58 protein-coding genes (2 of these 58 running past the window's edge) are annotated in these 56594 nt (G+C 67.8%); 42 read left to right on the top strand and 16 right to left on the bottom strand.

All coding sequences use genetic code 11. The features are described from left to right. On the top strand, positions 1-490 hold the final stretch of the coding sequence (locus DMP23_RS02655; protein ID WP_337820061.1) for an MFS transporter. It extends 851 nt beyond the left edge of the window; only the last 490 of its 1341 coding nucleotides appear in the window; its start codon lies off the left edge, out of view; the stop codon is at positions 488-490. Between the two features lie 47 nt (positions 491-537). Then, positions 538-984, top strand: coding sequence for an isochorismatase family cysteine hydrolase (locus DMP23_RS02650; protein ID WP_337820060.1), 447 nt, complete (start codon positions 538-540; stop codon positions 982-984). Positions 985-1017: 33 nt separating this feature from the next. Here DMP23_RS02650 and DMP23_RS02645 read toward each other — a convergent pair whose 3' ends face one another. Continuing rightward, the gene (locus DMP23_RS02645) at positions 1018-1998 is read right to left on the bottom strand and encodes a biotin-dependent carboxyltransferase family protein (protein WP_337820059.1); all 981 of its coding nucleotides are present in this window, start codon (positions 1996-1998) and stop codon (positions 1018-1020) included. Continuing rightward, positions 1995-2948 (bottom strand): 5-oxoprolinase subunit B family protein, encoded by a 954-nt coding sequence (locus DMP23_RS02640; protein WP_337820058.1) that lies wholly within the window; start codon positions 2946-2948, stop codon positions 1995-1997. Before DMP23_RS02640 ends, DMP23_RS02645 begins: the two co-directional genes overlap by 4 nt. 182 nt (positions 2949-3130) lie before the next feature. On the opposite strand from DMP23_RS02640, the gene DMP23_RS02635 reads away from it, so the two are divergent. The 15 genes from DMP23_RS02635 to DMP23_RS02565 all read left to right on the top strand — a co-directional run bounded on the left by DMP23_RS02635 (position 3131) and on the right by DMP23_RS02565 (position 15138). After that, entirely contained in the window at positions 3131-4654 is a 1524-nt protein-coding gene (locus DMP23_RS02635) for a PucR family transcriptional regulator (RefSeq protein ID WP_337820057.1), read from the top strand. 477 nt (positions 4655-5131) lie between these two features. Then, a complete protein-coding gene (locus DMP23_RS02630; RefSeq protein ID WP_238607320.1) occupies positions 5132-5839 on the top strand; it encodes an acetoacetate decarboxylase family protein in 708 nt (235 codons plus the stop codon). 23 nt (positions 5840-5862) lie between these two features. Further along, positions 5863-7359, top strand: a complete 1497-nt coding sequence (locus DMP23_RS02625; protein WP_134663557.1) for a YHS domain-containing protein — start codon at positions 5863-5865, stop codon at positions 7357-7359. 11 nt (positions 7360-7370) lie between these two features. After that, positions 7371-7625, top strand: coding sequence for a toluene-4-monooxygenase system B family protein (locus tag DMP23_RS02620; protein ID WP_238607319.1), 255 nt, complete (start codon positions 7371-7373; stop codon positions 7623-7625). A gap of 10 nt (positions 7626-7635) precedes the next feature. Continuing rightward, on the top strand, positions 7636-7959 hold the full coding sequence (locus DMP23_RS02615; RefSeq protein WP_238607318.1) for an MmoB/DmpM family protein: 324 nt from the start codon (positions 7636-7638) through the stop codon (positions 7957-7959). Next, positions 7956-8942: a toluene monooxygenase gene (locus DMP23_RS02610; RefSeq protein WP_337820056.1), complete on the top strand. Its 987-nt coding sequence runs from the start codon at positions 7956-7958 to the stop codon at positions 8940-8942. The genes DMP23_RS02615 and DMP23_RS02610 overlap by 4 nt, the downstream gene beginning before the upstream one ends. A 7-nt stretch (positions 8943-8949) precedes the next feature. Beyond that, the gene (locus tag DMP23_RS02605; protein WP_337820055.1) at positions 8950-9960 is read left to right on the top strand and encodes a 2Fe-2S iron-sulfur cluster binding domain-containing protein; all 1011 of its coding nucleotides are present in this window, start codon (positions 8950-8952) and stop codon (positions 9958-9960) included. A 15-nt stretch (positions 9961-9975) separates the two neighbouring features. Beyond that, positions 9976-10311 carry a Rieske 2Fe-2S domain-containing protein gene (locus DMP23_RS02600; protein ID WP_043840212.1) on the top strand — a complete coding sequence of 112 codons (336 nt, stop codon included), beginning with the start codon at positions 9976-9978 and terminating at the stop codon, positions 10309-10311. A 33-nt stretch (positions 10312-10344) separates the two neighbouring features. Continuing rightward, a complete protein-coding gene (gene pxpA, locus DMP23_RS02595; protein ID WP_337820054.1) occupies positions 10345-11067 on the top strand; it encodes a 5-oxoprolinase subunit PxpA in 723 nt (240 codons plus the stop codon). A gap of 38 nt (positions 11068-11105) precedes the next feature. Then, positions 11106-11354, top strand: a complete 249-nt coding sequence (locus DMP23_RS02590) for an acetyl-CoA carboxylase (protein WP_037717008.1) — start codon at positions 11106-11108, stop codon at positions 11352-11354. Further along, on the top strand, positions 11351-12709 hold the full coding sequence (locus DMP23_RS02585) for an acetyl-CoA carboxylase biotin carboxylase subunit (RefSeq protein ID WP_337820053.1): 1359 nt from the start codon (positions 11351-11353) through the stop codon (positions 12707-12709). The genes DMP23_RS02590 and DMP23_RS02585 overlap by 4 nt, the downstream gene beginning before the upstream one ends. Further along, positions 12706-13596, top strand: a complete 891-nt coding sequence (locus DMP23_RS02580) for a 5-oxoprolinase subunit B family protein (RefSeq protein WP_337820052.1) — start codon at positions 12706-12708, stop codon at positions 13594-13596. Before DMP23_RS02585 ends, DMP23_RS02580 begins: the two co-directional genes overlap by 4 nt. Next, entirely contained in the window at positions 13586-14551 is a 966-nt protein-coding gene (locus DMP23_RS02575) for a biotin-dependent carboxyltransferase family protein (RefSeq protein ID WP_337820051.1), read from the top strand. Before DMP23_RS02580 ends, DMP23_RS02575 begins: the two co-directional genes overlap by 11 nt. Positions 14552-14563: 12 nt before the next feature. After that, on the top strand, positions 14564-14749 hold the full coding sequence (locus DMP23_RS02570) for a tautomerase family protein (protein WP_043840203.1): 186 nt from the start codon (positions 14564-14566) through the stop codon (positions 14747-14749). Next, positions 14749-15138 (top strand): SRPBCC family protein, encoded by a 390-nt coding sequence (locus tag DMP23_RS02565; protein WP_238607311.1) that lies wholly within the window; start codon positions 14749-14751, stop codon positions 15136-15138. Before DMP23_RS02570 ends, DMP23_RS02565 begins: the two co-directional genes overlap by 1 nt. Positions 15139-15186: 48 nt before the next feature. Here the strand turns inward: DMP23_RS02565 and DMP23_RS02560 are convergent, their stop codons facing one another. Then, complete coding sequence (locus DMP23_RS02560; RefSeq protein ID WP_337820050.1) at positions 15187-16050, bottom strand: MBL fold metallo-hydrolase; 864 nt, start codon at positions 16048-16050, stop codon at positions 15187-15189. A gap of 91 nt (positions 16051-16141) precedes the next feature. Here DMP23_RS02560 and DMP23_RS02555 point away from each other — a divergent pair, with 91 nt between their 5' ends. The 3 genes from DMP23_RS02555 to DMP23_RS02545 are packed head-to-tail and all read left to right on the top strand — an operon-like array spanning position 16142 to position 18193. Continuing rightward, entirely contained in the window at positions 16142-16339 is a 198-nt protein-coding gene (locus DMP23_RS02555; RefSeq protein ID WP_337820049.1) for a hypothetical protein, read from the top strand. After that, the gene (locus tag DMP23_RS02550; protein WP_337820048.1) at positions 16326-17642 is read left to right on the top strand and encodes an amidase; all 1317 of its coding nucleotides are present in this window, start codon (positions 16326-16328) and stop codon (positions 17640-17642) included. Before DMP23_RS02555 ends, DMP23_RS02550 begins: the two co-directional genes overlap by 14 nt. Next, entirely contained in the window at positions 17639-18193 is a 555-nt protein-coding gene (locus DMP23_RS02545; RefSeq protein ID WP_043840193.1) for a TetR/AcrR family transcriptional regulator, read from the top strand. Before DMP23_RS02550 ends, DMP23_RS02545 begins: the two co-directional genes overlap by 4 nt. Here DMP23_RS02545 and DMP23_RS02540 read toward each other — a convergent pair. The 4 genes from DMP23_RS02540 to DMP23_RS02525 all read right to left on the bottom strand — a co-directional run bounded on the left by DMP23_RS02540 (position 18190) and on the right by DMP23_RS02525 (position 24066). Beyond that, positions 18190-19383, bottom strand: a complete 1194-nt coding sequence (locus tag DMP23_RS02540; RefSeq protein WP_337820047.1) for a GNAT family N-acetyltransferase — start codon at positions 19381-19383, stop codon at positions 18190-18192. The genes DMP23_RS02545 and DMP23_RS02540 overlap by 4 nt on opposite strands. A 71-nt stretch (positions 19384-19454) precedes the next feature. Beyond that, positions 19455-20279 carry a xanthine dehydrogenase accessory protein XdhC gene (gene xdhC / locus DMP23_RS02535; RefSeq protein ID WP_275294648.1) on the bottom strand — a complete coding sequence of 275 codons (825 nt, stop codon included), beginning with the start codon at positions 20277-20279 and terminating at the stop codon, positions 19455-19457. Beyond that, complete coding sequence (gene xdhB / locus DMP23_RS02530) at positions 20276-22645, bottom strand: xanthine dehydrogenase molybdopterin binding subunit (RefSeq protein ID WP_337820046.1); 2370 nt, start codon at positions 22643-22645, stop codon at positions 20276-20278. Before xdhB ends, xdhC begins: the two co-directional genes overlap by 4 nt. Then, positions 22642-24066 (bottom strand): xanthine dehydrogenase small subunit, encoded by a 1425-nt coding sequence (locus tag DMP23_RS02525; protein ID WP_336158405.1) that lies wholly within the window; start codon positions 24064-24066, stop codon positions 22642-22644. The genes xdhB and DMP23_RS02525 overlap by 4 nt, the downstream gene beginning before the upstream one ends. 418 nt (positions 24067-24484) lie before the next feature. Between DMP23_RS02525 and DMP23_RS02520 the strand changes: the two genes are divergently transcribed. Next, on the top strand, positions 24485-25183 hold the full coding sequence (locus DMP23_RS02520) for a hypothetical protein (RefSeq protein WP_337820045.1): 699 nt from the start codon (positions 24485-24487) through the stop codon (positions 25181-25183). Between the two features lie 49 nt (positions 25184-25232). After that, positions 25233-26627 carry an MFS transporter gene (locus DMP23_RS02515; RefSeq protein ID WP_337820044.1) on the top strand — a complete coding sequence of 465 codons (1395 nt, stop codon included), beginning with the start codon at positions 25233-25235 and terminating at the stop codon, positions 26625-26627. 52 nt (positions 26628-26679) lie between these two features. Here DMP23_RS02515 and DMP23_RS02510 read toward each other — a convergent pair whose 3' ends face one another. The 3 genes from DMP23_RS02510 to DMP23_RS02500 are packed head-to-tail and all read right to left on the bottom strand — an operon-like array spanning position 26680 to position 28813. Continuing rightward, positions 26680-27102 (bottom strand): DUF2871 domain-containing protein, encoded by a 423-nt coding sequence (locus DMP23_RS02510; RefSeq protein WP_337820043.1) that lies wholly within the window; start codon positions 27100-27102, stop codon positions 26680-26682. Next, complete coding sequence (locus DMP23_RS02505; RefSeq protein WP_275294652.1) at positions 27099-27797, bottom strand: ABC transporter ATP-binding protein; 699 nt, start codon at positions 27795-27797, stop codon at positions 27099-27101. The genes DMP23_RS02510 and DMP23_RS02505 overlap by 4 nt, the downstream gene beginning before the upstream one ends. After that, a complete protein-coding gene (locus DMP23_RS02500) occupies positions 27797-28813 on the bottom strand; it encodes an ABC transporter permease (RefSeq protein WP_337820042.1) in 1017 nt (338 codons plus the stop codon). Before DMP23_RS02500 ends, DMP23_RS02505 begins: the two co-directional genes overlap by 1 nt. Before the next feature lie 171 nt (positions 28814-28984). Between DMP23_RS02500 and DMP23_RS02495 the strand changes: the two genes are divergently transcribed. The 7 genes from DMP23_RS02495 (at position 28985) to DMP23_RS02465 (ending at position 33450) form a co-directional block, all read left to right on the top strand. Then, positions 28985-30160 (top strand): sensor histidine kinase, encoded by a 1176-nt coding sequence (locus DMP23_RS02495; protein ID WP_337820041.1) that lies wholly within the window; start codon positions 28985-28987, stop codon positions 30158-30160. Next, positions 30157-30774, top strand: coding sequence for a response regulator transcription factor (locus DMP23_RS02490; protein WP_337820040.1), 618 nt, complete (start codon positions 30157-30159; stop codon positions 30772-30774). The genes DMP23_RS02495 and DMP23_RS02490 overlap by 4 nt, the downstream gene beginning before the upstream one ends. A 75-nt stretch (positions 30775-30849) precedes the next feature. Further along, positions 30850-31227, top strand: a complete 378-nt coding sequence (locus DMP23_RS02485) for a hypothetical protein (RefSeq protein ID WP_337820039.1) — start codon at positions 30850-30852, stop codon at positions 31225-31227. 102 nt (positions 31228-31329) lie between these two features. Next, positions 31330-31845 (top strand): hypothetical protein, encoded by a 516-nt coding sequence (locus DMP23_RS02480; protein WP_337820038.1) that lies wholly within the window; start codon positions 31330-31332, stop codon positions 31843-31845. A 27-nt stretch (positions 31846-31872) separates the two neighbouring features. After that, positions 31873-32289 carry a hypothetical protein gene (locus tag DMP23_RS02475; RefSeq protein WP_337820037.1) on the top strand — a complete coding sequence of 139 codons (417 nt, stop codon included), beginning with the start codon at positions 31873-31875 and terminating at the stop codon, positions 32287-32289. A gap of 143 nt (positions 32290-32432) precedes the next feature. Beyond that, entirely contained in the window at positions 32433-33029 is a 597-nt protein-coding gene (locus tag DMP23_RS02470) for a GNAT family N-acetyltransferase (protein ID WP_037815060.1), read from the top strand. A gap of 49 nt (positions 33030-33078) precedes the next feature. Beyond that, complete coding sequence (locus tag DMP23_RS02465) at positions 33079-33450, top strand: VOC family protein (protein WP_337820036.1); 372 nt, start codon at positions 33079-33081, stop codon at positions 33448-33450. Here DMP23_RS02465 and DMP23_RS02460 read toward each other — a convergent pair. Further along, positions 33339-34562 (bottom strand): cytochrome P450, encoded by a 1224-nt coding sequence (locus tag DMP23_RS02460; RefSeq protein WP_337820035.1) that lies wholly within the window; start codon positions 34560-34562, stop codon positions 33339-33341. The genes DMP23_RS02465 and DMP23_RS02460 overlap by 112 nt on opposite strands. A gap of 313 nt (positions 34563-34875) precedes the next feature. On the opposite strand from DMP23_RS02460, the gene DMP23_RS02455 reads away from it, so the two are divergent. After that, positions 34876-36375 carry an MFS transporter gene (locus tag DMP23_RS02455; protein ID WP_337820034.1) on the top strand — a complete coding sequence of 500 codons (1500 nt, stop codon included), beginning with the start codon at positions 34876-34878 and terminating at the stop codon, positions 36373-36375. A gap of 27 nt (positions 36376-36402) precedes the next feature. Here DMP23_RS02455 and DMP23_RS02450 read toward each other — a convergent pair whose 3' ends face one another. The 3 genes from DMP23_RS02450 to DMP23_RS02440 form a co-directional block, all read right to left on the bottom strand. Further along, positions 36403-37404 carry an Lrp/AsnC family transcriptional regulator gene (locus DMP23_RS02450; RefSeq protein WP_337820033.1) on the bottom strand — a complete coding sequence of 334 codons (1002 nt, stop codon included), beginning with the start codon at positions 37402-37404 and terminating at the stop codon, positions 36403-36405. 215 nt (positions 37405-37619) lie between these two features. Next, on the bottom strand, positions 37620-38723 hold the full coding sequence (locus DMP23_RS02445) for an LLM class flavin-dependent oxidoreductase (protein ID WP_337820032.1): 1104 nt from the start codon (positions 38721-38723) through the stop codon (positions 37620-37622). A gap of 99 nt (positions 38724-38822) precedes the next feature. Continuing rightward, positions 38823-40022: an aminotransferase class V-fold PLP-dependent enzyme gene (locus DMP23_RS02440; protein ID WP_337820031.1), complete on the bottom strand. Its 1200-nt coding sequence runs from the start codon at positions 40020-40022 to the stop codon at positions 38823-38825. 633 nt (positions 40023-40655) lie between these two features. On the opposite strand from DMP23_RS02440, the gene DMP23_RS02435 reads away from it, so the two are divergent. Beyond that, on the top strand, positions 40656-41675 hold the full coding sequence (locus tag DMP23_RS02435) for an isopenicillin N synthase family dioxygenase (RefSeq protein ID WP_337820030.1): 1020 nt from the start codon (positions 40656-40658) through the stop codon (positions 41673-41675). A gap of 58 nt (positions 41676-41733) precedes the next feature. Here the strand turns inward: DMP23_RS02435 and DMP23_RS02430 are convergent, their stop codons facing one another. Together DMP23_RS02430 and asnB are read right to left on the bottom strand one after the other, a co-directional pair. After that, entirely contained in the window at positions 41734-42246 is a 513-nt protein-coding gene (locus DMP23_RS02430; RefSeq protein ID WP_337820029.1) for a nuclear transport factor 2 family protein, read from the bottom strand. A 6-nt stretch (positions 42247-42252) separates the two neighbouring features. Next, a complete protein-coding gene (gene asnB, locus DMP23_RS02425; protein WP_443111327.1) occupies positions 42253-44121 on the bottom strand; it encodes an asparagine synthase (glutamine-hydrolyzing) in 1869 nt (622 codons plus the stop codon). A 664-nt stretch (positions 44122-44785) separates the two neighbouring features. Here asnB and DMP23_RS02420 point away from each other — a divergent pair. The 11 genes from DMP23_RS02420 to DMP23_RS02370 form a co-directional block, all read left to right on the top strand. Then, positions 44786-45775: a ParB/RepB/Spo0J family partition protein gene (locus tag DMP23_RS02420; RefSeq protein WP_337820027.1), complete on the top strand. Its 990-nt coding sequence runs from the start codon at positions 44786-44788 to the stop codon at positions 45773-45775. A gap of 220 nt (positions 45776-45995) precedes the next feature. After that, complete coding sequence (gene thpD, locus DMP23_RS02415; protein WP_337820026.1) at positions 45996-46880, top strand: ectoine hydroxylase; 885 nt, start codon at positions 45996-45998, stop codon at positions 46878-46880. Positions 46881-47270: 390 nt separating this feature from the next. Then, on the top strand, positions 47271-48890 hold the full coding sequence (locus tag DMP23_RS02410; RefSeq protein ID WP_337820025.1) for an AMP-binding protein: 1620 nt from the start codon (positions 47271-47273) through the stop codon (positions 48888-48890). A 3-nt stretch (positions 48891-48893) separates the two neighbouring features. Then, the gene (locus DMP23_RS02405; protein ID WP_337820024.1) at positions 48894-50123 is read left to right on the top strand and encodes an acyl-CoA dehydrogenase family protein; all 1230 of its coding nucleotides are present in this window, start codon (positions 48894-48896) and stop codon (positions 50121-50123) included. 40 nt (positions 50124-50163) lie between these two features. Further along, positions 50164-51267, top strand: a complete 1104-nt coding sequence (locus tag DMP23_RS02400) for an acyl-CoA dehydrogenase family protein (RefSeq protein WP_337820023.1) — start codon at positions 50164-50166, stop codon at positions 51265-51267. A 26-nt stretch (positions 51268-51293) separates the two neighbouring features. Next, a complete protein-coding gene (locus tag DMP23_RS02395) occupies positions 51294-51929 on the top strand; it encodes a DUF6875 domain-containing protein (RefSeq protein WP_337820022.1) in 636 nt (211 codons plus the stop codon). Next, the gene (locus DMP23_RS02390; protein ID WP_337820021.1) at positions 51930-52964 is read left to right on the top strand and encodes a ketoacyl-ACP synthase III family protein; all 1035 of its coding nucleotides are present in this window, start codon (positions 51930-51932) and stop codon (positions 52962-52964) included. Beyond that, complete coding sequence (locus DMP23_RS02385) at positions 52964-54592, top strand: (2,3-dihydroxybenzoyl)adenylate synthase (RefSeq protein WP_337824346.1); 1629 nt, start codon at positions 52964-52966, stop codon at positions 54590-54592. The genes DMP23_RS02390 and DMP23_RS02385 overlap by 1 nt, the downstream gene beginning before the upstream one ends. Continuing rightward, on the top strand, positions 54589-54813 hold the full coding sequence (locus DMP23_RS02380; protein WP_337820020.1) for a phosphopantetheine-binding protein: 225 nt from the start codon (positions 54589-54591) through the stop codon (positions 54811-54813). Before DMP23_RS02385 ends, DMP23_RS02380 begins: the two co-directional genes overlap by 4 nt. Further along, on the top strand, positions 54810-56291 hold the full coding sequence (locus DMP23_RS02375) for an amidohydrolase family protein (RefSeq protein WP_337820019.1): 1482 nt from the start codon (positions 54810-54812) through the stop codon (positions 56289-56291). Before DMP23_RS02380 ends, DMP23_RS02375 begins: the two co-directional genes overlap by 4 nt. Continuing rightward, positions 56288-56594, top strand: partial view of a tryptophan 2,3-dioxygenase gene (locus DMP23_RS02370; protein ID WP_337820018.1) — the 5' end (the start) only. 521 nt of this gene lie beyond the right edge of the window; only the first 307 of its 828 coding nucleotides appear in the window; its start codon is at positions 56288-56290; its stop codon lies off the right edge, out of view. Before DMP23_RS02375 ends, DMP23_RS02370 begins: the two co-directional genes overlap by 4 nt.

Raw genomic sequence — 56594 nt, 5'->3', positions numbered from 1 at the left:
GCTGGTCGGGCAGGCTTGTGCGGTGGTGACGATTCCGCTGTTCGCCCTGCTGGCCGACCGGATCGGACGACGGCCGATCTACGTGGTCGCCTCGGTGGCGACGATCGTGTGGGCGTTCGTGTTCTTCGCACTGGTCGACACGCGCAGTCCTGGATTGATCACGATCGCGGTGGCAGGCGGGTTGCTGATCTTCGCCGCGTACAGCTCGGTGATCGGCGCGTTCTTCGCGGAATTGTTCCCCACGGAAGTGCGGTATTCCGGGGTTTCGCTGGCGTACAACCTGGCGTCGGTGCTGGCTGGTTCGCTCGCGCCGATCATCGCGATCGGGCTGTACGCGAAGTTCGGCACCGGATATGCGATCGGGGTCTATCTGGCGGTGATGGGTTTGATCTCGCTGGTGGCCTCGTTGCTGGCGAAGGAGACGAAGTCGGTCGATCTTGGTTCGGTGGCCGGGAAGACGGAGGAGGAAGCCCGTGCATCCGTTGACTGAGTATCTGGCCGGCCTTCGAGATCAAGCCCGAGGAATGCGCGCTGGTCGTGGTGGACCTGCAGGAGGATTTCGTCCGGCCGGACGGGCCGATGCGGGAGCCGGAGGCGTATCGGCAACTGCCGAGGGTGCAGGCGCTGATCGAGGCGTGCCGGGCAGGCCGGGTGCCGGTGCTGTACACCGAGCACACGATCGCGCCGGACGTCGCACACGATTTCTACGCGTTCTGGCCGCCGATCGCGAACGGCGCGATCGCAGAGGGTACGCCCGGAGCCAGGCTGTACCGCGGGCTGAAACCGCGCGCCGACGAACGCGTTATTTCCGCGAAGCATACGTACAACTCCTTCGCGGGCACAGATCTGGACTACGCGTTGCGGTGCCAGGGAGTTCGGACGTCAACGCGACCGACAACGCCGAAGCGCACCGCGCCGCCCTCCGCACCATTCGGCGCGGGTTCGGCCGGGTCATGGACCACCAAGCGATCATCGCGGCCCTGAGCGAAGGCGACACCCTCCACCGCCAAGCACTACTCAAGACAGCGCCTTGACGTCCAGCAGCTGATTGACATGCGCACTGAGCGCCGCCGCCTGGTCCAGGTCGATTTCCCGGAACGTCACGGTGTCCCGGCCGGGCCGGAGCTGGCCGACTTTCCACAGCGAGGCCGACGCGACGGTGGCGATCACCGCGAAACCGCCGGAGGTGTTGCTGTCCGGGCCGAGCACGGTGAGCACGTCGCCGTACGCCAGGATGCCGCCGGGCGGGTAGCTGGAGTCCAGGAGGTTCGACGGGTGCCCGCCCGCCACGTCGCCGGACGGGCGGGCCCAGCGGAAGCGGTGCGGGTTGAACCGGATGCCGACGCGGTCCGAGCTCAGGTCGCAGCGCCAGGACGCGGCGAGGAAGTCGGCGAAATCCTCCGCGGTCAGGAAGTCCGGGTCGGCGTGGGGGCCGCGGAGGATTTCGATTTCCCAGGCGGTCGGGTAGGTCGGGCGCAAGGAAACCGGGAGACGGCGCGGCCGGGAAGGAGGCGCGGGGAAAGTGTCCAGGATGTCCGCGCGTTCCAGGGCCCGGCCGTCGAGGCCGCCGATGCCGGCGAGCAGGAACGTCGAGCGGGAACCGAAAACCTCCGGTACCGCGATGCCGCCGGACAACGCCAGGTACAGCCGGTGTCCGGGGCCGCGCAGGACCTCGCACGCCAGGACGTCGCCGGTTTCCACGGGCACCGATTCCCATTGCGGGATAGGGGATCCGTTCAAGGTCACGGCGGTTTCCGGGCCGGTGACGGCGATCCGGCCGGGGGCGAGGACGCCTGCTTGGAACCGGCCCAGCGGGATTTCCAGTGCGGCCGCGCCGGGGCGGTTGCCGACCAGGAGGTTCGCGAGGCGGAAGGCGAGCGAATCGACGGGGCCGGAAGGGAAGAAGCCCAATGACTGCCTGCCGCGCCGGCCCGGATAGTCCTGCACGGTCGTCTGCAGGCCGGGTTCCAAGACTTCCAATGCCGCGGTCTGCGTCACGGGATTTTCACCAGTTCCTGCGCGGCGACCCGGTCCGCGCGCCGTTTGGCCGCCTCGGCCGCGACCGCCGGGTCGGCTTGGACCGCGAGGTGGTCGGCGACCGCGTACCGGCCGGGCTCGATGTCGTAGTCGTAGCGGCCCTCGAAAACCTGCCTGCGCAATTCGATCAGCTCGGCCTCTTCGACGCGGTAGAACGAGATCCGGTCGCCGGGGTGGATCAGGATCGGGTCCGCGCGGTGTGCGCGCGGGCGGCGGACGAGGTCGCAGATCGGCAGTGTCCGGCCGAAAAGCTGGTACGAACCCGGCGATTCGATCGGGTGGATCACCAGGCACGGGCCGCCGAACGCGACGGCGCCCTCGGGCGTCCAGGAGCGCGCCGGGTTGTATTTCGGGGCGACCAGTTCGGAGCGCGGGTCGAGAGGGAGCAGCGACGGCAGGCCCGGGTAGAAACCGGTGAACGCGTTCCACCACTCGGATTCCAGGATCCGCGCGTACAGCGCCTCGCGGTTCGGCAGGCCGTTCGAGCGCACGAGGTAGTCGACGTTGTTGCCGTCGACGACGTTCGGCGCGTCCGGGCGCGTGGTGATCTGGTAGCGCTCCACGGCTTCCCGCGACGTCGAATCGTCGAACGCGATCGGCAGTTTCACCCGGCGGCTCGGCAGCACGAGCGAGCCGGGCTCGGGGATTTCGCGGTGCAGCCGGTCCAGCGCGGCGATCACCTGATCATGCTGGATCGTTTCCGGGTCGTAGTGCACGAGCAGCGAACGCAGTCCCGGCGCGACTTCCAGCACGCCGCGCACCGGGTTTTCCTCCAGCCGCCGGGCCGAGGCGTGCGCGAAGAAGTTGAGCCCGAGGTCGACCGGCAGCGGCGGCCCGTACTCGACGAGCAGCGCGCGATCGCCCGCGGTCCGGTACGTGACGTCCGGCCGGGACGGGGCAGCTGCGGGCATCGGGATCTCTTTCCGTTGTGCCGCCGGACATCCGCCGGGCGGGGAAGTCCGATCGGGACGGTTTCTACCTACCGGCGCCGGGTTTTGTCCAGAGCGTTGGTTCGTCCGGGTGGCGATCGACCGGCGGCCGGGCGGGCCGCCGGTTACACTTCCGGCCGCCCGATCCGTCCCCGGGAGACACCATGCCGCTTACCGTCCAGATGCTGCTCGAACGCGGCGAACACGGTCTCGAACTCGCCGCCGAAGGCTCGCCCGGGGCGGTGGACCGGGCGGTCACGTGGGCGTTGATCAGCGAGCTGCCCGACCCGTCGCCGTACCTCGAGGGCGGCGAGCTCGTGCTGACCACCGGGTCCCGGCTCGCGCTGGGCGAAGCGGCCAGCCGGGAGTACGTCGATCGGCTCGTGGCCGGCGGTGCGGTGGCGCTGGGATTCGGGGCCAGTTCGTTCTATCAGAACGTGCCGCGGCCGCTGGTCGAGGCGGCCGGCGAGGCCGGGTTGCCGGTGTTGGCGGTGCCCGCGACGACGCGGTTCGCTGCGTTGAGCCGGCTGGTCGCGGGGCATCTGTCCGATGAGCGGCAGCGGGAGTTGAACTACGCGGTTTCGGCGCAGCGGGATCTGACGCGGGCTTCGTTGTCGCCGTATTCGGCGCGGGCGATTGCGGAGCGGCTTGCCAAAGCGGTGCGGGGATGGACGTTGCTGCTCGACGCTGCCGGTGGGTTTCGGGCGGGTGTGCCCGCGGCGCGGATGCATGTGGCGCGGGTGCGGATCGAGTTGCCTCGGCTGCGGGATCGCGCCAATTCGGCGAGTCTGAGCATGACGATCGCGGGGGAGTCCGTGGTGGTGCTCCCGCTTGCTGTGCGGGGACGGGTGCAGGGGTTTCTCGTGGTGGGGCGGTCTACGCCGCTTACTACCGCGGAGCAGGCGATCGTGACTACTGCGGTGTCGTTGCTGTGCGCTGAGTTGCACAGTGCGCGCGGAGTGTTGGACAGCGAGCGGCAGCATCGGCTGGCGGTGTTCAAGGCTGCGGTGGCGGGGGATGTCGGACTCGCCACGGCGATCGGGGAGGCGCTGCACACGGATTTTCCGGAGGGGGATCTTCGGGTCGCGATTCTGGGGGTTCCTTCCGGGCATGAGCGGGAGTTGCTCGAGCATGCCGAGGGAGATCACGGGTTGCGGAGTTTGCGTGCGTTGGTCGCCGAGTGGGAGCGGGGGCGGGTAGTGGTGTTGATGCCGCCTGCCGAGGGGGATACGCGGACGTTGGAAGCGTTGTTGCGGCGGATTCCGTTGGCTCGGGGGGCGGTGAGCGATCCGACGCCGCCTGGGGAGCTGGCCGCTGCTTGGGAGCAGGTTCGGTCGGTGTTCACCAGTTCTCGTGGCGGTGCTGGGGTGCTGACTTGTGCTGGGGACGTGGCTACCAGCGGGTTGATGCGATTTCTCGACAATGACGAGGTTCGGGGGTGGGCTCGGGCGTTGCTGGAGCCGGTTACGGACAAGACCGGGTCGGCGAAGATCGATTTGCGGCATACGTTGCGGACGTTTTTGGCGCATAACGGGCAGTCGGATGCTTCGGCTAATGCGTTGGGGATTCATCGGCATACGTTGCGGTACCGGATGGGGAAGGTGGCGGAGGCGTTGGGGCGGGAGGTGGATGATCCGGCTGTTCGGGCGGAGTTGTGGATCGCGTTGCAACTGGATGATCAGTTGTGATTCGGCTCGTCGCCTGGCGGCGACATTGCTTTTGAGGGTTGCGTGGGGCACCCCGAAGCTTGATTGTGCTGACGGTTCGGGGGTGCTTGTCAAGGCGGGAAAGATGCCTTGACAAGCACCCCCGAACCGCAGATGCGCTTCGTATCGGGGTGCGGGGGAGGGGCTGGGTGCCTCGATCGTTGGGTGCACCGGTGCGGTTTTGTGGTCGTGAGGGGAACCCTGAGGGAATCTGGTTCCGTCAGGGTTCCCCTCACGGCGTTGGGGGGGGGCTTGACGGATTCAGAAGCGTCTCGGGTGATCGCGTTGCGGGTGGCTGACCTGCGTTGACGCGGGTGGGTGCTCCGGTTTGGCATTCCTGGCTCGGTCGTTGTCCAACTTGCGCACTATCCGGTCACGGGTGTGTCGCGCAGTCTTTGGGGCACCGCTTCGAGCTGAGGGAGCGGGGCAAGTTCAACGGTGAACCTGGAGGCAACCCCTATGGGCACGTCGCTGCATCCGCCGCAGCTGGTGACCGGGTCGCGGACTCTCTACCTCGTCTGGGTACCTGAGGATCCCGACGGCGTCGCGGAGCTCGTTCCGGCGGGACTCACGCCGGCTGCTGATCGGTCGTGCTACATCAACCAGTATGTGGTCGAGGGGGACGCTCAGACGTCGGCCAGCGAAGGGGACGACGCGTTCGGTGCGTATTCCCTGACGTATCTCGGCGTGAATCTGTCCGGCCTGGACACCGAGGCGGGCGTTCCGGGGCGGTGGTGGACCGATTACCACAACAGTTCCGAGCCGATGATCCGTTACGCCCGCGAGCACGGCGTTCCGGCGGGGGCTCCGGGGGAGACGACGCTCGATCTCGACGGGGACCGGCTGGTCGCCACGACGTCGGTCGAGGGGCGGCCCGTTATTCGCACTACCGCGCGTCTCGCGATAGGCACGCCGCAGCGGGTTACCGGGCAGTTGCGGTACATCACGAGCCGCGGCGGCGAGTTTGTCAGCGGGCGTTATGCCTACGTCGCTGACATCGCGGAGGAATTCGCTGTGGAATCCTTCGAATTCCTCGACAAAGAGCATCCCGTCTACCGGTTGCGGCCTGCGCACCCCTTGCAGGTGACGTTCGGGTTCTACTCCCCGTCCATGTCCTTCGTCTACCCCGGCGGCGAGGGGCCGCTGGGTTCCGAGCACGGCAGCTAAAGAAACCACAAGGAGCGACCCGCATGGCTCTGCTGGACCGAGCACAGTGGTACGACATCGCCCGCGACACTCAATGGACTCCGCGCTACGTCACCGAAGCGGAGCTGTTCCCGCCGGAACTGTCCGGCGGCGAGGGATTGCCCGACGAGGTGTGGGCTACCTATGACGAGCCGTACAAGGTGAGCTATCGCGAATACGTCGACATTCAGCGGCAGAAGGACGCCGGGGCGTATTCGGTGAAGGCCGCGCTCGAACGCGCGGATTTGTACAACAAGGCCGACCCGGGCTGGATTTCCATTCTCAAGGAGCACTACGCGGCCGTCGCGCTGGTCGAGTACGGCGCGTCGTTCCAGGAGTCGCGGTTCGTGCGCTGGTCGAAGGCGCCGGGCATGCGCAACATGGCGACCTTCGGGATGCTGGACGAGATCCGGCACGGGCAGATCCAGCTGTACTTCCCGCACGAGTACGTGAACAAGGACCGCCAGTTCGAGTGGTCGCACGCGGCGATGTTCACCGACAACTGGGTCACCCTCGGCGCACGGCATTTCTTCGACGACGTGATGATGACCCGCGACGCCGTGTCGACCTCGATTTTCGCGAACTTCTCGTTCGAGACCGGGTTCACCAACCTGCAGTTCATCGGGCTCTCCGGCGACGCGGCGAAGGCCGGGGACTTCACGTTCTCCAAGCTGATCCAGAGCATCCAGTCCGACGAGGCCCGGCACGCGCAGCTCGGCACGCCGCTGCTGCAGATGCTGATCGAGAACGGCCAGAAGGACGAGGCGCAGAAGAAGATCGACATCGCGTTCTGGCGCTCGTACCGGCTGTTCACCATTCTCTCCGGAATCCCGATGGACTACTACGTCCCGCTGGACGTGCGCGAGGCGTCCTTCAAGGAATTCATGGAGGAATGGATCGTCACCCAGTTCATGCGCTCGCTGGAGGATCTCGGCCTCTCCAAGCCGTGGTACTGGGACATCTTCCTGCGCGACATCTCCGAGCACCACCACGGCCAGCACCTCGGCACCTACTCGTGGCGGCCGACGCTGTGGTGGGACCCGGCGGCGGGCGTCAGCCCGGAGGAGCGCGACTGGCTGGAGGAGAAGTACCCGGGCTGGAACGACACCTTCGGCAAGGTGTGGGACGTCCTGATCGACAACTTCGCCAACGACCGTCCGGAAAAGACGGTGCCGGGCACGCTGCCGATCATCTGCAACGTCTCGCAGCTGCCGATCGTCGGCACGCCTTCGCAGACGCTGCGCGACATCTCGCTGGTCCACGAAGGACGGCGCTACCACTTCGCGTCCGAAGTGGACAAGTGGATCTTCGAGGACGACCCGGAGCGCTACCGGCACCACAAGAACCTGGTCGACCGGTTCCTCGGCGGCGAGATCCAGCCCGCCGACCTCGGCGGCGTCCTGGAGTACATGGGCCTCGGCTCGGTCGGCCCCGGCGGCGACGACGCGCACGGCTTCTCCTGGGTCGACACCTACCGCAAGCAGCTCGTCAAGGCCGGCTGAAAGGAACGCTGATGGCCACCATTCCGCTCGCCGTGCACTTCGACGGCGACTTCGTGCTCAAGCTGCTCCCCGCGGACAGCGAGCACACGATGGACGAACTCGCCGCCGCGGCGGCCGAGAACTCGGTCGGCGTCCACGTGCCCGACCAGCCCGGCCGGACGCTGCGGGTGCGCCGCCAGGGCGAACCGCGGCCGTTCGAGCGCACCAGCACCGTCGCGGCGGCCGGTCTCGAGCCGACCGAATGCGTCGAAGTCTATTTCGAGTGAGGAGGACCGGATGAGCAGCACCGAACCCATCGCCGACCCGGTCGGCCCGGTCCTCCAGGTCGGCGAGGTGGCGCGTGCCGTCGCCGACGCCGCGGTGACCGACAACCCCGGCTGCCGGGTCGACATCCGCGACCGCGGTTCGTACGTGCGGGTCGAGGTCGAGGGCGGCGAATGCGTCCTGCGCCGCGAGACCATCGCCGAGGAGCTCGGCCGCCCGTTCAAGATGTCCGAGCTGGAGCTGATCATGCCCTCGTTCGTGGGCCGGATCGAGACCGGCGGCGACGTCTTCCGCTTCTACCTGGGCACGTCCGCCCGCAAGGAGGCCCTGTCGTGAGCACCCCGCTCAAGCCGCTCAAGACCTGGGGGCACCTCGCCGCCCGCCGGCGCAAGCCGAGCGAGTACGAGATCGTCTCCACCAACCTGCTGTGGCACACCCGCGACCCCGAGCAGCCGTGGGACGTCGGGCACACCGGGTTCATGGCGGATTTCTACCGCCGCTACCGCAACCAGAGCCCGATCACGCACCCGGACTGGAACGCTTTCCGCGATCCGGACGAGCTGGTGTACCGCACGTACAACATCCTCCAGGACGGCCAGGAGTCCTATGTGGACGGCCTGCTCGACCAGCACGACGCCGAGGGCCACGACCGCGGCCTCTCGCCGGAGTGGGTCGCCGTGCTGGCCCAGCTGTACACGCCGAGCCGGTACCTGCTGCACACCGTGCAGATGGCCAGCGCGTACCTCGTGCACATGGCCCCGGCCAGCACCATCGCCAACTGCGCGGCGTTCCAGGCCGCCGATTCGCTGCGCTGGCTGTCCAATGTGGCCTACCGCACCGCGGAGCTGCGCCAGGCGCATCCGACCGCCGGGTTCGGCGAGCGCGAACGCGAGCTGTGGGAGGAACTGCCCGCCTGGCAAGGATTCCGCGAGCTGATGGAACGCCAGCTGACCACGTTCGACTGGGCGGAAGCGTTCGTCGCGCTGAACGTCGTGGCCAAGCCGGCGCTGGACGAGATCGTGCTGCGCCAGCTCGGCGTCAGCGCCCGGCGGCACGGCGACGTGCTGCACGCGCTGCTGGCCGAATCGGCGTTGCGGGACAGCGAGCGGTCGCGGCGCTGGACCGAGGCACTGGTCAAGCAGATGTCCGAAGTGGACTCAAATGTGCCGCGGCTGCGCGAGTGGGTCGCGAAGTGGCAGCCGCTCGCGGTCGCCGCGATCGAGGCGTACGGCGCCGAGGTGGCGGAAAACGCCGAAGCGGCGGAGAACGCGATCGGCGCGGTCCGGGCGTTCCAGCGGCAGCTCGGCATCGGAGGCTGAACCGGCCATGACGACCGAACACCACGTCCTCCTGCGGGGGACCGGCGTTCGCTTTCCCTGCGCGGAGGGCGACACGCTGCTGCGTGCCGCCCTCCGCGCGGGGGTCGGCCTCAGCTACGAGTGCAACAGCGGAGCCTGCGGAAGCTGCCGGTACGAGCTGCTGGAGGGTGACGTCCGCACGCGCTGGGCGGACGCGCCCGGGCTCAGTGCCCGCGACCGGCGCAAGGGCCGCAGGCTGGCCTGCCAGAGCGAACCGGCGAGCGACTGCGTCGTCGACCTGAGCTCGGCGCCGGAACCCGCGCCGCACCGGCCGATCCGGCAGCGCGCCCAGTTGCGCGAGGTGCACCAGCTCACGCACGACATGGCCGAATTCGTGTTCGTCGCGGAAAAGCACGCCGCGTTCAGTGCCGGGCAGTACGCGATGCTCGGGTTCCCCAGCGGCATCGAACGCGCGTACTCGATGAGCAATCTCGGGAACTGCCAGCGGGAATGGAAATTCGTCGTCAAGCGGTCGCCGGGCGGGAAAGCGACGTCGATCCTCTTCGACGGGCTCGACCTCGGCGAGACGATCGAACTGGACGGCCCGTACGGCCAGGCGTACTACCGCGCCGGCGACGACCGCGACATCGTGTGCGTCGCGGGCGGTTCCGGGCTCGGCGCGATGGCGAGCGTCGTGCTCGGCGCGGCTGCGCAGGCGAACGCCGCCGAGCGCACGGTCCATTTGTTCTGCGGCGGCCGTGCTCCGCGCGATCTGCACATTCCGGAAGCGATGGCGATGGCGGGCCGCCGGCTGCGCGCACTCCACGTGCACACCGCTGTTTCCGAACCCGGCGCGGCGGATTCCGAATCGCACCAAGGATTCGTGCACGAGGCCGTGGTCGCGAAACTGGGCGAGACGCTGACTGACTTCACTTACTACGCCGCCGGGCCGCCCGCGATGACCGACGCGCTCGCCCGCGCGCTGGTGCTGGACGGCGGGCTCGCCGCCGACCGGCTCCACTTCGACCGGTTCAGCTGAGAAAGGAGCTTCCGCATGGGTTTCGTGCGGGTGTGCAGCCTCGACGACGTCTGGGAAGGCGACATGGAGTCGTTCGAGGTGGGGGACAAGGAAGTGCTCGTCGCCCACCTCGACGGCGGAGAGGTCGTCGCGACCCAGGCGATCTGCCCGCACCAGCAGGTCGAACTGGTCGAGGGCGAACTGGACAAGAAAACCCTCATGTGCAAAAGCCACCTGTGGACGTTCGACCTCACCACCTGCCAGGGCATCAACCCGGGCCACGCGCAGCTCGCCCGGTACCCGGTCCGGCTCGAGGGCGACGACGTCTACATCGACCCCGACGGGGACACCCCGAAGATCGCGCATTCCTGACGGAATTCCGGAAAGAGACAAGGAACAGCACTCATGGTTGCCATCAACTGCGACATGGGCGAGGCCTACAGCATCTACCGCTGCGGCGACGACGAGGGCATCATGCCCTACATCACGGTCGCGAACGTCGCCTGCGGCTTCCACGCCGCCGACCCGGTCGTCATGCGGCGCACGGTCGCGCTGGCGCACGAGCATTCGGTGAAGGTGGGCGCCCACCCGTCGTTCCCGGACCGCGACGGGTTCGGCAGGCGGGAGCTGAAGATGGAGCCCGCGGAACTCACCGCCGCGGTGGTGTACCAGGTCGGCGCGCTGACCGGATTCCTCGCCGAGCACGGCATGCCGCTCAACCACATCAAACCGCACGGCGCGCTGTACGGCCTGGCCTCGCGGGACGAGACGGTCGCGCGGGCGATCGCCGAGGCGGCCGACGTCTTCGACGTGCCGCTGATGGGCATGGCCAACACCGTGCACGAGAAGGTGTGGGGCAAGCGCAGCCAGGGCTTCATTGCCGAGTACTACACCGACCTGGACTACCGTGCCGACGGTTCGCTCATCATCACTCGCGAGCACGTTGCTTACGACCCGGCGATCGCCGCCGAGCGGTCCGTGCGCGCGGTCACCGAGGGGCTCGCGACCTCTGTGGACGGTCAGGACATCCCGATGCGCGCGGACTGCGTCTGTGTGCACTCGGACACTCCTGGCGCGGTGGATCTGGCGAAAAGCGTGCATGATGCGCTGACGCCATACCTGACCTGAATTCCGAACTTGTCCCTACCGAGTGCGAGGTGACGCTGATGTCCCGTCTCGAAGTGGTTTCGCCCATTCCCGGGGTCTTTTACCGCAAGCCCGACCCGGACAGCCCGGATTTCGTGAAGCCCGGCCAGAAGGTCGGCGCGGACGACACGGTCGGGCTGGTCGAGGTGATGAAGTCCTTCTACCCGGTGCCCGCTGGCGCGGCCGGGACCGTCGTGGAGTTCGCCGCCGACGCCGAGGCGGTCGTCGACGCGGGCCAGCCGCTGGTAGTGCTCGAGGTGGACGCATGAAACGGCTGCTGATCGCCAACCGCGGCGAGATCGCGGTCCGGATCATCCGCGCGGCGGGCGACCTGGGGATCGAGACGGTCGCGGTCGTCAGCGAGGCGGACCGCAGCGCCGCGCACGCGCTGCTCGCCGACCAGGTCGTCCCGATCGGCCCGGCCCCGGCGACGAAGAGCTACCTGGTGGCGGACGCGATCCTCGCCGCGGCGAAGGAAACCGGTGCGGACGCGGTGCACCCGGGCTACGGATTCCTGTCCGAGCGCGCGTCGTTCGCCGCGGCGGTGGCGGACGCGGGGCTCACGTTTGTCGGTCCGGACGCCTCGGTCATCGAGCAGATGGGGGACAAGGTCCGGGCGCGGCAGGTCGCGCAGGCGGCCGGGGTGCCGACGGTGCCCGGGACGCCCGGCGGAGTGTCCGATGTGGCCGAAGCGGTCGCCGCGGCGGGCGAGATCGGGTATCCGATCATGCTGAAGGCGGCGGCGGGCGGCGGCGGTCGCGGGATCCGGGTCGTCGCGAACGAGGCCGAACTGAAGGTCGCGTTCCCGCAGGCATCCGGCGAGGCCGCGAGTGCGTTCGGCGACGGGCAGATGTACCTCGAGCGGTTCGTGCGGGCCGCGCGGCACGTCGAGGTGCAGGTGCTCGGCGACGGTTCCGAGACGGTGCACGTCTTCGAGCGCGAGTGTTCGCTGCAACGGCGGCGGCAGAAGGTGGTCGAGGAGGCGCCGTCGCCGGGCATCGACGAGCGGATCCGGACCGAGATGACCGCCGCGGCCGTGCGGCTGTGCAAGGAGGTCGGCTACCGCAGCGCGGGCACCTGCGAGTTCCTCGTGGACGACGACACCGGCGAGTTCTTCTTCATCGAGATGAACACCCGGATCCAGGTGGAGCACCCGGTCACCGAGCTGATCACCGGGATCGACCTGGTCGCCGAGCAGCTGCGGATCGCGGCCGGGGAACCGTTGCGGTTCCGGCAAGCGGACGTGACCAAGCGCGGGCACGCCGTCGAATTCCGGGTCTGCGCGGAAGACCCGGAGCGCGATTTCCTTCCCGGGCCCGGGAAGATCGGCGACGTCCGGTTGCCGGGCGGCCCGTGGGTCCGCACCGACACGTGGCTCGCGCCGGGCAGCCAGGTCCCGCCGTTCTACGACTCCTTGGTGGCCAAGGTGATCGTGTGGGGCGACGACCGGCCGACCGCGTTGCGCCGGGCGAAGCGCGCACTGTCCGAATTGGTCGTCGAAGGCGTTCCCACCACCACGACGCTGCTCGTCGAACTTCTCGGGCAGCAATGGTTCGCCGACGGCGCGTTCACCACCGGCACGCTCGAAGAGTGGCTCACGAAGCGGGCGGAGGCGGGCGCATGAGCGGCGCGACTCCCGCCCGGTACAGCTGGGGCGGCGACGAGCACATTTTCGTCGAGCTGGCCGAGGAAATGAGCCTGCAGGCCAACTTCCGCGCGATGGCGATCACCACGTCGCTGCGCGAGAACCGGCCGGACGGCGTCATCGAAATCTGCCCGGCGAACGCGTCCTATCAGGTCCGGTACGACCCGGACGTCATCGAACCGCGCACCCTGATGGCGCATTTGCGCGACATCGAGGAGAAGGTCGGCGACGCCGCGGACTTCAGCCTGTCGACGCGGGTGGTCGAGATTCCGGTGCTGTACCAGGATCCGTGGACGACTGAAACGCTGATGCGCTTCCGCGACCGGCATCAGGACCCGGACGCCACCGACATCGAGTACGCCGCGCGGATCAACGGATACGCCGGGGCGGAAGAATTCATCGCCGCACACAGCGGTGCGCCGTGGTTCGTCTCGATGGTGGGGTTCGTCGCGGGGCTGCCGTTCATGTACCAGATGGTGCCCCGGGAACGGCAGATCGTCGTGCCGAAGTACCTGCGGCCGCGCACGGACACTCCTAAGCAGACAGTCGGCTACGGCGGCTGCTTCAGCTGCATTTACTCGGTGCGCGGCGCGGGCGGGTACCAGATGTTCGGCATCACGCCCGCACCGATTTACGATCCGGCGCAGGAACTGCCGGACTTCGGCGAGTTCATGGTGTTCTTCCGGCCCGGCGACATCGTGCGGTTCAAGCCGATCGGCCGGGACGCCTACGACGACCACGTCAAGGAGGTCGAGGCCGGGACGTTCCGGATCCGTTCGCGCCCGGTCGACTTCGGGCTGCGCGAGTACCTCGACGACCCGGACGGCTTCACCGCGGGACTGATGGAGGTGCTCCGTGCCGATTGAGGTCCGCCAGCCCGGACTGGCCACGACGATCCAGGACGCCGGCCGCAACGGCTATTACGACGTCGGCATCCCGCCCTCGGGCGCGCTCGACCAGTACTCGTACTCGGTCGCGAACCGCTTGGTGGGCAACGATCCCGGTGCGGCCGTGCTCGAATGTGTCTACATGGGACCCGAGCTGCACTTCACCGAGGACACCGTCATCGCGATCACCGGTGCAGAACTTCCGCCGAAACTCAACGGCGAGGAACGGCCGTTGTGGGAAGCGTTCGCGGTAAAAGCGGGCGATGTCCTCACCTTCGGCTTCTGCAAACGCGGCGCTCGCGCGTATATCGCGGTGAGCGGCGGCGTTGACGTCCCCTTGGTGTTGGGCAGCCGATCCACCTACGGACTGGGAAAGCTCGGCGGGATCAGCGGAGCGCCGCTCGTCGCCGGAGACGTGATTCCAGTCGGCACCGGTACGGGCGTCGCTGGGCGCGCACTGCCGGAATCCTTGCGCCCGGCGTTGTCGAAGGAGATCGAAGTCCGCGTGGTGATGGGGCTTTACGACCAAGTGCTCACCGACGCGGGCCGCGCGACGTTCCTGGACACCGACTGGACGCTCACCCCGGTCGCCGACCGGGTCGGTTTCCGGTACCAGGGCGCGCACTTGGAAACCAAGCCGCGCACTCCGCCGTTCGGCGCCGGACAGGACCCGTCGAACATCGTGGACGCGCCTTACCCGATCGGCTCGATCCAGGTTCCCGGTGGAGTCGAACCGATCATCCTGCACCGCGACGCGGTGTCCGGCGGCGGGTACATGATGGTCGGCACTGTGCTCAGCGGAGACCTGGACCTGGTGGCGCAGTCCGCGCCGAACACCCGCACCCGTTTCGTCGCGGTCGAGCTGGACGAAGCGCTCGCCATCCGCCGCGAATACCGGGCCCGCACCCAGCGGGCCGCTGAATCCCTGAGCTGACAAGGAGTTCCCATGCCGCACGTCCAGATCGACTGGTTCCCCGGTCGCACCACCGAGCAGAAGCGCGAGCTGGCCGAGGTGCTGACCCGCGAGATCTGCCGGATCGGCGACTGCGCCCCGGAATCGGTCGGCATCGTGTTCACCGACGTCGACACCGCGAACTGGGCGCGGGCGGGCAAGCTTTTCTCGGACAGCTGATGGCCGCCCTGCGCTCCCATGTCCTGATCGACGCCCCCGCCGACGCGGTCTGGCAGGTGATCGGCGATCCCGCGGCGGTCGCCGACTGGTTCCCCTCGATGAAGTCCTCCACCGGCGACACCCGGCACCGCACCGTGGTGCTGGGGGACGGTTCGGTCCTGGAAGAGGCCGTCGTCACTCATGACCCGGCCCGGCGACGGCTGCAGTACCGGGTGACCGGCGGCGATCTCCCCGTCACCGATCACCTCGGCACGGTGGACGTCCTGGAGATCGAGCCAGGCCGGTCGATCGTCGTGTACAGCACGGAAATCTCGCCGGACTCGCTGGCCGACGCCTTCGACGGGGCGATCAGCGAAGCCGTCGCCGGCTTGCCGACCTACCTGTCCTGAGGTCCGTGAAGGACTCCTTGCGGGACTCAGATTCCCTCAAGGAGTCCTTCACGGCTTTTCCACGAGCCGGTAGCTGGACCCGTGCCGCACCAGATGGCCGCCGGTGGGCGGGGTGAAGTGTGTGCCCAGTACGAGCGCGCGCGAATCGGCCAGTTCGGCGAGCAGGCGGCGGCGGGTTTTCTCGGATTCCGCCGGGTCGATGTCCACCGACGCGCCGATCTCCGGGTGCGCGAACTGCACCGGATGGTGCACCGCGTCCCCGGTGATGAGCGCGGTCTCGCCGGCACTGCGCAGTTCGATCGAGACGTGCCCCGGCGTGTGGCCGGGCGTCGGCAGCAAGCGCACGCCGGACACGATTTCCGCCCCGGCCGCTGGGACGTCGACCAGGTCCAGCAGGCCCGCGCGTTCCACTGGCAGCACGGAATCCTCGAACATCTGCCGTCGCGGTTCGTCCATCGCGTAGCCCGCCCAGAACTCTCGCTCGGCGCGGGCGGTGACATGCCGCGCGGAGGGGAACGTCGGCACCCACTCGCCGTCCTGCTCGCGCGTGTTCCAGCCGACGTGGTCGGCGTGCAGGTGGGTGAGCAGCACCAGGTCCACCTCGTCCGGCGCGAACCCGGCGGCGGCCAGCGCGTCCAGGTATCCGGTGTCGAGACCGTGCCACGCCGGGTTGGCGCGGGTCTTCCCGTTGCCGATCCCGGTGTCCACGAGGATCTTCATCCCGTCCTTCTCGAACGCGAAACTGTGACTGTGCAAGCGGATCGAGCCGCCGTCGGCGAAGTCCGGCCGCAGCCAGTCCTCGCCCGAGACGACCTCGGCGGTCGCGCCGGGGAGCAGCCACGGCCCGGTCGCGGCGGGGAATTCGATCTCGTCGATCCGGTGGACAGCGATCTCGCCGACGGTCCAGGACATGGGCAACGCCTCCTTAACGCAACATGTTTGCGTTAAGCCACGGTAGCCGCTACTGTCGCTTAACGCAAACGCTTAGCTTTTAGGAGTCCTTGTGCCCGACCTGACCCCCGAGGAGGCGGCGAGCCTGGCCGCCCGAGCCGGATTGCCGCTGGCTGCCGCCCGGCATTCCGACGTCGCCGCCGTCGCCAACCACATCCACTCCGTGGTGACTGTCCTGCGCGACCTGGATTTCGGCGACACCCCGCCGGCTTCCCTCTACCGCGCGGAGGAGAGCCATGTCGCTCGCTGACCTCACTCTCACCGAAGCCTCCGCCGCGATCCGGGACCGTCGGGTGTCGCCGACGGAGCTGGTCGAAGATGTCCTGGCGCGCATCGAAGAGGTGGAACCCCGGCTGCACGCGTACGTCACGGTGGACGCCGATCGGGCTCGTGCGGAAGCCGCGGAACTCGGCGACCTCCGGGGCCCGCTGCACGGCATCCCCATGGGGTTGAAGGACCTGATCGACGTCGCCGGAACCGCGACCACCGCCAGTTCCCAAGTCCGCGCCGGACATCGCGCCGAGCGGGACAGCACTGTCGCTGCCCAGCTCAAGGCCGCCGGAACGGTCCTCCTCGGCAAAACCCACACGCACGAATTCGCTTACGGCCTCACGACTCCGCAGACGCACAACGCCCGCAATCCGTCCCGGGTCGCCGGAGGATCTAGCGGCGGTTCGGCGGTAGCCGTCGCCGCGGGTGCCGCGACTTTCGCCCTCGGCACCGACACCGGCGGCTCGATCCGGGTCCCCGCCGCGCTGAACGGAGTCGTCGGCCTCAAACCGACTTACGGGCTCATCCCGCGGAACGGCGTGACGTCGGTGTCCTGGTCGCTGGACCACGTCGGCCCGATCACCCGCACCGTGGAGGACGCCGCGCTGGTCCTGTCCGTCCTTATTGGACAGTCGTTCCCCCTTGGCGAAGATCTGACCGGGCTCCGCGTCGGGGTGCCGGGCAACTACTACTTCGACCACCTCGACCCGGTAGTGGAAGCCGCCGTCCGCGAGGCGATCGACCACCTCGTCGAACTGGGCGCGGAGCTGGTCGACGTCGAAGTCCCGATGACCCGCTACCTCCAGGCGACGCACTGGGGCCTGATGGTTCCCGAGGCCACGGCGTATCACGAACGAAGCATCCGCAGCGTGCCCGACCAGTACACCGCCGACGTCCGCGTGCTGCTCGAAGCCGGCGAGCTGATGAGCGCGGGGGACTACCTGCGTGCCCAACGCACCCGCACCCTCATGCGCCAGGAATGGACGCGGCTGTTCGACAAGATCGACGTTCTCGCCGCGCCGACCGTCCCGACCACCGCCGTTCCCGCCGGACAGGAGACCATCACCTGGTCGGACGGGAGCGTCGAAACAGTCTCGGACGCGTACATCCGGCTCTCGGCCCCAGCGAACATCACCGGCGTGCCCGCCTTGACGCTCCCGATCGGCGACGATCCCGACGGGATGCCGATCGGGCTGCAACTCCTTGCCCGGCCGCACGGCGAGTCCGTGCTGCTGCGGACCGGACACGCACTGGAACGGGCGCGGCTTACAGTGGCACGGTGAGCCAGAAGCGGATGGTGCGCCCGGGCGGGCGCAGTGCGCGAGTCCAGGAATCGGTGCACGCCGCCGTCCGCGACCTGATCGCCGAATCGGGCCGGGACGCGCTGACCGTGCCGCAGGTCGCCGCCCGCGCGGGCGTCACGCCGTCGACGATCTACCGGCGCTGGGGCGACCTGCAGGAACTCCTGTCGGACGTCGCGGTCGAGCGGCTGCGCCCGGAAGCCCCGCCGGAGGACCACGGTTCGCTGGCGGAGGACCTGACGGCGTGGACCGAACTGTTCCTGGACGAAATGTCTTCGCCGGCGGGCCGGGCTTACATCCGCGACGCGCTGCTCGGCGATCCGGACGGCAGCAACGCCGGACAGTGCTCCGCATACGCCGTCGACCAGGTGGAAGTGGTCCTGGCCAGGGCGGTCGCCCGGGGCGAGGCCGCACCGGCGGCGGAGACGGTGATGGACCGGGTGGTGGCCCCGATCATGTACCGAATCCTGTTCCGCCCGGACGGCCTCGACGCGGCGTACGCGCGCCGGTTGGCGGCTGAGGTGCTGGTTTAGAACCAGTGCACGCAGTGGGGTGCGCGATCCGATCGGAACAGCGCGTCCGCCGCCCCGGCCGCGTCTCCGTGGTGCGCCTGAACATGCCCAGCCCGCACCAGCACACTAGGCAAGGTCCCGCCAAGATAAATCGACCCGAGATCGCTTACATCCAGCGACAAGTCCGGCGGGAGATCCGTCCGCACGCACTCCGCCTTCCCGTCGCGCACCGTGAGCCGGTACCGGCCGCTCTCCGCCAGGAACGGGTCCGTCACGTCGAGCACCAGCGACCCGTCCGTGAACCAACCACGGCTGGTCAGGGCGCGCGGGATGTCCAGCAAACGCACCCAGAGCCAGTCCGTCGTGGTGGGCTCGCCCGCGCGCAGGTCCGCCAGCTGCCAGCGCAGCGGGTTTCCTGGCGGGAGGTGCCGGAAGTCGATCTTCTTCACCAGGTCATGCCCCAGCAGGTACTCGGTGAGCGAGGTGAAAGCCGCGTCGTCGACGGCGATGACCTCGTCGACGGTCAGGACGGCGTCGTTGACCAGGTAGCTCGCGTACCCGTCAGCAGTGCCGTCCGCGTCGCGGTGAACGGCGAGGTATCGCGGCTCCGGGCCAGTTGGCGGATGTCCCGCGCCCAGCGCCCACCAGCGGTGCGGACGCGACAACGCGCCGGGCTGGGTGCGGCGGTAGCGGTCGTAGATCTCTTCCAGCAGCTCACCGCAGTCGACGCGCCGGAGCAACTCGACGGACCCGGTCGCGACCGGCGTACCTCCACGTGGGGCACCGAAACCGGAGCGGTGCCGTTCGACGGTCATCTGCTCCGTGTAGGTGGCCGGTCCGTAGCCGAATCGCCGGTAGATCACCGCTTCGGAGCAGAGCAGGACCGACAGGAACTCCCCGCGAGCACGCACGTCGGCGAGGTGTTCCTGCATCATCGCGCGCAGCACGCCCTGCCGCCGGTGCGTCGGCAGCACCCCGACGGCGGTCACGCCGGCGGCGGAGGCGAGCACGTCGCCCGGAAGCGTGAGATCGAAGGAGTACGCGCCGGTGGTGCCGACCGGTTTCCCGTCCGGCGCGTGGGCGATCAAACTCCGTTCGCTCTCGAAAGCGCCCAGGATCCCGCTGCCCGCCGAGTCGGGCCAGTACCGGCCGAACGCGGCCTGCACGGTGCTGAAGAAGAGCTCGTAGTCGTTGTTGCGCCGGATTTCCATCGCAGGAGGCCCCCAGGAGCTGACGGTGTCTCCCCGTATCCCAGTCGTGCTCCCGGGGGCAGGCAAGCGATTTACGCCTTCAGTGCTCCCGGCTGGACGCGCGCCTGGAATTTCTGCAGCAACGAAGCCGCGACGCTCACCGCGATCACCGCCGGTTCCTTCCCGGTCAGGTCCGGAAGCCCGATCGGCGTCGTGATCCGGGACAGCGCCGCCTCGTCGTGCCCGAGGTCGGTCAGCCGCTTCCGGAACCGCGACCACTTCCCGGCGGACCCGATCAGCCCGATCGACCCGCACGTGCCGCTGCGCAGAGCCGCGTCGCACAGCGCGATGTCCTCGGCGTGGTCGTGCGTCATGATCAGCACGTGCGTGCCCGCGGGCAGCTCCGACAGCACCGTCTCCGGCAGCAGCGGGACCTGGTGGACGTGCACGCTGGCCACGGCGTCGTCGAGCACCGCCAGCCGTTCCGCAGTGAGCTGCTCGGGTCGGCTGTCGATCAGGTGCAGCGAAACCTCGTGCCGGGCGAGCACCCGCGCCAGCTCGAGGCCGACGTGCCCGACCCCGAAGACCGCCACCGCCGGACGCACCGGAAGCGGCTCGAACAACAGCGTCATCGTCCCTCCGCAGCATTGCACGCCGTGCTGGTAAGGAGCCTTGTCGGACAACGAAAGCGTTTGCAGCACCGGCGCGGTCGCGTTGTCCCGCAGCAGCTCCCGGGCCCGCTCGATCGCGACCGCCTCGGCGTTGCCGCCGCCGATCGTGCCGTGCGTTTCCGACGAGCCGACCACCATTTTCGCGCCGCCCTCGCGCGGGGTGTGCCCGCGCGAGGACGTCACGGTGACGAGCACGCCCGGCAGCCCCGCGTCCCGCAGGTGCTGGACCGCGCTGAGCCAGTTCACGGCTGGCCCACCAGATCCGGTACCTGCTCCTCGACCACCGGAGCGGCGGTGACGGCACGGTCGATCGCCCAGAACACGGCCTCCGGCGTCGCCGGCGAAGCGAGGTCGACGCTGTGCCCGGGCTCGCCGAACGCGGAGACCGCCTGCCGCAACGCTTCCCGCACCGCGAAGGCCAGCATCAACGGCGGTTCGCCGACCGCCTTCGAGCCGTAGACCGCGCCTTCTTCGGTGGCGTCGGTGAGCAGCGTGACGTTGAAGACCTCCGGCATCTCCGAAAAACTCGGCAGCTTGTACGTGCTCGCCGCCTGGGTCGCGAGCCGTCCGCGAGAGGGCCGGTCGGACTCGTCCCAGCGCAGGTCTTCCAGGGTCAGCCAGCCCATGCCCTGCACGAACCCGCCCTCGATCTGGCCGATGTCGATCAGCGGGGACAGGCTGTCGCCGACGTCGTGCACGATGTCGACCCGTCGCGTCCGGTACGCGCCGGTGAAGTCGTCCACCTCGACCTCGGCCAGCGCCGCGCCGTAGGCGAAGTACTTGAACGGGGTGCCGCTCATCGTCGCGGAATCCCAGCTCAGGCCCTCGGTCCGGTAGTACCCGGCCGCGGAAAGGTGCACTCGGTCGAAGTAGGCCGCGTGGACGAGTTCGTCCCAGCCGATCTCCTCGCCGGACGGGGTGCGCGCGGCGCCGCGGACGATCCGGACGTCGCTTTCGGGCACGCCGAGCTTGCCCGCCGCGACGGTGAGAAGCCGGTCGCGGATCTGCTCGCAGGCGTTCTTGACCGCGCCGCCGTTGAGGTCCGCGCCCGAACTCGCCGCGGTGGCCGAGGTGTTCGGCACCTTGTCCGTCCGGGTCGGGGCCAGCCGCACCTTTTCCGGCGGCACGCCCAGCGCGGTCGCGGCCACCTGCAGCATCTTCGTGTGCAGGCCCTGGCCCATTTCGGTGCCGCCGTGGTTGATCAGCACCGAGCCGTCCTTGTAGACGTGCACCAGCGCGCCGGCCTGGTTGAACGCGGTGAGGTTGAACGAAATCCCGAACTTCACCGGCGTGATCGCGAGGCCGCGCTTGGAATGCGCGTGCTTCGCGTTGTACGCCGCGATCTCGGCCTGCCGCTTATCGGCGTCGCCCGAGTCCAGCAGCTGCTGCCAGATCCGGTGGATGCGTTCCGGGTGCCGCACCGGCATGCCGTACGGCGTCTCCTGGCCTTCGGAGTAGAAGTTGCGCCGCCGCAGTTCGGTCGGGTCGATGCCGAGCAACGGCGCGCAGCGGCCGAGGATGTCCTCGATCACCAGCATGCCCTGCGGCCCGCCGAAGCCGCGGAACGCGGTCTGCGACGTCTTGTTCGTCTTCGCGATCCGCCCCAGCGCGCGGACGTGCGGGATCCAGTAGGCGTTGTCGACGTGGCACAGCGCACGGGCGAGCACCGGTTCGGACAGGTCGAGGCTCCAGCCGCCGTCCGCGGTCAGCACGACGTCCAACGCCTGCAGTTTGCCGTCAGAATCGAAGCCGACGCTCCATTCGGCGCGGAAACCGTGCCGTTTGCCGGTCATCGTCATGTCCTGGGTGCGGGTGAGCCGCAGCCGCACCGGACGTCCGGTGAGCGTCGCGCCGAGCGCGGCGACGGCGGCGTACCCGTGCGGCTGCCATTCCTTGCCGCCGAACCCGCCGCCCATCCGCAGGCTCTGCACGGTGACCTCGTGGCTGTGCTTGCCCAGCACGTGCGCCACGATGTCCTGCGTTTCCGACGGATGCTGCGTGCTGCTCTGCACGAAAACCTGGTCGGACTCGTCGACGTGCGCCAGCGCGCACTGGGTTTCCAGGTAGAAGTGCTCCTGTCCGGCGAAGTCGAATTCGCCGCGGAAAACGTGTGCTGAACTGGCCATCGCCGGGTCGACGTCGCCGCGCGCCACCACTCGCGGCTCGCCCTGGAAACTGCCCGCGGCGATCGCGTCGGCGACGGTCACCAGCGACGGCAGCGCTTCGGTGTCCACCTCGACGGCCGCCGCGCCCAGCCGCGCCGCTTCCAGCGTCTCGCCGAGCACCCAGGCCACCGCGTGGCCGTAGAACATGACCTCGGACGGGAACAGCGGTTCGTCGTGGTGCACGCCGGAATCGTTGACGCCAGGGACATCCGCCGCGGTGAGGACGCGGACCACGCCGGGTACGGCTTCCGCTGCCCCGGTGCGGATCGCGAGCACCTTCGCGTGCGCCTCAGGTACCTGTACGGGGTATGCGTGCAGGACGTCTTTCGTGCGGGCGACAAGGTCGTCGGTGTACAGCGCGGTGCCCCGGACGTGCGCGGCGGCGGCTTCGTGCGGACGGGCGATCCCGATGGACGGGCTTTCCGGGCGTTCAGAAAGTGCGCTCATGCTCGTGCTCCCTCAAGAGAGTCGGCGTGAAGTTTCAGCAGGCTGCGGCCCAGCGTCGCGGCGCGGTAGGCGGCACTCGCGCGATGGTCGTCCATCGGCGTGCCCTCGCCGCGCAGGATTTCCGCTGCGGCGCGGACGGTTTCCTCGTTCCAGGACTGTCCGACGAGTGCCGCTTCGGTGTCTTTGGCGCGAATCGGCGTCGCGGCGACCCCGCCAAGGCCGATCTGGGCGGTGCGCACGAGACCGTCCTCGATGTCGAGCGCGAACGCGACGGCGACGCTGGAGATGTCGTCGAACCGCCGCTTGGCGACCTTGTGGAACGCGGTGGTCCCGGCCAGTGGCAAGGGAATCCGCACGGATCGGATCAGTTCGTCTTGCCGTCGCACACTTTGCCGGTATCCGGTGAAATACTCGTCGAGCGGCACTTCGCGCTCTCCGTCCACAGAGGACAACACGACGCTTGCGCCCAGGGCGAGCAACACCGGTGCGGAGTCGCCGATGGGCGAACCGGTGCCGAGGTTTCCGCCGAGTGTCGCGGTGTTCCGGATCAGCCGCGACGCGAACTGCGGAATCAGCTGGCTCAGCAACGGCACCCGGCCGTCGAGGCGGCGGTCCATTTCGGTGAGGCTCAGCCCGGCCCCGATTTCGATGGTGTCCGCGCCGATGTTCAGCACCTGCAGTTCCGGCACGCGGTCGATGGCGACGACGAAGTCCGCCCGGACGCCGCGGATGTTCACCTCGACGCCCCAGTCCGTCGACCCGGCCACGAAAGTCGCGTTAGGACGGTCGTGGCGCAGTTGCAGCGCTTCGCTCCAGCTGGCCGGGCGGAGGTAATCCCGTCCGTCGTCGTGCAGTCGCGTCGCAACGGGTTCCGGCGCGCGGCAGGTGCGGCGCTGTGCCAGCGGATCCTCGGCCGGGGGAGCGCCGAGCGCGTGCGCGGCGTCGCGGATCGGCCGGTATCCGGTGCAGCGGCAGAGGTTTCCGCTCAGCGCGTGGATGTCGAAGCCGTTCGGCGCGTGCTCGTCGCCGGTCGCGGCGCGGTCGCCGCGGTAGTACTCAGCGGCCATGCTGCAGACGAACCCGGGAGTGCAGTAACCGCACTGGGATCCGCCGCGCACGGCCATTTCGTGCTGCACCGGGTGCAAGTCCTCAGTGGACCCGAGACCCTCGGCCGTCCACACTTCCTGCCCGTCCAGCGATCCGACCGGGGCGAGGCACGCGTTGATCGCGACCAGGTCCGTCGGGGATTCGACGCCGGGCCGCGCGACCAGGATCGCGCACGCGCCGCATTCGCCTTCGGCGCAGCCCTCCTTGCAACTGGTCAGGCCCTGTCCGCGGAGCCAGTCCAGTGCCGTGGTGTGCACGGGAACGGCGCCGATCGCGGTGCGTTTCCCGTTGACGGTCACCTCGGGGTCGACCATCGGAGTTCCTCTCGTCTTTTCTCGGCTGGGGCCACGGCCGCCGACGCGCCGGGTCGGCGCAGGTCAGGGGACCGTGGGAGGAGCGGCAACGGGAAAGCGATCCCGTGCGCGGAGCGTGACCGAGCGGAGACCGCTCAGCGCCGCGTTGGCCAGCCGTGCGCGACGCGCCCCTTGTTCCAAGCGGACTGGCGCGTGCGCTGACGGAGGTCGGCGAGCTGTCCGGAAGTCAGAAGCACGCGCACCTCCTCGAGAGCGAACGGAACGGACGGTGCGGGCGCACCGCCGTCGACGAAGCGTAACGCCGGTCTCAGCCCGAGACAAGAGCCGGGGTCGCCCGGAAGGAGACCCAGCACACACTTCCAAATACCCCCATGGGGTATAAAGTTCGTGCCGTCGAGAACGAGCGAAGGAGAGTCCGATGAATGTCAACGGCACCGCACTTTCGGCAGGCGAGGTCCAGCTCGGCGCAGTGCGCGCCCCGGTTCGAGCGGGGGAGGACGGCGAGCTGTCGTTCACCGTCGCCACTGCCGGCGGAAAACCGGTAACCAAGTACGAGGAGGCGCACGGCAAGCAGTTGCACCTGATCGTGGTCCGCAGCGACGGCGCGCATTTCCGGCACCGTCATCCGGTGCTCGACCCGGAAACCGGCGTCTGGACGATCCCGTGGACCTGGGACGCGGCAGGCACCTACCGCGTCTTCACCGATCTGACCCCGGCGGGCGGCGAGAGCGTGACGCTGTCGCGGACGGTCGAGGTCGTCGGTGACTACCAGCCGCAGGCCGCGGAACCGGTCGCAGTGAGCGAGGTCGACGGCTACGAGGTGGCTCTCGAAGGCGTGCTAGCGGCTGGCACCGGAACGATGCTGACCGCGCGCGTAACCCGGGACGGGCAGCCGGTCACCGATCTGGAGCCGTACCTGGGTTCGTTCGGGCACCTGGTCGCGCTGCGTCAGGGCGACCTCGCCTACCTGCACATCCACGCGCTCGACGACGGGAAACCCGGCCCGGACATCCGTTTCCACGCCGAGGCCCCGACGACCGGCCGCTACCTGCTGTACCTCGACTTCCAGGCCGAGGGCGTCGTGCGCACCGCCGCCTTCGTCCTCGACGCCGCCTGAGCAGCCGCATGCCGTGCTGCCGTTCCCCTTGAAGAGAAAGCGAAAGACGATGACTGCTGCCCCGGAAACCCGGCCGAACATCCTCCGCTGGTGGGCGCTCGGACTGATCGCCCTTGCCCAGTTCATGGTGATCATGGACACCTCGATCATCGGCGTCGCGCTGCCGCGCATGCGCGACGCCCTCGGCTTCACGCCCAGCACGCTGTCCTGGGTCTTCAACGCTTACGTGATCGCCTTCGGCGGCCTGCTGCTGCTAGGCGGGCGGCTGTCGGATTTGTTCGGCGCCAGAAGGCTTTTCGCCGCCGGATGGGCGATTCTCCTGGCCGGTTCGGTGCTCGCCGGGGCCGCCGGGAACGTGCCGGTCGAACTCGCCGGCCGGATCGTGCAGGGCGCGGGAGCCGCGCTCGTCGCCCCGTCCGCGCTGACGCTGCTGATGATGCTCTTCGGCAGCAACCCGAAGGAACTCACGAAAGCCCTTGCGCTGTACGGCGCGGCGGCTCCGGCCGGCGGTACCGCTGGGGTGTTCCTCGGCGGAGTGATCACCGAGTACCTGTCGTGGCCGTGGGTGTTCTACCTGAACGTGCCCATCGCGGTGCTCGCGCTGTTCGCCACCCGCGCCGTACTCCCCGGCGGGTCGGCCGGAACCCGTGGCACCGTGGACGTTTTTGGCGCACTGACCGTCACGCTCGGCCTGGGGACCCTGGTGTACGGAATCGTCCGCGCTCCGGAAGCGGGCTGGGCAGCAACGTGGATCGCGCTCGGTGCCGGTCTCGCGCTGCTCGCGGTTTTCGTTGTCCGGCAGGCGAAAGCCCGAACTCCGTTGATGCGGCTGTCGATCTTCCGTGCCCCGCGGCTCGGCGCGGCGAACCTGGCGCAGGTTTTCCTTGGCGCGGCGTGGATTCCGATGTGGTTCTTCCTGAACCTCTACCTGCAGCAGGTGCTCGGCTTCCGCGCCTTCCCGGCCGGTGCGGCGCTGCTGCCGATCACCGCGCTGATCATGCTGGGGATGATCGCCCTCGCCCCGCGGGTGATCGGCAAGTTCGGCCCGAAGCCGCCCATCGTCGCCGGGTTGCTGCTGCTGGCGGCCGGGCTGGGTTGGCTCGCCCTGGTGCGGGCGGACGGCAGCTTCTGGGTGGACGTCCTGCCCGCGTCGCTCGTCGCGGCGCTGGGGATGTCGCTGGCGTTCATCCCGTCGCTCGGCACGGCGATTTCCGCGGCCCGGCCGGAAGAAGGCGGCCTCGCGTCGGGGATCGTGAACACCGGCTACCAGGTGGGGTCGGCGCTGGGGCTGGCCGTGATGACCGCACTGGCGGCTGCGTCTGGCGCGGGCGCGCTCGGCGACCCGGCGGCGTTGACGAACGGCTACTCGGTCGCGTTCGTCGGTTCAGCGGTGATCGCCCTGGTTGGCGCCATCCTCGCGGCTCTCACTTTCCGCCGCCAGTAAGTACGTGAGGGGAACCCTCAGGGACTCTGATTCCCTGAGGGTTCCCCTCACGTCACGCCTTCGACTCGGCGGGCTTCCAGATCCGGCCGTGGAGACCGACGAACAACAGGACGAACGCGATCGTCAGCAGAATGTGCCCCAGCCCGGCGATCCCGGCGATCGCCGCGCCGGATTCCTTGCCCAGCACGGTGAGCGTGCCGTGCACGACCATTCCGCCGACCGTGACGAGCATCCCGGCGTGGTAAATCCAGAAGAACGGCGCGAACGACCTCGTCGCCGAGAGCGTGAACACCTTGTCCAGCACCAGGACGATCAGGAACACGAGCGTCCCGAGCGCGAGCAGGTGAGTGTGCACAATGGACAGCTGGGTGTCGCCGGTGAAGTGCTCCGCCTTGGTCAGCTCGCGGTAGTACAGCCCGCCGAGCAGGCCGAGGATCGTGTAGATCGCGGCGGCCCAGTAGATTTTCTTCGTCATCGGTTCTCCTCGGCTCCGGCCCGGGCCGGCTGGTGGATCCGTCCGTCGACGACCTCGTGCACCGAGTCGACCCCTTCGAGGTGGGAGCGGTCGTGGGTGACCAGCACGGTTGCCGTCGCCTGTTGATGCGTGATCGTAGTGAGCAGATCGATCACCGCCGCGCCGCGGTCCTGGTCCAGCGCGCTCGTCGGTTCGTCGACCAGCAGCACGGCGGGCTCGTTCATCAAGGCGCGCGCGATGTTGACCCGTTGCTGCTGTCCGCCGGAAAGACGGCCGGGCCGGTGCGTCGCGCGATCGGCCAGCCCGACGGCGTCGAGCAACTCCGCGGCCCGTTTCGCCGCCTCGCGGCGCGGCGTTCCGCTCAGGTGCGCCATCACTTCCAGCTGTTCCGCCGCGGTGAGCGACGCGAGCAGATTCGGTTGCTGGAACACGATCCCGATCTTGGTGCGCCGCAGTTCCGCCAGCGCGGCGCGGTCCAGCTCAGTGGTGTCGACGCCGCCGACGACCACGCGACCGCGATCAGGCCGGATGAGCGTCGCGGCGACGGCCAGCAGGCTCGATTTGCCGGACCCGGACGGTCCGACCACCGCGGCGACGCTCCCGGCGGGCACGTGGAGGTCGACCTGGTCGAGGGCGGTGAGGCGGGAATCGCCGTCGGGGTAGGTGAGGGTGATGCCGGACAGGTGCAGGCTCATCAGTGCGCTCCGGAGGTGAGGGCGGTCAGCGGGTCGACGGACGTGATGCGGCGGACCGCGAGCGCGGCGCCGAGCACCCCGAGGGCCACCAGCACTGCCGCCGGGCCGAGCAAGGTGCCCGCGCTGAGCACGAACGGCACCGTCCCGGACGCGACCGCTCCGAGCGCGGCGGCGAGCCCGGTCCCGAGCGCGGTCCCGCCGACCAGCAGCACGACAACCTGGCCGAGCGCGTCCCGCAGCAGGTACTTCGTGGTCGCGCCGAGCGCTTTCAGCACCGCGATGTCGCGGCTGCGCTGGATCGTCCACACGGTGAAGAACGCGCCGATCACCAGCGCGGAGATCACGAACAGGAAGCCGCGCATGAGCTGGAGCGAGCCGTTTTCCGCCGAATACGAACCGATCGCGGACAACGCGTCGTCCTTCGTGACTGTCCGGGTGCCGAGGCGTGCGTCCGCGGTGGCGAGATCGGCGGACGGTCCGGTGGTCAGCGCGAGCACTGTCGCGTTTGGACCGGCGAGGTGCGTCCACACCACTGGGAGATGGCTGTAGGACGCGTCCCCGGAGATGGCGGACACGGTGACCTTCTGGCCTTGCAAGGTGAGCTGGTCGCCTGCGCGGGCCTTCAACGCGTCAGCCGCATCGGTGGACAGCACCGCGGTGCCCGGGCTCTGGGTTTGGACTCCGAACGCCGCCAAGGTCGCGGTGCGCTCGCCGACCGCCGCGCTGGCCGTGCTGATCGTGATCGGCTCCGCGTTGGTCACCCCCGGGACCCGGGCGTACTGCTCGGCTTGCGCACGGGTCACTGTGGACTGTCCAAACGAGAGCGATCCGCTGCCGGGCTCGGCGAAGACCAGGTGGTCGGCCTTCAACCCGGTGATCGCGGACGTGCTCTGCGCGGCCAGCCCCGCGGTCAGCCCGGACAACAACCCGACCAGCAACGTCATCAGCACGACGACGGTCCCCATCAACGCGAACCGCCCCTTGGCGAAGCGCAGATCCCGCCACGCGACGAACATGTGCGTCCCTTCCTTCTCGGTGTGCTTCCCAGCGTCGTCCGGCCGGGGCGCGGGGACATCGCGCCGCGGACGGTCCCCCGGGAATCGATGGGTGCACTCGCCGCTCAACCTTTCGATTGATGCGGATTCCGGCCGGGACCCGGACAATCGGCGGGGGAGGTAGCCGCTTTCGTGAACCCGCACACCCTCGACCGGCCGTTGCGCGTGCTGCGCGTCTGCCTGCACCTCCTGCTCGCCGGGCTGCTGGTGCTCGCCGTCGCGCGGGCTTTCGCCGACGGGGTGCCGCACGCGCCCGCGGTGCTGGCGGGCGCGTTGGTGATGGGCGGCGTCTACACCGCGGGCCCGCTGCTGCCTCGCGTCGGCCGGTTGCCGGGCGCGACGGCGGGGTGGCTGGCCGTATTGGGCGTCGCGTGGCTCGTGCTGCTGTGGCTCACGCCCGACGGGGTGTGGCTGGCTTTCCCGCTGTACTTCCTGCAAATGCACCTGCTGCCGACGCGCTGGGGCCCGGCCGTCGTCGCGCTGACCACGGTGCTGGCGATCGCCGGTTTCACGCGCCACCAAGGCGGATTCAGCGTCGGCGTGATCATCGGCCCGGCGCTCGGGGCGGCGGTCGCGATCGCCACCGTGCTCGGCTACCAGGCGCTCTACCGCGAGAGCGAGCAACGGCGGCAGCTCATCGAGGAGCTCCGCGAGACCCGCAACGACCTCGCCGCGATGGAACACTCCGCGGGCGTGCTAGCCGAACGGGAACGCCTCGCGCGGGAAATCCACGACACCCTCGCGCAGGGCCTTTCGAGCATCCACCTGCTGCTCCGCGCCGCCGAACGCGCGTTGCCGGACCGTCCCGACGCCGCGGTTCCGCACGTCACGCAAGCCCGGCAAGCCGCCCAGGACAACCTCACCGAAGCCCGCCGCCTCGTCTACGCGCTGGCCCCGGTGGAACTGGAAGGCGCGTCCTTGCCCGCGGCTTTGGAACGCCTGTGCGTGACCACACAACAGCGTTCCGGCCTGACTGTCCACTTTCACCTCAGCGGCACCCCGTTCGACGTGCCGACCGCGTACGAGGTCGCCTTGCTGCGGATCGCCCAGTCGGCGCTGGCCAACACCGTCCGGCACGCCGCGGCCGGTCGCGCCGAGCTGACCTTGAGTTACATGGACACGAGCATCACCCTGGACGCCGTGGACGACGGCATCGGCTTCGACCCGCAGGAAGTGCGCGGCGGCAGCGGCTTCGGCCTGCCCGCGATGCGCGCCCGCGCCCGCTCCCTCGGCGGCTCGTGGACGGTGGAATCGTCGCCCGGCAACGGCACCGCGCTGGCCGTGAGCTTCCCCGTGGACCCGCGATGATCCGCCTCCTGCTGGCCGACGACCACCCCGTCGTCCGCGCCGGATTGCGCGCCGTCCTGGAAACCGAACCGGACCTGGAAGTCGTCGCCGAAGCGTCCTCCGCCGAAGAGGCCGTGCGGCTGGCGGCAGGCGTGGACGTCGTGCTGATGGACCTCCAATTCGGCTCCGGAATGCACGGCTCCGAAGCAACCGCGGCGATCACTGCGGCGGCCAACGCGCCGAAAGTGCTGGTCCTGACGACGTACGACACCGACGGCGACATCCTGGCCGCGATCGAAGCAGGCGCGACCGGATACCTGCTGAAGGACGCCCCGCCGGAAGACCTCGCCGCCGCGGTGCGCAATGCCGCCACCGGACAGACCGTGTTGGCCCCCGCGGTCGCGCACCGGCTGATGAACCGCATGCGCACCCCGGCGGCCGCGTTGTCGCCGCGGGAAATCGAAGTGCTGGGTCTGGTCGCCGACGGATTGTCGAACCTGGAGATCAGCAAACGGCTGTTTTTGAGCCAGGCGACGGTGAAATCGCATCTGGTGCACATTTACACGAAGCTCGGGGTGGATTCCCGGACGGCTGCGGTGGCGGCGGGGAAGGCGCAGGGGCTGATCCGCCGCTGACGCGTACCGCTTCGGACCTGGCCCGCCCGCCCGCGACCGGACGACAATGGTTCCCGTCGAATCGAGGGAGGCGTCGTGAAGGAACACTGGAAAGACGAACCGGACGAGCACGATTATCCGGCGGCATTCGACTATCTCACCCTGGTCGCGCCCGAGGACATCGCGACTCGTCTGGTCGATCAGCTGAAAGACGCGAAGCTGACGCGCCGCAAAGCGAAGGACATCCTCCGGGCCAGCAAGCTGAAGCTTCTCCCGGAGGACAACGCGCACGTCGCGAAGGACCTCGAGAAGGTCAAGGACGGCAAAGCGCTGTCGCCGGTCCTGCTCGTCCGCGGGCACGGCCATCCCGGGTTCGAGACGGCCGACGACCTGGTGATCGCGGACGGTTACCACCGCGTGTGCGCTTCGTATCATCTCGACGAGAATGCCGACATTCCGTGCAAATTGATTTAACCCCGCTTGGATTCCGAAATGATTGCGAAGCCCGGCCGCTCGTAACGCCTGCTCGCGGTTGTCGATCTTTCGATGCGAGATCGACGAGACAGGCGGGGGCACGTGGACGAGCACGACATCGAGAGCCATCCGGACCTGATGGACCCGGATTGGCAGCGGCACGCCGAGAAGGAAGCCTGGACCGGCCTGCGCCGCGGCCGCCGCCGGGCGCGTCGGCGCAGGCTGGCCGCCATCTGGGGCGCGGTGGTGATCGTCGTGGCGGCGGCGGGGTTCTACCTGTGGAAGCAGGGGACGCGCGCGGAGGAAGTCGCCGGGAGCACTCCCGCCACACCCGCTCTGACCACCACCACCGCGCCCGCGCCGACCGATCTCCCGGACTCCGGGCACGTCGACCTGACCCGGCCGTTCCTCGACACCCCGGCGCAGAACTGGCCCGAGGGCATCGCCGGACTGAAGATCCCGGCCCCGGCGAAGGTCGGCTCGTTCTCCGCGAAGCAGGTGGGCGAGGCGCAGGAACAGGTCAAGCACGCGGTCGAGATCGCGCAGTTCGACCCGGACACCCAGGTCGGGCGGCATCCGTCCGGGTCCGTCGGTCTCTTCGCCCCGGACGCGCGCTAGGACCTGGAAGCCCACGTCCAGGGCTACGTGACCTACTTCGCCGAGGGCTACGACCTGCTTCCCGTGCCGCCGCGGATGACGGGGAGGATGACCGTCCGCCCCGGCGCATCCGGCGAGCTGGCGGTGCACGTCTCCTACGTGGTGGCCTACGCCTTCGACCCGGGCAGCCGCGTCGTCTACGGCCCCGCCGATCTGGAACCGTTCGTCCGGGTCGACCGCGACTACATCCTGCGCAGCGGCCCGCGGTGGGCGCCGGGCAGCCGCGGGCTGTGGACCGGCGACGGCGGCGGGTTCTACACCAGCATCGCGTGCCGCACGGGCAACCCCGAGGACCTCGCGCCCGCGTTCGGCGACCCGGACTACGGCGGTCCCTCGATGAGCCGGGCGCCGGGCCAGTTCGACCCGGACAAACCGTTGCCCACCAAGGGAAACTGCGGCGAGTAACCAGGCCGGGAACCGAACGGGGGATTCTCTGGAACCCGCCAGGACGCGGCCCGGTACCATCACTCCCGATGATCACGAATGCGTCTCGGCGGCCCGGGTCCGGCGCCGTCGCCCCGTGGCGGGTCGACGAGGTCGGACGGAAGGTGCGGCTGCGCGAGGTCCGCCCCGGCGACCAGCGCACCCTCGCCGGATTCGACCGGGACTCGGTCCGGGCGCGCGATCCGCAGGTCGGCGGCTACCGGCACTGGGCGACGCACCGCGGCCACTCCTCCCCGGACGGCTTCCACTTCGCGATCGAGACCCTGCACAACCGGACGCTGGTCGGCTCCGTGTGGGTCGAAACGGACCCGTTCTCCGGCCGGTTCAGCTACGGCGTCGGCATCGGCCCGCAGCACCGCCGCTGCGGTTACGCCGCCGACGCGGTCGCGCTGCTGCTGGCGTTCATGTTCGAACGGTGCCGGTACCGGGCGTGCGAGGTGAGCGTCAACGGCAGCAACTTCGCCTCGCTGGCGCTGCACGGCGAGCTGGGCTTCCGGGAAGAGGGCCGGCTCCGCGACGCCGAGTTGCTGCGCGGGGAGGTCAAGTACCCCGTTCTGATGAGCATCACCGCCGAACAGTTCGCGGAGCGTCACGTCGCGCTGGAAGCTCGCGACTCCGGCCGGTCCTCGTCGCGCGGACGGCACTGGCGAGTCCAACGCCCCGGACGGCACCGCCGCATCGCCTACTCCGCCGGCAGCTAGCTCCCCTTTCTCCAAGACCCCGGCCCGGCGGATCTGCGACGCTCACCGGGTGATCAAACGCATCATCGCCTACTCCGAAGGCATCGACGACGCCGCGACCCGCGACTTCTACGTCCACGTCCTCGGACTCGACGTCGCCATGGACCGTCCCGCGCTCGGCCTCCGCAGCAGCGACAACCCGGCCGCGCAGGTGCTCGTCCTCCCGCCCGGAAGCACCGACCCCGTCCCTCGCTGGGGCATCGATCTCGGCACCCCCGAGGCAGTCGACGCAGCCCACGCCGAGTCGGTCCGGCGCGGGCTGCGGGTGGTTTATCCGTTGACCGACGAATCATGGGGCGTGCGACGGTTTTTCGTCGAGGATCCGGGCGGCAATGTGGTCAACGTGCTCGCCCACGTGACGGGCAGTTCGCGCACCGAGTAGAAGATCGCGTTCTCCTTGAACTCCAAGCGATCCAGCGGCACCGCTAGCGCCAGCGTCGGCACCCGCCGCCGCAACGTCGAGTACGCGACCTGCAACTCCACCCGCGCCAGCGGCGCACCCAGGCAGAGGTGCCGCCCGTAACCGAACGCGACGTGATGCCGGGCGGACCGGTGGAGGTCGAAGCGATCGGGATCCGGAAAGGCCAGCGGATCCCGGTTTGCCGTGCTCTTCACCGCGATGATGCCCTCGCCCGCGCGGATCACCTGCCCGCCGATTTCAAGATCCGCCAAGGCGACGCGACGCGCCTCGGTATGCGTGATCGACAAGTAGCGCAACAATTCCTCCACCGGATCCGCCGAATCGTGGAACTGCTCCGGATGCGCCAACAACACGGCTGTGCCTAACGCGATCATGGCCGCGGTGGTGTCGTGGCCCGCCACCAACAGAAGCTGCCCCAGCACCGCGATCTCGCGCGGAGCCATCGCGGGAGCCAGCTTGCCGAGCAAGCCCGGCCCGGCGGATTTCGTGCCAACGAGGTCTTCCAGATACGCATTCAGCTCTTCGCTGGCAGCCACGGCACGCGCCGGGTCCGGGTCGTCCATGACGAGCGTGTGAGCCACTCCCTGAAAGAAGTCGCGATCCGCGTAAGGGACGCCGAGCAGTTCGCAGATCACCAGCGAAGGCAGCGGCACCGCGAACGCCTCGACCAAATCGGCCGGATTCGGGCCCGCGAGCATTCCGTCAAGAAGGTCGTCCACCAACTCTTGAATACGCGGCCGCAACGCCGCCATTTTCCGGACGGTGAATTCCGAGGCGAGCATCCGCCGCTGAACGGTGTGCTCCGGCGGATCCATCTGCATCAACGTTTTCATCCGCGCGTCCCGGGCCTTGCTGACCGCGTTGGTGTGCGGAAAACCAGGCTGCGCGACATCGACGCTGACGCGCGGATCCGCAAGCACCGCACGGACATCGGCATACCGGGTGATCAGCCAGGGCTCGCTGCCGTCCCACAGCCGCACCCGCGACACCGGCGCCCGCGCCGTCAATCCGGGCGCGGGGGCGAAGGGGCATCCAGCCGCCCGCGCCATCGGGAAGGTTTCGCTGCCGGTCATGCCAGCTCCTCACGGTCGAGTGCGTTTCGGAGCTGAAGCATGGCTGCGCGAGGGAGCCCGGTAATCTGACAAAACGGACATGACCTGCGTCACAATACAGTGCTGGCGAGCGGGTGCGCTGGGGCTGGGCGAGCCACTAGGGCGAAAACGGGTCATCGAGTGCTTCTGAGATAACCGGATCCGCCACTTTGGGCGGTCACGTGGAATTCTCCGCCGATCTGCCTTTCAGAGGTGGAGGAACCACGTGGCGGCGGGGCATCCTGCTCGCCGTGAGATCCGATATCTCACCCTTTTGGCTGGTCAGGGGGAATCAATGCGCAAGTGGTGGCCGTTGGTGGGCGTGTGCCTCGGCACCTTCATGTTGTTGCTGGATCTGACGATCCTGTCCGTGGCGTTGCCCAGCGTCGCGGTGGGCCTGCACACCACGCTGGCCGGGTTGCAGTGGGTGCTGGACATCTACGCGCTCGCCTTGGCGGCTTTGGTGCTGGTGGGCGGGTCGGTGGCGGACATCGTGGGCCGGCGTCGGGTTTACCTGTACGGTCTCGGCGTTTTCGCGGTGGCCTCGCTGGCCTGCGGGTTGTCGACGTCAGTGGCTTTCCTGGTCACCGCTCGGGCGGTGCAGGGCATCGGTGCGGCAGCGATGTATGCCACGACGATCGCCTTGCTGGCAGAGCATTACACCGGCCGGGACCGCGGGACCGCCTTCGGCGTGTGGGGCGCGGTCAACGGCGTGGCCGGTGCCGCCGGTCCGCTGGTGGGCGGTCTGATCACCGAATACCTGAACTGGCGGTGGATCTTCGGAGTCAACATTCCGATCTGCCTCGTCGCCGTGCTGATCACCTTGCGCTGTCTGCACGAGACGGAAAAGCGGGCGCAGCGGAAGTTCGACATCCCTGGAATGGTTTCGTTCGCGGTGGCGGCCACCGCGATCGTCTACGGGTTGATCCTGGTCAACGGAACCGGCTGGACGGCGCCGAGCACGCTGCTGGTTTTCGCGGCGGCGGTGGTGGCCCTCGTCGTCTTCGTCGTCGTCGAACTGCGTTCGGAGGCGCCGTTCATCGATCTTCGCCTGCTCCGCAGCAAGGCGTTCAACATGATCATGGTGGCGACGTTGGTGCTGCAGGTCGCGGCATTCACCTACATGCCATTCACGTCGCTGTGGATCCAGTCGGTACTCGGCGCGGGTCCGATGCGGGGCGGGCTGGTCTTCGCGGCGCAGGGCGGCGGCGCGCTGGTGGCCTCTTTGCTGGCAGGCCGGTTCCTGCACGGGGTGGCACCGCGCTGGTCGGTCGGGTTCGGCGTGCTGATCGTCGGCTGTGGCGCGCTGCTGCAGGCAAGCATCGGCGCGGACGCCGATTCCTCGGCGGTGATCCTCGGGCTGGCAGTGTCCGGCATCGGGATCGGCCTCGGCACCCCGACCCTGGTCTCGGCCGCGGTGGCCGCGGTTCCGCCGAAGGACGCGGGAATGGCGGGCGGCGCGGTGAATACCCTCCGCCAGTTCGGTTATGCCCTCGGCGTCGCGGTACTGGGGCTCATTTTCGCCTCCGCGGTCCAGTCCTCGTTCGAGTCCTCGGGCTCGGTCGCCGACCCGCACGCCGCCGCGGAGAAACTCGCCAGCGGCGGGGCCGGCGAACTGCTGGCAGCCAACCGGGGCCTGACCGGGGCGGTCCAGCACGCGTTCGTCTCCGGCCTGAACACCATCTGCCTGGTCGCCGGGCTGCTCGGCGTGGTCGGCGGACTGCTGGTCCTCGTGTTCGGCGCGGTGCGCGCGAAGGACGACAAGGCCGCGCCGGAACCGGTGAAGACCACCTGACCGGAAGCCAGGGCCTCCCGCGCCGCTCTATCGGTGCCGGGAGGCCTTGGCGGTCCGGCCCAGGTCGCGGGCCGCTCCCGCGCTCTTGAGCGTCTGGAGCACGGGAGCGGTCTCCATGAGGTGGATCGCGTCGAGGGAACACACGCGTTCGGTGAGGTATTCGTGCAGGGCGTCGAGATCGCGGCACAGCGCGTGCACCACCAGATTGGTCGGCCCGGTAGTGGCGGCCACCACGGCTACCTCCGCGTGGCTCGCCAGCGTGTTCGCGACCTCGACCAGGTGCGAGGGCTTCACCGACAGCCAGAGCCAGGTTTCCGCGCTGTAGCCCATGGCGAATTCGTCGATCTCGATGTCGAAGAACACCACGCCGTGCCGGCGCAGGGCCTGCAGCCTGCGTTTGACGGTGGTCTCGGACCAACCGGTGGCCGCGGCCAGTTCGCTGTAGCCCATCCGGCCGTCCCGAGCCAGCTCGGCCAGCAACGGCGCGTCGGAGTCGGTCAGCTCGACATCGCCGCCCGTCTCCGCGTGGGCCGGGCGGATCTGCTCCTCCTGCGCCGGGGTGAGCGCAGTGGTGAGCGCGCGCCAGCCGGACGGTCCGCCGAAGTACATGTGCAGCAGGCAATGCGCCGAAACCGAAATGACTCGAGGAGTGCGCGGCAGTTCGCGCAGAAGCAGCGAGCCCTGCGCATTGCCCGGAACAGTGCGCACGGTGCACATGATCTCGGTGCCGCCGGAAATGAGCTGCACCCATGAAGTGTCGGACCGCCGCGCCAGCGCCTCGGCAACGGTTTTGGCGGCGTCCGGGGCCACCGACAGCCGCACCATCCATTCGATCTCCCCGGAACGGCGCGGCGCGGGAAGCCCGACGACCCGGAGAATCCCGGCCTCGCGCAGCTTCCGGTACCGCCGCGCGACAGTTTGCTGGGACACCTCGAGCATCGCCGCGACGCGGTTGAACGAGACCCGGCCGTCAAGATGCAGGGCATGGATCAGACCGCGATCCACCTCGTCCAGGATGACTTTCTCCATGGGACGATCTTAGTCCGGCGGTCGAAGCTGTTTTCGAAGCTTCCGAGTGAAGCCGCCAAAGTTTCCGGAAGGGCCCGACTGTATCGGAAAGGTTCTCCCGCCCAGCTGCGAAGGACGACATCCATGCCGATCTCGCGCCAGAAGGAGAGCCGGCGGAGCGTCTGCGGTGACAAACGCGCCGCCGGCTACAGTGCGAAAATTGGTAGTCGCGGCGACTATGAAACGAGCGGACGGACTTCCTCGGCGAGGAAGCGGAAAAAGCCGACCGGGTCAGGCTCATCGGGAGTGGGCTCGAGGATTACGGTATCGGCACCGGCCTCCGACCATTCCACGATGGTATCGGCGATGGCCCGCGCATCCCCGACAGCACTGAGACTGTCGCCGACGTCATGGCCCAGCCTTTTCGTTTCCGCCCCGGCTCGGTCAGCCGCGTCCGGTCCGGTCGCGGCGACCAGTTGGACCATGAACGAAAACTTTTCGCCGCTCCGCTCGCGCGCGGCCCGGCCTTCCTGAGTCAGCTCGATCGCTTGGGGCATTCCCTCCAAGGTCGTCCCGGTGACGACGCCGTCGGCGATTTCGCCGATCAGTCGCAGGCTGCGCGGCCCGAACGCGCCGGCCACCACTGCCGGCGTGGTCTCCGGCGACCAGTCGAGAGCGACGTTGTCCAGTTGGACATAACGGCCCTGCGTGGTGATGCGTTTCCCTGCGAGCAAATCCCGCAGAGCATCGAGGTATTCGCGCAGCAGGGTGAGCGGCGAACTGACTCGGGCTCCGACCTGGCCCATCCATTCCTGGTTGCCGTGGCCCACTCCCCAGATCGCACGCCCGGGGAATATTCTCTCCAGGGTCGCGATTTCCATTGCGGTAAGGGCCACATTGCGCAGCGGCACTGGGAGAACGCCGACGCCGATGCGAACGTGCTCGGACCAGGCGAGCGCCGCCGCGGCGGTCGATATACCGCCTTCGGCGAAGCAGTCTTCCGAAAGCCAGAGCTCCTCGAGGCCTGCCGCGTCTGCTACCTTCACCACCTCCCGAAGCAGTTCTGGGGGATTTTGCGGACGGAATACGACACCCATAGTTGTCATACCCTTATTGTTACCTTTCGGCATCGCTTCGGGCCAGCGAATATCGCCGTGATCGAGTACTGCGAATCGGTGAACATCCGAGGGATTTTTCTGCGGATCCGAACTTGCTCGCAGTTCAGTCTGGTCGCTCGCTCGCGGGGAAGCCGACTGCCTTGCCTCGACCGCATCGCGACCTCGCGCGGTGCGCGAAAGCATGGTCGCAGCGGCGGTCCTGCGGACCGACGAATCCAGCATCGCTGGTTCCCGGTCCTCGGCCCGGCGACCCAGGCGGGGTGCTGCCCGGGCCCGCCGCGCCGCTCTGCCGTGCGGCAGGCCGTTCCGAGTCGGGAGTTTTCAGGCTACTGCGGTCAATATGTCGACAACCTGACGAATGTGGTCTTTTGTCACATAAAGCGGCGCGAAGGCGAAGCGAATCAGGTCCGGCGGCCGGGAATCGACGTGCACTCCACGTTCGGCGAGTTCGTGTTCGACCCTCTCGGCATCCGGGACGCGTACTGCGAGATGCCCACCGCGGCGACGGGCATCTCGCGGCGAGACAAGCTGCCTCGCCAGATCCGGCCGACTTTCCTCGAGGCAAGCGAGGAAATAGTCGCTGAGTTCGCGACTTCGCCGGTAGAGCGCTTCGATGCCCGCCTCGAGCAGCGGATCGAGCGCGTGGTCCAACCCGGCGAGGCTGAGCACCGGCGGCGTTCCTGTGCGGGCTCGGTCTATCCCGTCGGCGGGCTCGAAGCCGGGGACCATCGTGAACGGCCTGGCATGGCCATGCCATCCAGCGAGCGGGAAGTCCACATCCGGCTGATGCCGGGCTGGCACGTAGGTGAAAGCGGGAGCTCCCGGTCCGCCGCCGAGATACTTGTAGCCGCAGCCGACGGCGAGGTCGACGTCATTGGCGTCGAGGTCGACCGGAAGCACGCCGGCGGCGTGGCTGAGATCCCACACCGAAATCGCCCCGGCGTGGTGGCACAGCGCGGTGGTCGCCCCGATGTCGCGACGTTCGCCGGTGCGGAAGTCCACGGGCGAGGTGAGCGCGGCTGCTACCTGATCGCCGTGGTCGCGCAAACGGATGTCCAGGTCCGCGCGGGGGACGGCGACCAAGTCTCGGTCAAGCAGTCGCGCCACGGACGCCGCGATGTACAGGTCGGTGGGAAACGACTCTTGTTCGGCAAGCAGCACTGGCCGGTCCGAGCGCAAGCGGCACGCCGCCACGAGGACGTTGAACAATGTCGTCGACGTTGTTTCCCCCGCGACAACGACTTGTCCTGGTGCGGCGCCCAGCAGCGCGCCCAGCTTGTCGCCGATCGTGCGCGGAAGCTCCAGCCAGCCCTCGTGGAACCAGCCCCGCACCTGAAGGGGCGCCCACTGCCCGGAAACCAGGCGTTCCAGCGCGGGAACCAAGTTGTGCCGCGGCGCGCCGAGCGAATTGCCGTTCAGGTGAATCCGGCCGTCCAAGGCGTACTCATCCAGGCAAGAGGACAGCGGGTCGATCTTTTCGCGACGCGAGCCCTCGTCTCCGAGCTTGGGCTGAATCGTCATTCCTGGTTCTCCTTTTCGTTGTTCGCTTGAAAACGTGCCCCCGTACCTGGTTCGATGCGGGGCGGCGTTATGCGGGGGGGGCGAATCTACGAGTGCTCTGCTTCGCCGGAGAATAGTCTTCAGCGGTGTGTTGCGCCACGAGTCCTGAGGCGGAGCTGCTTGCTGATTATTCTCGCGAGGCTTCCTGTTTCGCAGTGGTCGAGCCGATATTTCGATGATCGACTTGAGTGGCCCTTGAGTTGTGCTTGAGCAGGATCCAGTAATTTCGTCGGTCCTATTTTCTCTCCGCGGCCAGGTCTGAGGTGACTGCGGTCGCGGAATAGAGTGGCGAGCATCCACGCCTGAAGCGGACCAAGTCGCTTCCTTCCCGACGCGACGGTCGTCGCCGGGGTGGCCTCCTGGTTGACACGAAGGGTCGCCGGTACTTACTCTCGATCAAGTCCTGCTCCGAATCAGGGCATGCAGTATCGTGATCGTCAGCTCTGGGGTGCCGAGACAAATCGGCGAAAAACATCCATGGTCGTTTCCGGCTGGTTTTCGAGCGGTCGAATTGTGTAAGGAACTGACGATGACGAGTGTTGCGTGTGATCGGCGGCGGATCGTTGGTGCGCGTTCCTGGTTTGACAAGGGTGTATGAGAAAGGGACTCATTGTGCAGCAGAAATCGGTCACCATGGTCGACGGTTACGTGCCGGTCATCGACATCTCGCCCCGCGGCGGCGCGGAGGGCCGCAGCGCTTTGGCGGCCGCGATCGGCAAAGCTTGCGAAACGTCAGGTTTCTTCGTCATCGTGAACCACGGCGTGCCGCAGGAGCTCATCGACCGGACGTGCGCGGTGACCAACGAGTTCTTCCGGCTGCCGAGCGAGGAAAAGGACCTGATCGCTCATCGGCCCGGCGCGTCCGGCTTCCGCAGGTCCGGCGGCAAGGTGGCGCGAAGCATCGACCAGAAGACCCCGCCTGACCTGTGCGAAACGTTCGCCGCGCATTCCACTGGCGAGCTCAGCGAACAGGAACGCGCGAAGCTGGGCGACTACCGGGCGACCTGGAAGCTGGCCAACATCTGGCCGGAGCGTCCGGCCGGTTTCAAGGATACCTGGCACGAGTACATGGCCGCGCTCGAAGGGTTGTCTTGCGACCTCATGCGCTTGTTCGCCCTCGCGCTCGGCCTGGACGAGAACTTCTACGACGACAAGTTCGATCGCCACGTGTCCGCACTTGTCGCCAACTACTACTACCCGCAGCACGAGAAGCCGCTGCCCGGGCAGCTGCGGAAGGGCGCTCACACCGATTTCGGCAGCCTGACCGTCCTGTACCAGGAGGATAACCTGGGCGGGCTCCAGGTCCTTCAAGGAGAGGACGATTGGCGTGATGTCCGGGCCATCCCGGGCAGCTTCGTGGTGAATGTCGGCGACCTGATCTCCCTGTGGACCGGGGGGCGATGGGTGTCGACCATGCATCGAGTGGTCAATCCAGAGCAAGGAAACACCTCGTCCCGGCTGTCCTTGCCCTTCTTCTATCAGCCTAACCACGATGCCCGCGTAGAGCCGCTGCGTCCGCTCGCGGCGGCGGACGACGACAGCCGCTTCGACAGTGTGATCGCCGGGGAATGGGTGGCGATGAAGATGAGCAAGCTGTTCGAAACCGCACATTGACTGTTTGGGAGGGCTGATGCGGCCCGCGGCCCGCATCAGCCCTCCCGGCATTCCCGGGTCAACGCCGTGCGGCCCCCGGCTGCACGGCGTTCGCGACTGCATAACTGTCCTCGAGGAAGAGATAGCGGTTGATCCGGCCGCCGACGACGGTGATCCGGACGACGAACTGGCTTTCGATGGGCTTGCCGGTGGCGCGCACGACGGAGCGCAGCCGGCCGGCGATCACAGCCTCCTGGCCGTCGACGAAGACCTGCTCCACTTCGAAGAGTTCCTGAATCACGTACCTGCTCATCGCGCGGAAGAAATCAGCGACCTCGGCCGGTGTACGGCGGTGCCCTAGCCACGGAACGATGTGTGCGGCACCAGGGATCTGCCAGTCCACATCTTCCGCGAACAAGTCGTCGAGCCCGTCGAGATCGGCTTTGGCCAGTCGCGTGAACAGTTCATCGACGACTGCGCGGGTACTCAGGGACAAGGTTTCCTCCGGCTCGGTAGTGGTGGTGGGCAGAGGGTCGGCGCAGCGGAACGCGCGCGGGCACGGCGGGCGGTCCTTGCCGAGGACCGCCCGCACTTGCTGTTACACCAACTGGTCGTAGGACACGTCATAGGCACTGATCCAGTTGTTGAGCCGGATCGGGGTCTCCGCGAGCAGGATTCGCTCGAACATCGAAGCCGGCTGTGTCACCGGCCGGTTCGCTTGCGCCCGGCAGGACTCGACATCGAGCAACGGAAGAGCCGGCGAATCCGGGTCGGTCACGATCTTGCCCAGTTCTTGGTTGATCGCTTCGTCGTACGCCACGTCCTGGGTGGACGGATACGGTGCTTTGCGCCGCCTCCGGATCGACTCGGGAAGCAGGTCTTGTGCCGCCGCTCGCAGGAGGCTCTTCTCACGGCCGTCGAATGTCTTCATCGCCCACGGCGTGCCGAACACGTATTCCACGAGCCGGTGATCGCAGAAGGGCACGCGAACCTCCAGGCCGTTCGCCATGCTCATCCGGTCTTTGCGGTCCAACAGCTGGGGCATCCAGCGGGTGATGTTGAGGTAGTTGTCGTTCCGCATGCGGCGTTCGAATTCGGACTGTTCCGGCGGATGGGGCACCTCGGCCAATGCGGTGTGGTACTGGTCGGCGACGTATTCGGGCAGGTCCAGCTCTTTGACGAGCTCAGGGTGGAAGAACCGGGTGGACAGGTCCGCGGGGGAGTCGCTGGCGAGAGCGTGCCACGAGAAAGTGTCCGCTTGCACCGCGTGCGGCTGATGACTCCACAAGTACCCGCCGAAGACCTCATCGGCTGATTCGCCGGACAGCGCGACCGTGGAATGTTCGCGGATAGCCTTGAAGAGGAGATACAATGAAGGGTCGTGGTCGCCGAGCCCGTACGGCAGGTCCCAAGCACGAAGAACTTCCTCTCGGACCGAGGGACGCACCAGATCAGCATTGTTGAGCAGAATGGTGGTGTGCTCGGTCCCGGCGTGTGAGGCCAGTTCGGCGGCGTAGGGGCTGTCGGGAGCTTCGCGCAGCAGCTCGGGTTCGAAATTGCTGGTGTATCCGACGAAGTCGACCGAAAACGCGCGGACCTTGCCCTCGCCGCGCGTATTCGCGGTGCGTTGCGCCAACGCGGTGATGATGCTCGAGTCCAGTCCTCCGGACAACAGCGTGCACAGCGGCACGTCGGAGATCATCTGCCTGGTCATAATGTCGTCGAGAAGCTCGCGGACAGTGGCGATCGTCGTGGGCAGATCGTCCGTGTGCGGCTTGCCGGTCAGCGACCAGTAACGCTGCTCGACCAGAGTGTTCTTGCGCACGCGCACGAGATGCCCAGGCTTGACTTCATGCATGCCGCGCAGCGGTGTCTGGCCCGGCACGCGCAGAAAGGAGATCGCGTCGCGCAGGCCGTCCAACGTGATTTCCGCCGAGCTCAGAGGATTCGCGAGAACGGCCTTGGGCTCCGAACCGAACAGGACTCCGTCGGGCGTCGGGTAGTAGAACAAGGGTTTCACGCCGAGCCGGTCGCGCACCAGCAGCAGTTCCTGGGCACGGTTGTCCCAGAGCGCGAATGCGAACATGCCGTTGAGGCGTTCCACGAACCCGTGCCCCCACTGCAGGTAGGCGCGCAGCACTACCTCGGTGTCGCTGCGCGTGTGGAACCGATGTCCGTGCCCGGCGAGTTCGTCGCGGAGTTCGGCGAAGTTGTACACCTCGCCGCTGTAGCTCAGCACCGCCAGCGGGTCGCCGTCGCTTGTCGTTTCCGCACTGGACATAGGCTGCCGCCCGCCGGGGAGGTCGATGACGGCAAGCCGGCGATGGCCCAGCGCCACCCGCGGACGGATCCACACCCCCGCCGCGTCCGGGCCGCGGCATGCCATCGTGGCGACCATGCTCTCGACGGTTTCCTCACGTTGCGTGAGGTCGCGCTGAAAATCCACCCACCCAGTGATTCCGCACATGAAATACCTTCCAAGATAATAAAACGGATTTCTGTTGCCCGGCCTGCTGGCGATAGCCGGAAGCGGCAGGCACGCTCGATTGACCTTGTTAGCACAAGTGTCGTCAGGGCGGAACAGCGGACTGCGACGCAAGGTCGGTTTCCCGGCCGGTGTACACGCAGGCGATGCGCTGTCGGGCGCTCGCCGATCGCTGGAGCAGGAACCTGTCTTGCGGTTCGACGATCTGGCTGTTGACGCGGCTGGGGCGCCTCGTCTAGTGGAATGGTCGGTGTGACGCAACAGTCGCAGGATCACACAATCGGAGCATTCGTGGTCAGTTTCGGGTGGATCGTCGATCGCTTGTCCGCGCGCAATTTTGCGCGAGGTCGCACTTTCTCGGCCGCGAGTTGCGTCGATCAGCTTCCTGCCGTTGCGATTCTACGAAATCCGTAGCGCATGTCCCGTTGTGCTGGTGAGGTATCCGGACTGCGAGAGGCTATCGCGACGAATGGGACCTGCGATCATCGAGCTGGTAGACTCGTGATCGACACGATGCGGCACCGCTCGACGGGGGTTGTATGTGCCAACCTGGGGGCAAGTCGCTGCTGAACACGATTAGACCGAGTTCGATCGTTACTGCGTGCGTGGGGGAACGGTGGGCGACGTTACCAATGTTGAGTCATCTATGGAGGATGTGCGTTTTTCGTCGGCGCAAATTCGTGGTTTTCCTTCCTGTTCCAAGGTAGTGCAATGTGAGATCTCCGACGTGCTGCCCGCGGGTTCTTCGCCGCGCAGTGCTGCGCTAGATGCCGCGCACATGCAAAAACTGTGCGAATCGGAGGCGGCGCTTCCTCCGATTGTAGTGCATCGGGAGACGATGCGGGTTGTCGACGGCTGGCATCGGCTGCACGCTGCCAAGTTGCGCGGGGAAACGACAATCGCGGCGGTGTTCTTCAACGGCACTTTCGAAGAGGCGTTCGTGCTGGCAGTGAAACTGAACTCGGCGCACGGGCTTCCGCTGTCCCTCGCCGACCGGAAGGCGGCCGCGGACCGTATCCTTTCGTGGTATCCGGACTGGTCGGACCGGTCCATCGCCGCCGTTGCCGGGATCTCGCACACCACCGTCGCCGCTATCCGCAGCCGGTCGACTGGCAAATCTGGCCAGTCGACCGGCCGGATAGCGCGCAACGGGGTGGTGTACAGATCCAAGGTGCCGCAGGGGCGCAGGCGTGCTGCCGAGCTGTTCGTCGCCGACCCGGGCGCGTCGGCGCGAAAGGTGGCCCAGGCGGCGGGCATCTCTACGACGACGGCCAAAGACGTGAGAAAAAGGCTGCGGGCGGGGGAGGACCCGGCGGCGTCGCGCGGGGGCGCCGGCGGTGACGCGTCAGCGGGCGAGCATGCCGGGAAGCTGCCGGTGCCTCGCCAACGGACCGTCGGCACCGCCGAGATGCTGGACCGGCTGCGCCGGGACCCTTCGTTGCGCTTCACCGATTTTGGGCGGAAGCTGCTGCACTGGCTGGAGAGTCCGCTCGGCGATCACATCGACTGGGACGCTGTGGTCAGCAGGCTCCCGAGCCACTGCACCAGGAGTATCGCCGAGATCGCCCGGCAGCGTTCGAAGGATTGGCAGCAACTGGCGGAATTGATCGACCGTGACCTCGACGTCACGGGTTGAGGGCGGGTACCCGCAGAGGACCTTGGATGCGTGGGTGACCAGGCGGAGTGGTCGATCGTGCGGGGTGGGATATTTTCGCGGGACGCGCCCCGTTCCTGGGAATTGACCGGATGACGTGCGCAAAATGTGTTGGCTTCACCGGATTACTGGCGAACAATTCGCGAAGAAAACGGAAACTGTTCGTGGCTCACTGTTAACCACTGGTGAGGAGAAGAACACTGTGACGACTTTGGCCGAAAGACGGATCGACCGGTACCGGACCCGGGTCGACGGGCCCGCGCCGCTGGTCGGGAGGACCGACCCCGCAGTGTGGGGGAAGACCGACTCTCCCATGCTGAGGCGTTTCGACGCGGACGGCTACACGATTATCGACGAACTGCTGAGCCCTGCCGAAGCGGCGGACCTCGTTTCCGAAATCGAGCGGCTGGAAAGCGATCCCGACCTCCGGTGCGACGAGCGGGTGGTCATCGAGAAGAAATCGGACCGGGTCCGGTCGATCTTCGAGGTCCACCGGATCAGCCCGTCCATCGAAAAGCTGGTGCGCGACGAGCGCGTGGCCGGCCTGGCGCGGCAGGTCCTGGGATCGGAGGTCTACCTCCATCAGAGCCGGGTGAACTACATGCCCGGCTTCGACGGAGCCGGGTTCTACTGGCACTCGGACTTCGAGACCTGGCATGCCGAGGACGGGATGCCGTTGCCGAGGGCGGTGAGCCTTTCGATCGCGTTGACCGAGAACCTCCCGTACAACGGCAGTCTGATGGTGATACCCGGTTCGCATCGCGTCTTCGTGCCGTGCCGGGGGGAGACCCCGGACGAGCACTACCGGGAATCACTGCGGGAACAGCGGATCGGTGTGCCGTCGGAGGAGCACGTCGCTGAATTGGCCAGTGGCCGGGGCATCGCCCAGTTCACCGGTAGGCCAGGGTCGGCGCTGCTGTTCGACTCGAACGTGATGCACGGTTCGGCCAACAACATCACGCCGTTCCGGCGCTCTAACGTCTTCCTGGTGTTCAACAGCGTGGAGAACGTGTTGGGAGCGCCTTACGCGGCCTCCGCTCCGCGCCCGGCGCATATCGCGGCGCGGGACTTCACTCCGGTGCGGTGACGAGGGTGTGCCGGACCGCGGCGAGTTCGGTCAGCCGGGACGATCGGCGGCGAGCGGGATGTCGAGGCGAATACGCGGCCGGTCATTCCGGGCGGGGCGGACCACGTTGACGACGGCATGCGGCGGCACTAACCTCTCCGGAGAACTAGTGCGTACGTGAATTTCTGACTCGCACAATATTGGGGGAACACCGGCCTTCGGTGCGGAAGCGGCTCTGCCCGCCGGCCGACGAACTCAGGTGCTCAGGATCTGCGATTCTGCGTTCCGGCGACTTGTCCTCGTTCAGTCGGGTGCGTAGCCCGTGCTCGGCTCTCATTTCGCATGTGCGGAGAATGCGTCGTTTGTTTCCAGGAACTGTTTTGGCAGTCCTGACAAGGGAGAGAAAACTTCGTGGATACGGAACCATTGCTTAACCTCGTCCTCGGCGACGTGCTGAGCAGGCAGGCCCGCGAATACCGGAACGAGGCGTTTTTGCGGTTTCGCGAGGGAGACCTGACCTACGGCGAGGTCGACGAGATGGTCAACCGGGTGGCTCAGGGGCTGATCTCGGTCGGCATCGGCCCAGGCGATCACGTCGCGGTGATGATCCCCAACCAGCCGGAGATCCTCTACTCGATTTTCGCGCTGGCCAAGCTGGGTGCGCCGTCGGTGCCGGTCAACACCGAGTACCACAGCGAACTGCTGCGGCACGTGCTGCACAGTTCGGACGCTACGACGTTGATTATCGATTCCCGGTACATCGACCGGATACCGCCGTTGGCGGCGCGCTTGCCGCGCCTCGAACGGATCGTCGTCTGCGGCGCGGACGCCACCCAAGCGGCACGCCTGCCGCTGGGGAAACCGGCCATGACCCTGAAAAGTCTGCTGGGGAACGGAAACGCGCGGCCGCTGGTCGAGGTCGGGTTCTCCGACCTGCAGGCGATCCAGTACACCTCCGGGACCACCGGCCCGTCCAAGGGGGTGATGGTGTCGCACGCGCATGCGCTGATGTGTTCTCTGGATTCGCTGAATTACCTGGACCGCTGGGGAAAGACGAGCTACAGCCCGCTGCCGCTGTACCACGGGTCCGCGTTGTGGGACGGGGCGTTTTCCGCACTGCTGTGCGGCGGCTCGGTCGGAATAGTCGAGCGGTTCAGCGCCTCGCGTTTCTGGGACGACGTGCGGTTTTTCAACGCGAAGGTCGCGATGAGCGTGTTCACGATGATTCCGATCATCCTCAACGCACCGCCCAGTCCCCGGGACAAAGATCATCCGCTTGAGATGTTCTACACCGGCAAGTCAGCGCTGGACGACATCATGCAGGACCGGTTCGGCGTGCGATCCGTCGAGACCTACAGCGCCGCCGAGGTCGGCCTGCCGATCGCGAGCCCGTACGGGCAGTGGCGCACCGGCTCGTGCGGCCGGGTGGTGGCGGACAAGTTCGAAGCGGCGGTCGTGGACGAGCACGATTTCGTAGTCGGTCCCGGGGTGGCGGGCGAGCTGGTGATCCGGCCGAAACTGCCGTCGATCGTGACCGGCGGCTATTACGGGGTTCCGGAAGCGACCGCGCGGTGTTTCCGGAACATGTGGCTGCACACCGGCGACCGCGTGTGGCAGGACGCCGACGGCTACTTCTACTTCATCGACCGGATGCGCGACGCGATCCGCCGGCGCGGAGAGAACATCTCGGCGTTCGATCTGGAATGCGAGGTCAACCTGCACCCCGCCGTGCTGGAGACCGCGGCGATCGCGGTCCCGTCCGAATTGGGCGAGGACGACGTGAAACTGGCGGTGGTGCTGAGTCCCGGTTCGACGCTGACTCCGGAGGAGTTGATCGAGTTCTGCACCGAGAAGCTGCCGAGGTTCATGGTCCCGCGTTACGTGGAGTTCGTCGATTCGCTGCCCCGGACGGGGAACGACAAGGTCGCCAAGTATTTGCTGCGAGCGCAAGGCGAGCACGGGCTCACGCCGGGCACCTGGGACCGGGACAAGCCGGCGCAGGCCGAAGCCAGCGCCGGGGAAGGGGCCTGAGGAGTGCACTGGGCCGACAGCGAGCAGGACGCGGCGTTCCGCGCCGAGGTGCGAACCTTCATCGGCAACTCGTTTCCCGTCGGATACGAGCCGGATCTGGCTGGCGAGAACAGCCTGGAGCCGGAGGACGCCCTGGGCTACGAGTGGTCGGCGGACCGGGTCAGTCGTGACCCGGTCCGCCGCAGGCACGCGCGTACCTGGGCGGCGGCGCTTGCCTGCCGCGGCTGGGTGGCGCCCCGGCTGCCGGAGAGATACGGCGGGGCCGGATGCTCGGCGATGCAGGAACTCGTCCTGCAGGAGGAGATGATGCGTGCCGGGGTGCCGACCGTGAACGGCATCGCTGCCTTCCTCTTCGCGCCGACCTTGCTCGCTTGCGGCACCGAGGAGCAATGCGCTGCCCATCTGCCGGGCATCGCGCGAGGCGAGGTGACCTGGGCACAGGGTTTCTCCGAACCGGACGCGGGATCGGACCTCGCGTCCGTGCGGACCAGGGCGGTTCGCCGGGGCAGTGAATATGTCCTCAACGGACAGAAGGTGTGGACCTCGCTGGCGCAGTACGCGGACTGGTTGTTCGTGCTGGCTCGCACCGACCCCGAAGCGCCGAAACACAGCGGGCTCACCATGCTGCTGGTGGACGCCCGATCGCCGGGCGTGGCGATCCGGCCCATCCGGGACATCCGCGGCGCCGAGCCTTTCAACGAAATGTTCTTCACCGATGTTCGGGTGCCCGCGGCGAACCTCGTCGGTGCCGAGAACGAGGGCTGGCGGGTGGCGATGACGGCGCTCGGCTTCGAGCGCGCCGGCATTGGGGCGACGATCAAGTACGAGCGGGTGCTCGCCCAGCTTGCTGAGTACCTCCGGAGCGGGCAGGCGGCGTCGTTCGTCCGGGACGACCTCACGGTGCTCCGTCGCGAGATCGCCAAGCGCTACCTGGAGACTCGCGTATTGCACAACCTGGCGCGCTACACCGTCAGCAAGCAGGAAGCGGGCGAAATACCGGGCTATGAGGCGTCGGCCAGCCTGCTGTTCGGCGCCGAGCTGAACCAGCGCCTGGCGCGTACAGGCACGAGCGTGTTCGGCCCGTTCGCGAACTTGTGGCAGCGGGACGAGGCGCCTTTAAGAGCGATGTTCACCCACCTGCGGTTCGACTCGGTGGCCGCGACCTTCATCGGCGGTGCGGCGGAGATCCAGCGGCAGATCATCGCCTCCCGCGGCCTGGGTTTGCCGCGATGACCGCGCGCGGCTCCGGGCAGGCGACGAAGAAAGGCGAACAATGGATCTGACCCTCACCGCGGACCAGCAGCTGATCCGCGACGCCGCGGCCGAGTTTCTGTCGGCGCGGGCGGCGGAGGCTGGAGCGAGGGCGGTGCGCAGGGAAGCGTCCGGTTACAGCAGGACGTTGTGGAAAGAACTGGTCGACCTCGGTTGGACCGGGCTGCCGTTGCCCACGAGCGACGGGGGCGAGGGTGCCGGATTCTTGACTGCGTGCCTGCTGATCGAGCAGTTGGGCGCACACCAGATTCCCACCCCGTACCTGCCGAGCGTGGTGTGCGCGGCGTTCCCGATCGCGCGGTTCGGCACGCCCGAGCAGCGCGCTGAATTCGTCGGCGGGGTCCTGCGGGGCCGGGTGCTCAGCTACGCTCGCGCGGCGCCGCGCGGGCAATGGGACGCGGAATCTTCGGAGGTGCTTGCCACTCCGGCCCCCGGGGGTTATCGGTTGTCCGGCACCGCGTGGTTCGTGCCCTTCGCCGACGCTGCCGACCAGTTGCTCGTCGTAGCCGAGTTGGGCGGCGAACTGGCAGTTTTCGTCGCGGACAACACGGTCCCCGGCCTGCACAGCGTCGAGCTTGACGTGGTGGGCAACGAACCGCAGTATCGGGTGGAGTTCCGGGATGTCGTCGTGCCGGCGTCTCGGATGATCGACGGCGGGCCTGCCGTGGTGCGGCTGCTCTCCGCACTCGGCGCGGTGGCTGCTTGTGCGGAGATGGTGGGCGGGGCGGGGCGGGTGCTCGACAGCACCGTCCATTACGCCCGAACTCGCGAACAGTTCGGCAGGCCGATCGGCAGTTTCCAAGCGGTGCAACACCATTGCGCGGACATGGCGGTCGACGTGCTCGGTGCGCGACTGACTGCGTACGAGGCTGCGTGGCGGCTGAGCGAAGGGCTGCCCGCCGAGATGGAGGTCGCCGTCGCCAAGGCGTCGGTGAGCGAGGCGTACCGCCGGGTTTGCGCGCTGGGCCATCAGGTGCACGGTGCGATCGGCTTCACCTACGAACACGACCTGCACCTGTATTCGCGCCACCAGTTCGCCTGTTCGCTTTCCTTCGGCGACACCGACGCGCACATCGACTATGTCGCGCGGGCGCTCGGTATCTGATCATCAACGACTGTCCGGGGGACAAAGTGCTGTTAAAACTGGACGAATTGGAAGGCGAGCTGGCCGTTACGTTCGACGAATGGCTTACCGGATACATCGAGAGACCGCATCCGGAGCTGGGTCGGAAGGGTGCGATCTGCCCGTTCGTCCGACCGGCCCGGCTCGCTTCCGGGCTGCGGGCGTACCGGTACCACTGGCTGGCCGGCGGCGACCTCGGGGACATGTTGCAGATCTTCGATACCGCGATGTGCCGGTACCGGCAGGAGGATTTCGGCGACCTGAAGCTGACCTCGCGCACGCTGGTAGTGGTGATTTCGGGCCTGCCTCCCAGGGACTACGAACTCGTCGACCAGGCACACTCCGAACGCAAGGGCGACGCGATCGCACACGGGATGATGCTCGGGCAGTTTCATCCGGAATGCCCCGCTCCCGCCGCCCACAATGAACGCTTCCTGGTCAACCAGGCTCCGTTCGCGGCACTGGCGGTCCGGGACATGGCTTTTCACGACATTTTGTTCCTGAACCACGTCGGAAAATGGTTCCGGGAGTACCGGGACCGGTTTGGCCATTTGTACGGCGACGGCAAGCGGGTCGATCCGCATTTCCGGAAGTTGTTCGAAGCAGCGCAGTCCAGGGAAGAACACAAGATGGAGGTTGGGTAAATGCGAATGGGGGACGTGTACATCGCGGGGATCGGGGTCCACCTGCCGGATCGGTACAGTTCCGAACAGGCCGTGGCCGAAGGGCGCTACGACTCGGAGGTCCGCGAGTCGACGGGGATGCTGTCCGTGTCCGTCGCGGGGGACACGCCGGCCCCGGATCTCGCCGTCGCGGCGGGGCGCGCGGCGCTGCGGATGGCGAACATCCGCGCGGAAGACTTCGCTGTTCTGGTGCACAGCCATGCCCATTTCCAGGGACCTGAGACCTGGTCGGCCCAACATTACATCTTGAACAACACGGTCGGCCTGCCGATCCCGGCGCTCTCCCTGATCCAGGGGTGCAACGCGTCGGTGACCGCGCTGAGCTTCGTGCGCAGCTTCCTGAAGGCGGGCACCCAGAAGACCGCGGCCCTCATCACGGCGGGAGACAACTTCGGCACGCCGGTGATCGATCGCTGGCGGTGCATGAATCTGGCTCCGCTCGGCGACGGAGGCGGTGCGATGGTGCTCTCCACCGAGTCCGGATTCGCCCGGCTGCTGTCCAATGGGGCGCACTCCAAGCCGATGATGGAAGAACTGCACCGAGGCGGCGAGCAGATGTTTCCGCCGCCGATCACCGTCGGCGAGCCAGTGGATCTGGAGCGCCGGTTCGCCTACTGGAATCAGCAGTGGGCGCAGGGGGTGAAACCGCCGACCGGCGACGCGACCGAGAACATCAGGGAGGCGGTCGGACAGGCGCTGGCGGACGCGGAGCTGAAGATGGGCGACATCGCCCGCGTGGTGCAACCGCATTTCGGCAAGCCCGCGATGCGCAACTTCTTCCTCGACCCCATCGATGTGGAACTGGAGCGCGGCACCTACGAATTCGGCAGGCGCATTGGACATGTGGGTCCGGTCGACGTCATCGCCGGGCTCGAGCACCTGTGGCGCACCGGCGAGGTACGGGCGGGGGAGATCGTGCTGCTGCTGTCCGAGACTCCGGGCATGGAGGCGGGAGCCGTGCTGGTCGAGATCACTCGCGACTGGAGTGACCAGTGATGCTTGCCGGATGCACGCCGTGGCCGGAGGAGTTCGTCCGGCGCTATCGGGATGCCGGGCTGTGGCTGGACGTTCCCCTGGGCGAGCTGCCCCGGCAGTGGGCCCGTGAATACGGTACGGCCACGGCCGTCGTCTCCGGGCAGGAGCGGCTGAGCTACGTCGAGCTGGACGCGAGAATCGACCGGATGGCAGGCGGTCTCGCCGGTTACGGTCTCGCCCGCGGGGACCGGGCAGTGGTCCAGATGACCAACGAAAGCGCGTTCCTGATCGTCTGTTTCGCGTTGTTCAGGCTGGGCGTCACTCCGGTGTTCTCGCTGCCCGCGCATCGCGACGTCGAAGTGATTCACCTGATCGAAACCTCCGGCGCGGTTGCTTACGTGATTCCTGACGTACGGCTGGGATACGACTACCGGCTGCTGGCGAGCCGGGTCGCGATTCCTCGGCGGACCGTGCAGACCGTGTTCGTTGCGGGCGATGTGGGGGAGTACGCCGAGTTCGTTTCGCTGTCCACCGTGGGAGAAGAACCTGCTGCGCTGCCGGAGATCGACGCACAAGAGGTGGCGTTCTTCTTGCTTTCCGGCGGAACTACGGGGCTGCCCAAGCTGATCCCGCGCACGCACGCGGACTACTTCTACCAGTTGCGTTCCGCCGCGCGGCTGTGCGAGCTGGACCGGGACACGGTGTACCTCGCGGTGCTTCCGCTGGAGTTCAACTACTGCCTCGGCTGTCCCGGCGTGCTCGGCACCCTGCATCACGGCGGCCGGGTGGTGCTCGCGCTGAGTTCGAGCCCGGATGGCTGCTTCCCGCTGATCGAACGTGAACGCGTGACGATGAGCTCGCTGGTGCCCACGATCGCGCATGCCTGGGTCGAGGCGCGCGAATGGAGCGAAGACGACCTGAGCAGCCTGGAAGTGGTGCAGATCGGGAGCGCGAAGCTGCACGAGAGCCTGGCCCGCAAAATCGCGCCGATGCTGGGGTGCAGGCTGCAGCAGGTGTTCGGCATGTCCGAGGGCCTGATGAGCTACGTGCGCAGGGGAGATCCGGAGTACGCCGTGCTGCACACCCAGGGGCAGCCGCTGAGTGAATTCGACGAGCTGCGCGTCGTCGATCCGGCGACCGGCCAGGACGTGCGGCGGGGCGAATGCGGCGAATTGTGGGCCCGCGGCCCGTACACGATCCGCGGCTACTACAACGCGCCCGAGCAGAACGCGGTCGCTTTCACCGAGGACGGGTTCTACCGATCCGGCGACCTGATCTGGCAGACCGAGCGGGGCGACATGGTGGTAGCGGGCCGGATCAAGGACGTGATCAACCGGGGCGGGAACAAGGTCTCGGCGACCGAAGTCGAGGGCTACCTGCAAGCGGAGGAGGGAATCAGGCAGGCGGCCGTGGTGGCGATGCCCGACGAGGTGCTCGGCGAAAAGACTTGTGCCTTCGTCATCGCCGACGGGAAAGCCCCGACCGGGCTGCAGCTGCGGTCCTCCTGGCGGGCCAAGGGGATCGCGGACTTCAAGATTCCGGACCGGGTGGAGCTCGTCGAGGCGCTCCCGCTCACCGGCCTGGGAAAGCTGGACAAGGCCCGGCTGCGCGCAGAGATCGCGGCGAAACTGCAAGAGGAGGCCGGATGAGCGGGCACGAGGAGCTCAGGGACGAGGTCGCGGGAGTGCTTTCCCTGCGCCCGGAGGAGATCGAGGAGCATCGCAATCTCGCCGATCTGGGCATGACGTCGATGGAGCTGATGGGGTTGATCAACCGCTGGAGGAAGCGGGGGCTTCACGTCTCGTTCGACACGCTGGTGGAACAGCCGACCCTGGCGGCCTGGAGGAAGCACCTGGAGGCTGTTTCATGACAGTGGGCGAGACTCAACTGATCAAGGCCGGGATCGTCTACACCGCGGACGAGACCGATCGGGTCCTTCCCGGCGGTGCCGTGCTGATCGAGGACGGGAAGATCGCGGCGGTCGGAACGGAAGCCGAGGTCCGTGCGGCGGCCGCGGCACCGGACCGGCCGGTACGCACGGTCGACGCGACGAACATGATGGTGCTGCCAGGGTTCGTCAACGCGCATTGGCACGAGTTCTTTTCCTCCCGGATAAGCCCCATGGACGCGCTGCGCCCGGTGCGCGACGACGAGGACGTGCCGGGGTGGATGTCCTCAGGCGGCAACCTGCTGGCGGTCTCCCCGTTGTTCGACAAGTTCGCCGATCTGGTGCCGGGGCTGACCGAGCGGGAAGCGGTCGACATCGCCACCTATTCGGTGTGGACCCAACTGCGTTCCGGCACTACCGCACTCGCCGACCTCGGTTCGCTCAACCAGCCGGACGCGCTGGTCGCCGCTTTCCGCGCGGTCGGCATCCGGGGCGCGGTCAGCACCTGGGTCAGCGATGTCGTGTGCGAACAAGGGTCGGCAGGCCCGCGGCGATCCCGGCCTGCCGCCGCCGTCGTCGACGAACTGGACCGGGTGGCGAAGATCTGCGCCGCCGACGACAGCGGGATGCTGCGAGCGCGCGCGTCCGTCGTCGTGGTGACCAACATGTCGGACGAAGCGGGCACGGGCATCGCGGAGCTGGCCGGTCGGCACGGGCTGACTGTCGGGGCGCACTTGTGCGCGCTGCGGACGGAAAGCCCGACCGTGCGGGAGTATTTCGGCCGGGGTTCAGTGCACCGCTTCGCCGATCTCGGGCTGCTCAACGACCGGTTGCTGGGAGCGCACACCAGTTTCGCCGACGAAACCGAGCGGCAGCTGCTGATCGACGCGGGCGTGCACATCAGCCATTCACCCGCCAAGTACGGGCCGGTGGGCGAATCCACTATGTCCGAGACGCGGCTGATCCCGGAGTTCGCGAAGGCCGGCCTGCCCGTGTCGGTGTCGACCGACGGCGCGGGCAAACCCATCGGCGGCATGGCGGAGAACATGCGCGCGGCGTGGCAGCAGCACAACGAGCTGTACGCCGATCCGACTGTGCTGCGGGCAAGCCGCGCGCTGGCCATGGCCACCCGGTTTCCTGCCGAAGCCCTGCGCTGGCAGGACCAGATCGGGAGCATCGCCCCGGGCAAGCAGGCCGATCTGCTGATGGTGCGGGCAGACGACTGGCGTTACCTGCTGGAGCCGCGCCCACTCGAGGCTTTCCTGCATCTGGGCGGTTCGCTGGACATCGACACCGTGCTGGTCGCCGGCCGGACGCTGATCAAGGGCGGCAAATCGGTGCATCTTGACGAAACAGAACTGAGGCGGCGGTACCTGGAGGCATTGCGCTCCTGCTCTGCCCGGGTCTTCGAGGTAGCGGAGCCGCAGTTGCGGGAGGTCTTCGCCAGGGCTGCCCGATGACCGCGGACCGGGAGGCAGTCTGTCCGCTGCGTCCGCCGCCTGCGCCGGAATACGTCAGCTATGCGCACATGGACCGGTTGCACGAGCTGGTGGAGCCCAGGACGGATTCGCCGAGGGAAGTGGTTTTCCTGCTGGTGAGCCACGTCAAGGAGCTGCTGTTCCGGGTCGTATACGTGGAACTCGACCAAGCGCGCGAGCAGATGCGCACGGACCGGATCGACCAGGCGTGCCTCGCCCTCGACCGGGCAGCCCAGTCGCTGCGGGTGTTGGTGCAGACGTGGGACCTGCTGACGTCGATGTCCC

It is taken from the genome of Amycolatopsis sp. A1MSW2902 (assembly GCF_017312175.1).
GTDB lineage: Bacteria > Actinomycetota > Actinomycetes > Mycobacteriales > Pseudonocardiaceae > Amycolatopsis > Amycolatopsis nivea.
Note: the sequence above shows the minus strand (reverse complement) of the source record. Positions and strands in the feature narration are given on the sequence as shown.

Coding starts and splice junctions, on each gene's coding strand:
- DMP23_RS02420 (WP_337820027.1), top strand. CDS start 44,786: ATGGAGGATGTGCGTTTTTCGTCGGCGCAAATTCGTGGTTTTCCTTCC.
- DMP23_RS02385 (WP_337824346.1), top strand. CDS start 52,964: ATGCTTGCCGGATGCACGCCGTGGCCGGAGGAGTTCGTCCGGCGCTAT.
- DMP23_RS02525 (WP_336158405.1), bottom strand. CDS start 24,066: ATGGTCGACCCCGAGGTGACCGTCAACGGGAAACGCACCGCGATCGGC.
- DMP23_RS02380 (WP_337820020.1), top strand. CDS start 54,589: ATGAGCGGGCACGAGGAGCTCAGGGACGAGGTCGCGGGAGTGCTTTCC.
- DMP23_RS02565 (WP_238607311.1), top strand. CDS start 14,749: ATGGCCGCCCTGCGCTCCCATGTCCTGATCGACGCCCCCGCCGACGCG.
- DMP23_RS02585 (WP_337820053.1), top strand. CDS start 11,351: ATGAAACGGCTGCTGATCGCCAACCGCGGCGAGATCGCGGTCCGGATC.
- DMP23_RS02445 (WP_337820032.1), bottom strand. CDS start 38,723: ATGCTGGATTCGTCGGTCCGCAGGACCGCCGCTGCGACCATGCTTTCG.
- asnB (WP_443111327.1), bottom strand. CDS start 44,121: ATGTGCGGAATCACTGGGTGGGTGGATTTTCAGCGCGACCTCACGCAA.
- pxpA (WP_337820054.1), top strand. CDS start 10,345: ATGGTTGCCATCAACTGCGACATGGGCGAGGCCTACAGCATCTACCGC.
- DMP23_RS02640 (WP_337820058.1), bottom strand. CDS start 2,948: ATGCCCGCAGCTGCCCCGTCCCGGCCGGACGTCACGTACCGGACCGCG.
- xdhB (WP_337820046.1), bottom strand. CDS start 22,645: ATGAGCGCACTTTCTGAACGCCCGGAAAGCCCGTCCATCGGGATCGCC.
- DMP23_RS02580 (WP_337820052.1), top strand. CDS start 12,706: ATGAGCGGCGCGACTCCCGCCCGGTACAGCTGGGGCGGCGACGAGCAC.
- DMP23_RS02375 (WP_337820019.1), top strand. CDS start 54,810: ATGACAGTGGGCGAGACTCAACTGATCAAGGCCGGGATCGTCTACACC.
- DMP23_RS02500 (WP_337820042.1), bottom strand. CDS start 28,813: ATGTTCGTCGCGTGGCGGGATCTGCGCTTCGCCAAGGGGCGGTTCGCG.
- DMP23_RS02560 (WP_337820050.1), bottom strand. CDS start 16,050: ATGTCCTGGACCGTCGGCGAGATCGCTGTCCACCGGATCGACGAGATC.
- DMP23_RS02460 (WP_337820035.1), bottom strand. CDS start 34,562: ATGACCGGCAGCGAAACCTTCCCGATGGCGCGGGCGGCTGGATGCCCC.
- DMP23_RS02435 (WP_337820030.1), top strand. CDS start 40,656: ATGAGAAAGGGACTCATTGTGCAGCAGAAATCGGTCACCATGGTCGAC.
- DMP23_RS02550 (WP_337820048.1), top strand. CDS start 16,326: ATGTCGCTCGCTGACCTCACTCTCACCGAAGCCTCCGCCGCGATCCGG.
- DMP23_RS02540 (WP_337820047.1), bottom strand. CDS start 19,383: ATGGAAATCCGGCGCAACAACGACTACGAGCTCTTCTTCAGCACCGTG.
- DMP23_RS02440 (WP_337820031.1), bottom strand. CDS start 40,022: ATGACGATTCAGCCCAAGCTCGGAGACGAGGGCTCGCGTCGCGAAAAG.
- DMP23_RS02505 (WP_275294652.1), bottom strand. CDS start 27,797: ATGAGCCTGCACCTGTCCGGCATCACCCTCACCTACCCCGACGGCGAT.
- DMP23_RS02600 (WP_043840212.1), top strand. CDS start 9,976: ATGGGTTTCGTGCGGGTGTGCAGCCTCGACGACGTCTGGGAAGGCGAC.
- DMP23_RS02590 (WP_037717008.1), top strand. CDS start 11,106: ATGTCCCGTCTCGAAGTGGTTTCGCCCATTCCCGGGGTCTTTTACCGC.
- DMP23_RS02630 (WP_238607320.1), top strand. CDS start 5,132: ATGGGCACGTCGCTGCATCCGCCGCAGCTGGTGACCGGGTCGCGGACT.
- DMP23_RS02520 (WP_337820045.1), top strand. CDS start 24,485: ATGAATGTCAACGGCACCGCACTTTCGGCAGGCGAGGTCCAGCTCGGC.
- DMP23_RS02570 (WP_043840203.1), top strand. CDS start 14,564: ATGCCGCACGTCCAGATCGACTGGTTCCCCGGTCGCACCACCGAGCAG.
- DMP23_RS02455 (WP_337820034.1), top strand. CDS start 34,876: ATGCGCAAGTGGTGGCCGTTGGTGGGCGTGTGCCTCGGCACCTTCATG.
- DMP23_RS02400 (WP_337820023.1), top strand. CDS start 50,164: ATGGATCTGACCCTCACCGCGGACCAGCAGCTGATCCGCGACGCCGCG.
- DMP23_RS02510 (WP_337820043.1), bottom strand. CDS start 27,102: ATGACGAAGAAAATCTACTGGGCCGCCGCGATCTACACGATCCTCGGC.
- DMP23_RS02615 (WP_238607318.1), top strand. CDS start 7,636: ATGAGCAGCACCGAACCCATCGCCGACCCGGTCGGCCCGGTCCTCCAG.
- DMP23_RS02605 (WP_337820055.1), top strand. CDS start 8,950: ATGACGACCGAACACCACGTCCTCCTGCGGGGGACCGGCGTTCGCTTT.
- DMP23_RS02490 (WP_337820040.1), top strand. CDS start 30,157: ATGATCCGCCTCCTGCTGGCCGACGACCACCCCGTCGTCCGCGCCGGA.
- DMP23_RS02515 (WP_337820044.1), top strand. CDS start 25,233: ATGACTGCTGCCCCGGAAACCCGGCCGAACATCCTCCGCTGGTGGGCG.
- DMP23_RS02625 (WP_134663557.1), top strand. CDS start 5,863: ATGGCTCTGCTGGACCGAGCACAGTGGTACGACATCGCCCGCGACACT.
- DMP23_RS02620 (WP_238607319.1), top strand. CDS start 7,371: ATGGCCACCATTCCGCTCGCCGTGCACTTCGACGGCGACTTCGTGCTC.
- DMP23_RS02635 (WP_337820057.1), top strand. CDS start 3,131: ATGCCGCTTACCGTCCAGATGCTGCTCGAACGCGGCGAACACGGTCTC.
- DMP23_RS02390 (WP_337820021.1), top strand. CDS start 51,930: ATGCGAATGGGGGACGTGTACATCGCGGGGATCGGGGTCCACCTGCCG.
- DMP23_RS02450 (WP_337820033.1), bottom strand. CDS start 37,404: ATGGAGAAAGTCATCCTGGACGAGGTGGATCGCGGTCTGATCCATGCC.